Origin of the sequence: Neobacillus drentensis NBRC 102427 (assembly GCF_001591445.1) — a bacterium.
GTDB lineage: Bacteria > Bacillota > Bacilli > Bacillales > Cytobacillaceae > Neobacillus > Neobacillus drentensis.
This window is the reverse complement of record NZ_BCUX01000003.1, coordinates 1-57,671: the sequence shown is the minus strand read 5'-3', so window position 1 is coordinate 57,671 and position 57,671 is coordinate 1. Positions and strand designations below refer to the sequence as shown.

General features: G+C 37.5%; 50 protein-coding genes, 1 pseudogene and 1 riboswitch (1 of these 52 running past the window's edge). Of the genes and pseudogenes, 41 read left to right on the top strand and 10 right to left on the bottom strand.

Annotated elements, in window-relative coordinates; translation table 11 throughout:
* From BDR01S_RS00855 to BDR01S_RS00820, 8 genes are all read left to right on the top strand, one after another.
* Positions 1-1,961: the end of a coiled-coil domain-containing protein gene (locus BDR01S_RS00855; protein ID WP_066253235.1), read on the top strand. The gene continues 2,506 nt to the left of window position 1, outside the view; only the last 1,961 of its 4,467 coding nucleotides appear in the window; its start codon lies beyond the left edge, outside the window; the stop codon is at positions 1,959-1,961.
* Between the two features lie 192 nt (positions 1,962-2,153).
* Positions 2,154-2,849, top strand: a complete 696-nt coding sequence (locus BDR01S_RS00850) for a YesL family protein (RefSeq protein ID WP_066253237.1) — start codon at positions 2,154-2,156, stop codon at positions 2,847-2,849.
* 5 nt (positions 2,850-2,854) lie between these two features.
* Positions 2,855-3,802 (top strand): carbohydrate ABC transporter permease, encoded by a 948-nt coding sequence (locus BDR01S_RS00845; RefSeq protein WP_235846464.1) that lies wholly within the window; start codon positions 2,855-2,857, stop codon positions 3,800-3,802.
* A 13-nt stretch (positions 3,803-3,815) separates the two neighbouring features.
* Positions 3,816-4,649 carry a carbohydrate ABC transporter permease gene (locus BDR01S_RS00840; protein WP_066253243.1) on the top strand — a complete coding sequence of 278 codons (834 nt, stop codon included), beginning with the start codon at positions 3,816-3,818 and terminating at the stop codon, positions 4,647-4,649.
* Positions 4,650-4,759: 110 nt separating this feature from the next.
* Positions 4,760-5,785, top strand: coding sequence for a zinc-binding dehydrogenase (locus tag BDR01S_RS00835; RefSeq protein WP_066253246.1), 1,026 nt, complete (start codon positions 4,760-4,762; stop codon positions 5,783-5,785).
* A 61-nt stretch (positions 5,786-5,846) separates the two neighbouring features.
* Complete coding sequence (locus BDR01S_RS00830) at positions 5,847-7,187, top strand: ABC transporter substrate-binding protein (protein WP_066253248.1); 1,341 nt, start codon at positions 5,847-5,849, stop codon at positions 7,185-7,187.
* Between the two features lie 273 nt (positions 7,188-7,460).
* Complete coding sequence (locus tag BDR01S_RS00825) at positions 7,461-9,299, top strand: sensor histidine kinase (protein WP_066253251.1); 1,839 nt, start codon at positions 7,461-7,463, stop codon at positions 9,297-9,299.
* On the top strand, positions 9,274-10,515 hold the full coding sequence (locus BDR01S_RS00820) for a response regulator transcription factor (protein WP_066253256.1): 1,242 nt from the start codon (positions 9,274-9,276) through the stop codon (positions 10,513-10,515). The genes BDR01S_RS00825 and BDR01S_RS00820 overlap by 26 nt, the downstream gene beginning before the upstream one ends.
* 101 nt (positions 10,516-10,616) lie before the next feature.
* On the opposite strand, the gene BDR01S_RS00815 is transcribed toward BDR01S_RS00820, so the two are convergent.
* The gene (locus tag BDR01S_RS00815; RefSeq protein WP_066253259.1) at positions 10,617-10,949 is read right to left on the bottom strand and encodes a replicative helicase loader/inhibitor; all 333 of its coding nucleotides are present in this window, start codon (positions 10,947-10,949) and stop codon (positions 10,617-10,619) included.
* Positions 10,950-11,101: 152 nt separating this feature from the next.
* The gene (gene gltC, locus BDR01S_RS00810) at positions 11,102-12,013 is read right to left on the bottom strand and encodes a glutamate biosynthesis transcriptional regulator GltC (protein WP_066253262.1); all 912 of its coding nucleotides are present in this window, start codon (positions 12,011-12,013) and stop codon (positions 11,102-11,104) included.
* A gap of 148 nt (positions 12,014-12,161) precedes the next feature.
* On the opposite strand from gltC, the gene gdhA reads away from it, so the two are divergent.
* Entirely contained in the window at positions 12,162-13,544 is a 1,383-nt protein-coding gene (gene gdhA, locus BDR01S_RS00805) for an NADP-specific glutamate dehydrogenase (protein ID WP_066253265.1), read from the top strand.
* 246 nt (positions 13,545-13,790) lie between these two features.
* On the opposite strand, the gene BDR01S_RS00800 is transcribed toward gdhA, so the two are convergent.
* Positions 13,791-14,561, bottom strand: coding sequence for a hypothetical protein (locus BDR01S_RS00800; protein ID WP_157412959.1), 771 nt, complete (start codon positions 14,559-14,561; stop codon positions 13,791-13,793).
* A gap of 252 nt (positions 14,562-14,813) precedes the next feature.
* Between BDR01S_RS00800 and thrC the strand changes: the two genes are divergently transcribed.
* Complete coding sequence (gene thrC / locus BDR01S_RS00795) at positions 14,814-16,217, top strand: threonine synthase (RefSeq protein ID WP_066253270.1); 1,404 nt, start codon at positions 14,814-14,816, stop codon at positions 16,215-16,217.
* Between the two features lie 116 nt (positions 16,218-16,333).
* Here thrC and BDR01S_RS00790 read toward each other — a convergent pair whose 3' ends face one another.
* Complete coding sequence (locus tag BDR01S_RS00790) at positions 16,334-17,584, bottom strand: multidrug effflux MFS transporter (protein WP_066253274.1); 1,251 nt, start codon at positions 17,582-17,584, stop codon at positions 16,334-16,336.
* Between the two features lie 212 nt (positions 17,585-17,796).
* The gene (locus BDR01S_RS00785) at positions 17,797-19,647 is read right to left on the bottom strand and encodes a XylR N-terminal domain-containing protein (RefSeq protein WP_066253277.1); all 1,851 of its coding nucleotides are present in this window, start codon (positions 19,645-19,647) and stop codon (positions 17,797-17,799) included.
* 189 nt (positions 19,648-19,836) lie between these two features.
* Here BDR01S_RS00785 and BDR01S_RS00780 point away from each other — a divergent pair, with 189 nt between their 5' ends.
* The 4 genes from BDR01S_RS00780 (at position 19,837) to BDR01S_RS00765 (ending at position 23,819) form a co-directional block, all read left to right on the top strand.
* Positions 19,837-20,787, top strand: a complete 951-nt coding sequence (locus tag BDR01S_RS00780) for a VOC family protein (RefSeq protein ID WP_082797268.1) — start codon at positions 19,837-19,839, stop codon at positions 20,785-20,787.
* Positions 20,788-20,798: 11 nt separating this feature from the next.
* Positions 20,799-21,626: an alpha/beta fold hydrolase gene (locus BDR01S_RS00775; RefSeq protein ID WP_066253283.1), complete on the top strand. Its 828-nt coding sequence runs from the start codon at positions 20,799-20,801 to the stop codon at positions 21,624-21,626.
* 209 nt (positions 21,627-21,835) lie between these two features.
* Positions 21,836-23,026: an acyl-CoA dehydrogenase family protein gene (locus tag BDR01S_RS00770; RefSeq protein WP_066253286.1), complete on the top strand. Its 1,191-nt coding sequence runs from the start codon at positions 21,836-21,838 to the stop codon at positions 23,024-23,026.
* Positions 23,027-23,210: 184 nt separating this feature from the next.
* A complete protein-coding gene (locus tag BDR01S_RS00765; RefSeq protein ID WP_066253289.1) occupies positions 23,211-23,819 on the top strand; it encodes an MFS transporter in 609 nt (202 codons plus the stop codon).
* Here the strand turns inward: BDR01S_RS00765 and BDR01S_RS26785 are convergent.
* Both BDR01S_RS26785 and BDR01S_RS00760 read right to left on the bottom strand, forming a co-directional pair.
* Positions 23,734-24,057: a transposase gene (locus BDR01S_RS26785; protein WP_157406083.1), complete on the bottom strand. Its 324-nt coding sequence runs from the start codon at positions 24,055-24,057 to the stop codon at positions 23,734-23,736. The two genes, BDR01S_RS00765 and BDR01S_RS26785, sit on opposite strands and share 86 nt — an antisense overlap.
* A gap of 126 nt (positions 24,058-24,183) precedes the next feature.
* Positions 24,184-25,470, bottom strand: coding sequence for an MFS transporter (locus BDR01S_RS00760; RefSeq protein WP_066253292.1), 1,287 nt, complete (start codon positions 25,468-25,470; stop codon positions 24,184-24,186).
* 186 nt (positions 25,471-25,656) lie between these two features.
* Between BDR01S_RS00760 and BDR01S_RS00755 the strand changes: the two genes are divergently transcribed.
* The 4 genes and pseudogenes from BDR01S_RS00755 (at position 25,657) to glgA (ending at position 29,750) form a co-directional block, all read left to right on the top strand.
* Entirely contained in the window at positions 25,657-26,268 is a 612-nt protein-coding gene (locus tag BDR01S_RS00755) for a DNA-3-methyladenine glycosylase (RefSeq protein ID WP_066259896.1), read from the top strand.
* 225 nt (positions 26,269-26,493) lie between these two features.
* Positions 26,494-27,192, top strand: a pseudogene (locus BDR01S_RS24640) (sugar phosphate nucleotidyltransferase); the annotation flags it as partial.
* Between the two features lie 100 nt (positions 27,193-27,292).
* Positions 27,293-28,297, top strand: a complete 1,005-nt coding sequence (locus tag BDR01S_RS00745) for a GlgC family sugar phosphate nucleotidyltransferase (RefSeq protein WP_439951469.1) — start codon at positions 27,293-27,295, stop codon at positions 28,295-28,297.
* Positions 28,298-28,304: 7 nt separating this feature from the next.
* Complete coding sequence (glgA, locus tag BDR01S_RS00740; protein ID WP_066253297.1) at positions 28,305-29,750, top strand: glycogen synthase GlgA; 1,446 nt, start codon at positions 28,305-28,307, stop codon at positions 29,748-29,750.
* 72 nt (positions 29,751-29,822) lie between these two features.
* Here the strand turns inward: glgA and BDR01S_RS00735 are convergent, their stop codons facing one another.
* Entirely contained in the window at positions 29,823-30,251 is a 429-nt protein-coding gene (locus BDR01S_RS00735; protein WP_066253299.1) for a cell wall hydrolase, read from the bottom strand.
* 485 nt (positions 30,252-30,736) lie between these two features.
* Between BDR01S_RS00735 and BDR01S_RS26780 the strand changes: the two genes are divergently transcribed.
* From BDR01S_RS26780 to BDR01S_RS00690, 10 genes are all read left to right on the top strand, one after another.
* Positions 30,737-30,907, top strand: coding sequence for a YuzK family famiily protein (locus BDR01S_RS26780; protein WP_501193406.1), 171 nt, complete (start codon positions 30,737-30,739; stop codon positions 30,905-30,907).
* A 304-nt stretch (positions 30,908-31,211) separates the two neighbouring features.
* Complete coding sequence (gene ftsZ / locus BDR01S_RS00730; RefSeq protein ID WP_066253302.1) at positions 31,212-32,360, top strand: cell division protein FtsZ; 1,149 nt, start codon at positions 31,212-31,214, stop codon at positions 32,358-32,360.
* Positions 32,361-32,530: 170 nt separating this feature from the next.
* Positions 32,531-32,791, top strand: coding sequence for a hypothetical protein (locus tag BDR01S_RS00725; protein ID WP_066253305.1), 261 nt, complete (start codon positions 32,531-32,533; stop codon positions 32,789-32,791).
* Positions 32,792-33,059: 268 nt separating this feature from the next.
* Positions 33,060-33,140, top strand: a riboswitch (glycine riboswitch).
* A 159-nt stretch (positions 33,141-33,299) separates the two neighbouring features.
* Positions 33,300-34,664, top strand: a complete 1,365-nt coding sequence (locus BDR01S_RS00720) for an amino acid permease (protein ID WP_066253308.1) — start codon at positions 33,300-33,302, stop codon at positions 34,662-34,664.
* A gap of 110 nt (positions 34,665-34,774) precedes the next feature.
* Entirely contained in the window at positions 34,775-35,137 is a 363-nt protein-coding gene (locus BDR01S_RS00715; RefSeq protein WP_066253312.1) for a hypothetical protein, read from the top strand.
* A 67-nt stretch (positions 35,138-35,204) separates the two neighbouring features.
* Positions 35,205-36,566: an FAD-binding oxidoreductase gene (locus BDR01S_RS00710; RefSeq protein ID WP_066253315.1), complete on the top strand. Its 1,362-nt coding sequence runs from the start codon at positions 35,205-35,207 to the stop codon at positions 36,564-36,566.
* Between the two features lie 177 nt (positions 36,567-36,743).
* Positions 36,744-37,703, top strand: a complete 960-nt coding sequence (locus BDR01S_RS00705) for an aldolase catalytic domain-containing protein (protein WP_066253320.1) — start codon at positions 36,744-36,746, stop codon at positions 37,701-37,703.
* A gap of 375 nt (positions 37,704-38,078) precedes the next feature.
* The gene (locus BDR01S_RS00700) at positions 38,079-40,451 is read left to right on the top strand and encodes a polyprenyl synthetase family protein (RefSeq protein WP_066253323.1); all 2,373 of its coding nucleotides are present in this window, start codon (positions 38,079-38,081) and stop codon (positions 40,449-40,451) included.
* A gap of 195 nt (positions 40,452-40,646) precedes the next feature.
* Positions 40,647-41,444, top strand: coding sequence for a hypothetical protein (locus BDR01S_RS00695; protein WP_066253324.1), 798 nt, complete (start codon positions 40,647-40,649; stop codon positions 41,442-41,444).
* Between the two features lie 296 nt (positions 41,445-41,740).
* Positions 41,741-42,496: a rhamnogalacturonan acetylesterase gene (locus BDR01S_RS00690; RefSeq protein ID WP_066259898.1), complete on the top strand. Its 756-nt coding sequence runs from the start codon at positions 41,741-41,743 to the stop codon at positions 42,494-42,496.
* A 306-nt stretch (positions 42,497-42,802) separates the two neighbouring features.
* Here the strand turns inward: BDR01S_RS00690 and BDR01S_RS00685 are convergent, their stop codons facing one another.
* Together BDR01S_RS00685 and BDR01S_RS00680 are read right to left on the bottom strand one after the other, a co-directional pair.
* The gene (locus tag BDR01S_RS00685) at positions 42,803-43,459 is read right to left on the bottom strand and encodes a Crp/Fnr family transcriptional regulator (RefSeq protein ID WP_066253326.1); all 657 of its coding nucleotides are present in this window, start codon (positions 43,457-43,459) and stop codon (positions 42,803-42,805) included.
* The gene (locus BDR01S_RS00680; RefSeq protein ID WP_066253329.1) at positions 43,456-44,091 is read right to left on the bottom strand and encodes a Crp/Fnr family transcriptional regulator; all 636 of its coding nucleotides are present in this window, start codon (positions 44,089-44,091) and stop codon (positions 43,456-43,458) included. The genes BDR01S_RS00685 and BDR01S_RS00680 overlap by 4 nt, the downstream gene beginning before the upstream one ends.
* Before the next feature lie 364 nt (positions 44,092-44,455).
* On the opposite strand from BDR01S_RS00680, the gene BDR01S_RS00675 reads away from it, so the two are divergent.
* The 13 genes from BDR01S_RS00675 to kynA all read left to right on the top strand — a co-directional run bounded on the left by BDR01S_RS00675 (position 44,456) and on the right by kynA (position 57,497).
* Positions 44,456-45,769 (top strand): MFS transporter, encoded by a 1,314-nt coding sequence (locus BDR01S_RS00675; RefSeq protein WP_066259899.1) that lies wholly within the window; start codon positions 44,456-44,458, stop codon positions 45,767-45,769.
* Between the two features lie 175 nt (positions 45,770-45,944).
* Complete coding sequence (locus BDR01S_RS00670) at positions 45,945-47,423, top strand: 4-hydroxyphenylacetate 3-hydroxylase family protein (RefSeq protein ID WP_066253330.1); 1,479 nt, start codon at positions 45,945-45,947, stop codon at positions 47,421-47,423.
* A 32-nt stretch (positions 47,424-47,455) separates the two neighbouring features.
* Positions 47,456-47,980, top strand: a complete 525-nt coding sequence (locus tag BDR01S_RS00665) for an FAD synthetase family protein (protein WP_066253333.1) — start codon at positions 47,456-47,458, stop codon at positions 47,978-47,980.
* 60 nt (positions 47,981-48,040) lie between these two features.
* The gene (locus BDR01S_RS00660) at positions 48,041-48,607 is read left to right on the top strand and encodes an NADPH-dependent FMN reductase (RefSeq protein ID WP_066253336.1); all 567 of its coding nucleotides are present in this window, start codon (positions 48,041-48,043) and stop codon (positions 48,605-48,607) included.
* 35 nt (positions 48,608-48,642) lie between these two features.
* The gene (locus BDR01S_RS00655) at positions 48,643-49,182 is read left to right on the top strand and encodes a 3-hydroxyanthranilate 3,4-dioxygenase (RefSeq protein WP_066253339.1); all 540 of its coding nucleotides are present in this window, start codon (positions 48,643-48,645) and stop codon (positions 49,180-49,182) included.
* On the top strand, positions 49,167-50,177 hold the full coding sequence (locus BDR01S_RS00650) for an amidohydrolase family protein (RefSeq protein WP_066253341.1): 1,011 nt from the start codon (positions 49,167-49,169) through the stop codon (positions 50,175-50,177). The genes BDR01S_RS00655 and BDR01S_RS00650 overlap by 16 nt, the downstream gene beginning before the upstream one ends.
* 22 nt (positions 50,178-50,199) lie before the next feature.
* A complete protein-coding gene (locus BDR01S_RS00645) occupies positions 50,200-50,673 on the top strand; it encodes a RidA family protein (RefSeq protein WP_066259901.1) in 474 nt (157 codons plus the stop codon).
* The gene (locus tag BDR01S_RS00640; protein WP_066253343.1) at positions 50,654-52,132 is read left to right on the top strand and encodes an aldehyde dehydrogenase; all 1,479 of its coding nucleotides are present in this window, start codon (positions 50,654-50,656) and stop codon (positions 52,130-52,132) included. Before BDR01S_RS00645 ends, BDR01S_RS00640 begins: the two co-directional genes overlap by 20 nt.
* A gap of 71 nt (positions 52,133-52,203) precedes the next feature.
* Positions 52,204-52,983: a 2-keto-4-pentenoate hydratase gene (locus BDR01S_RS00635; protein ID WP_066253344.1), complete on the top strand. Its 780-nt coding sequence runs from the start codon at positions 52,204-52,206 to the stop codon at positions 52,981-52,983.
* Positions 52,984-53,027: 44 nt separating this feature from the next.
* Positions 53,028-53,819 carry a 2-keto-4-pentenoate hydratase gene (locus BDR01S_RS00630; protein WP_066253347.1) on the top strand — a complete coding sequence of 264 codons (792 nt, stop codon included), beginning with the start codon at positions 53,028-53,030 and terminating at the stop codon, positions 53,817-53,819.
* 49 nt (positions 53,820-53,868) lie between these two features.
* A complete protein-coding gene (gene kynU, locus BDR01S_RS00625) occupies positions 53,869-55,140 on the top strand; it encodes a kynureninase (RefSeq protein WP_066253352.1) in 1,272 nt (423 codons plus the stop codon).
* A gap of 24 nt (positions 55,141-55,164) precedes the next feature.
* Entirely contained in the window at positions 55,165-56,592 is a 1,428-nt protein-coding gene (locus tag BDR01S_RS00620) for an amino acid permease (protein WP_066253356.1), read from the top strand.
* Between the two features lie 56 nt (positions 56,593-56,648).
* Entirely contained in the window at positions 56,649-57,497 is an 849-nt protein-coding gene (kynA, locus tag BDR01S_RS00615) for a tryptophan 2,3-dioxygenase (RefSeq protein WP_066253358.1), read from the top strand.
* The last annotated feature ends 174 nt before the right edge of the window (positions 57,498-57,671 follow it).

The window sequence follows — 57,671 nt, the reverse complement described above, 5'->3', positions numbered from 1 at the left end:
AACAGCTGGAAAAGACAAACAGTAGGATAGAAAAGCTTACAAGAAATGTTGAAACGTTAGAGGAGTTTGATCAAGAAAAAACTCTTCATCAAGAAAATAAACGGGTAAAACTAGAAAAAGAGAAACAAAAAGAAGCCTTAGGACTACAGCAGCAAGAAATAGGAAAAGAGCACCAACAGACAGTTGAACTGCAAAACCAGTGGAATCAAACCTATGTAGAATGGAAGCTTACAACCGAACAAGCGATAAAGGAAATTAGGTTATATATTGAAGAAGCTGTTTTTCCTGCTGATGAAAAAGCAGACCTATCTGATGAGGTCCCTCATCTATCTCCACATTTATTACAAGAGATAAACGGAAGTATCGGGGAACTAAAACAGCTTCAAAAATCGAAAGAAGAACAGGCTAGAGAATTACTCGTTCTTCAAGCAAAAAAAGAAACCGAACAAAAGCAGCAAAACAAATTAGAGAAAAAACTCAATGCCCATGATCAAGATTGGAATCAAGCAAAAGAACCAGATGAACCTCTAAGTATATTAGAAAATATGTTGCAAACGGCACAGAAGGAAGCGAAGTCTGCGGAAAAAGATGAACGGGAACAAGGAACGGCTGTTACCGTAGCGGAAACGTCCTTAAAGCACGCGACTGAACAGCGTGATAAGTCTGGAAAGAAAGTCGAAAAGTATGAAAAACAGCCTGAACAATGGGAAGACCTTGATTTAGAAGTAAAAGCAGTAGAAATTAAAGACCAAACGAAATTAACGAAAGAGGAAGTAAAGCAGGCAGAGAAACGCCAAAAAGAAACGGAAACAAATATTGCCGGGTACGAAGGAGATTTGTTAACCTTATCCGTTATCCTAAAAGAGGAAGCAGCAGCATTTACGACTGAGGACCTAGAAAAAATAAACAGTCAAGGTAAAGCATGTATCTTATCCTGGTGTGAAGAACACCAAGCGATCCAGGAAGAAGGCCAAGAGAAGCATGCGAAAATCGACCAATCTTTAAGGAACTTAAAACTCACGATTGAAGGAAAAGATTGGGAGATTCGGTTTAAAAATGAAGTATTAACGACGTTAGATCATATGGATACAAGGCATTATACGCATATTCAGACGATTGTTAAAAACATGAAGCGTTTTTCACAAAGTGGATTGGAGCAATTAGAACGCGACAAGGAAAGGGCAGAAAAGGCGCAAAACTTCTGGGCCAGCCGTGCCAGCATGAAAGTGATGAGCATTGCAGAGGCGATTCGTTCCATGATTGCAAAAATGAAGTTGAAAAATGAACGAGGTTCGTTTCCGCTCGTCCAGCTTAAAGAAGACATCTTACCCAAAAAGGCGGAAGATATTGAGCCATTGCTGAAGCAGCATTTTGTCGCTGCCATTAACAAAATCACTAAACAATTTGATATGATTGATGATCATAATCGAGCATTAGACGATGAAATAAAACAACTGATAAGTGATGAGCAAATTTTATTTGTATCCCTTCGAAATCGATATCCTGAGCTGCTCGTCTATAATATGAGAACAGATAATGCCTTTATGTACGGGAAACCGCAAAAAGAGCATTACTCAACGTGGCAGACCATTAATCAAGGTTCAAGGACGAAATCCGACGGCAGCGGCGGACAGAAGTTATCTGCTCGAATGGTGATGATGATGATGTTATTATCGGTTAAAAGTGAAACCGATCAAAGCTGGGTTCCGTTAGTATGTGATAATCCGTTCGGACAAGCTGCATCGGCCCATGTTCTTGATCCGATTTTCGCTGTAGCCGAAAAACTGAAGTTCCAATTCATCGTCGTCACTCCGCCTGAACTGGTGAAAACGGAAATCAGCCAAAGATTTGATGCCTATTATAAATTGGACTTCATTCGTGAAAAAGGAAAAGAAATTGTTTCGGATACGATTGTTCCAGCCTTTCGGATTTACCAGGGAGAGGAAGCTGTGGTAAGGTAACGCATGCGTTGAGGATTAACTGGAAAATCTCACTTTCATATGGAAAGTGGGATTTTTTATGTATGAGAGAAAAACAGGTCAAAAAATTTCTAAATAGGTAAAAAAATTATATATTTTAATTTTCTAAATTTTCTTATAATAATCCGTATAGTAACCTGAAAAATAAATTAACTAATTAGTTAAGGAGGAAAGATGGAAACTAATAGATTAATGAACAATATTAATGTTGCCTTTGATTGGTTTATTAAGTTGTTTTATTTAAATCTCCTATGGGTTCTTTTTACCTTCGGAGGACTAGTATTAGCAGGAATCTTTCCTGCTACAATTGCCTTGTTTACTGTTATGAAGAGTTTGCAATCGAGAAAAAATGTAAGGGTTTTCAATGAATATTGGAATATATACAAAAAAGAATTTTTTAGTGCGAACCGATTGGGAATCGTTTTAACGGTTATTCCAATTATATTCTATACGGATTATCTTTTTGTCAATCAGTTCTCTGGAACTATAGCGATAATAACCCAAGGTATTCTTTTGGGATGTGTTTGTTTGTATGGAATTACATTGATGTATGTGTTTCCTGTCTATATACAGGTAAAGAGAAAGCTGTTTTCTACTATTAAAATAGCTTTTCTTATCGGAATCGCCTACCCGTTATTTACATTTATGATGTTTATTTCAATCGCTTCTCTACTGTTTTTATTTGCATTTCTACCAATGGCAGGTTTTCTCTTTTTCGCAAGTGCCTCGGTATTTGTTCTATCATTTTTCGCTCAGCGGTTATTAATAAAAATTGAAGTTCAAGAGAGTCATGGGGTAAGCCAAAGGAATTCTCGATTGATGGGTCAGTCATCATTCATTAAGAAAAAAAATACTCTTTCGAAAGGATGAAAGATTTGAGTGTTGAAGCAAAATCAATAGTAGAAAATGTGGAGTTTGTAAAGAGGAAAAAAAGAAAAAAGAGTGTAATCGAAAAAAAGGAAAATTGGGTAGGCTTTTTGTTTGTATCCCCGATGTTTATTGGAGTGAGTGTATTAACACTTTTGCCGATTATCGCAACGTTTTTCCTAGCCTTTGCGGACTGGAATTTTATCATGGGAATACAATCTGTGAAATGGGTAGGATTGGATAATTTTAAAGCTCTTTTTGCAAATGAAGTATTTATTAAATCGGTATTGAACAATTTACTTTTTCTGTTAACGGTACCAATTTGTATGGCGATTTCATTACTTATATCTATTGTTATAGATAAACATGTATATATGAAAAGTTATTTTAAAGTAGCATTTTTCATGCCTTATATTTCAAGTATTGTAGCGATTGCAGTCGTTTGGCAGGTATTATTTAATCCTACTGAAGGTCCAATTAATCAATTTTTATTCTCATTAGGGATAGAAAATCCACCAAAATGGATAGCGGACCCAAATTTTGCACTTATTTCCTTGATGGTCATTCAAATTTGGGCTTCTACTGGTTTTAATATGCTTATTTATTTAGCAGGTTTACAATCGATTCCGAAAGAACTTTATGAAGCGGCTGATATGGATGGAGCGACTCGTTGGGATAAATTTAAACATATTATGCTTCCTGCCCTATCACCTACAACCTTTTTCTTATTAATCACGGGAATTATATCTACATTTAAAGTATTCGACCTAATCGCAGTATTAACCAAGGGAGGACCGATAAATTCAACAACCATGTTAGTGTGGCATTTGTATGACAGTGCTTTCGTAAATTTAAAGATTGGTTATGCCTCAGCCATTGCAGTTGTCCTATTTTTCTTTGTATTATTCATCACTCTAGTTCAGTGGAGTTTGCAAAAAAAATGGGTGAATTATTAAGGGAGGTCGACTCATGGAGAGAAGGATTAGCATTCGAAAGTTAGTGATGACCGTGATCTCGTTTATCGTTAGTATTGCATTTTTATTACCATTTTTTTGGATGTTATCTACATCCTTTAAAATTGAAGCAGATGTTTTTAAATTCCCGATTGAGTGGATACCTAGAACATGGAACGGAATCGAAAATTATAAAGAAGTGTGGTTAGGTAAGGACCCTTTCGCTCTTTATTATTGGAATTCTATTAAAATTACTGTCAGCACGACAATTATTTCGGTAACAGTATCCGCTTTGGCAGCTTATGGTTTTTCAAAGGTTAATTTTTCAATTGGGAATTTTCTATTTCTCATTATTTTGGCAACCTATATGGTACCACAACAGTCCATTTTAATCCCACAATTTATTCTATATCGTTATTTAGGATTATTTGATAGTCATTTAGGTTTAATTCTACTTGGCAGCTTTAGTGTATTAGGAACATTTATGTTACGGCAATTCTTTATGGGGATTCATTCCGACTATATTGATGCAGCCAAAATAGATGGTGCGAGTCATTTTCGGATTTTTTGGTCGATCGCTTTTCCAATTGTGCGTCCTGCAATTGCAACCTATGCGATTTTGCGTTTTATCTGGACTTGGAATGATTTTCAAAATCCATTAATTTTCCTGCGATCGGATGAATTATACACGATTCAGTTAGCGATGCAGAAATTCACATCCTTGAATGGTGAGTTTTACTCGTTAATTATGGCGGCGGCTGTATCAGCAATACTTCCTCTCATCATTGTTTTTATAATTGGTCAGAAACAGGTAATTGAAGGAATTGCCTTAGGAGGTGTTAAGGGCTAATGGTTAAGGATATTTGTTTTGCCAGTATTGGCACTGGTTTTATCTACCGGGGGGCAATGTTTAGACTAGTTAACACTCTAAAAAATACTAAAAATTAGGAAGGTGAGTTAGTGAACCACTATATTAACAAGAAAATATTGTTTACTGAACCCTATAAGCTTGAGTTTGAATCTTGCTCTGTAGGGGATGGGCCTCTAGAAGGGCATCAAATGTTAATCCGTACCATCACTAGTTTAATTAGTCCAGGAACAGAGCTTGCTTTGTACACGGGAACACATGTAGGTATTAAGGATCCTACTAATCATTTTGCAAAGTATCCTTTTTATCCCGGTTATTCGGTAGTAGGAGAAGTGGTAGAAATAGGGAAGGAGGTAATGGACTACAAAATAGGTGATATTGTATACACAATAGGGAATCATGCTGCCTACAATCTTGTTTCTCTTGGAAATGTGTGGTCCCCAGTTATAAAGCTTGATAATAGGAAGTTGGGCGAAAAGGCAGTGTTTGCTAGGTTAGCCGCGATTTGTATGACTTCAATCATCAAAAGCAATATACAAATAGGTGATACTGCAGTTGTATTAGGTGCGGGGATTATTGGAAATTTAGCCGCTCAGCTATTGTCTATTAAGGGAGCGGAGGTAATTGTTGTTGATATTGTTGAACAGCGTCTTAAAATTGCTAAAGAATCAGGTATCCATAAGACCATTTTATCGGGCCCATCTACAGATTTAAGTGAAAAGGTAGAGGAGTTAACCGGTCTGAAATATGCTGATATAGTAATAGAAGCCACTGGTTCTCCTAAACTTGTAATCCCAGCACTAGAATTGGTAAGGCCTTTAGGTCAGGTAATCGCACTTGGTTCAACGAGAGGAAATGTGGATTTAAATGTTTATGAGTATATTCATAGCAAAGGTGTAAACTTTACAGGTGCCCATGAAAGATTACAAGATCAAAATGGATTCCCCTCGCGAGCAAAACTAAGCAAATATGCCTTGAAATTAATTCAACTAGGGGCGCTTAAAATTGATCCACTTATTACCCATACGCTTCCAAATAATGAAGCAAAACATGGCTATGAGATGCTGCAAAACCAACGGGACGAGGCGCTTGGTGTATTACTTGATTGGAGTAGTTAAGCAATCTATTATTATGGTTTTAATGAATTAAAAATAATATGCAAATGGGGGCGATGAGAAAATGAAAAAGGTTTTTACATTATTTCTTACTTTAATGCTAGTTATTGGAATTTTGGCTGCATGTAGTGAAAAACAATCATCAAGTTCCGCTAAAAAAGATGATGAACCTGTGACAATCAAATTGCACACATATGGAACAGAAGATGCCTATAAATGGAAAAAAACAGTCAGTGCATTTGAAAAGAAAAATCCGGATATTAAAGTGGAGGTTGTCCAATTAAGTGAAAAGCAAGATTCACAAGAAGCACTAAAAAAGATTGATTTAGCTGCTGCGTCGGGTGAAGAAATGGATGTTATTATGTTTCCATTTATAGATGCGCTTGCTCAACGTGTTAATTTAGGAATGGTAGAACAACTGGATAAATATATCGAATCAGACGGAATTAACATGGAGGAAGAATACAAATTTGATCTAAAAGTTAAAGACCATTATTATGCAATGCCGGGGAAATTCAATCTAATGTATGTATTATTGAATAAAGATCGTTTGGATGCTGCAGGACTAGAAGTACCGAAAGAGTGGACATGGGATGAGTTTCAAGAATACGCTAAAAAGCTTACAGGTGATGGACATTATGGTACTTATTTTCACGGGCCATTTCAATTCGCCTGGTCCCAATATATGTCTTTAAATCTAATTTCGCAGGAATCAAATGCCGGATTCTTGAAAGTGGATGGAACGTCTAATATGGATGATCCGCTTTACAAAAAATCATTAGAACTACGAGTAAAGATGGAAAAAGAAGATAAGTCAGCTGTACCATATTCTCAAATGATCTCTCAAAAATTGAACTATCGAGACCAATTCTTTACACAAGCATCAAGTATGATTGTGACTGGAAGCTGGTTGTTATCGGAACTTGGTGGGTCTGACCGATTCCCAGTGGACTTCAATATTGCAGTTGCACCAATGCCAAAAAATAATCCATCTGATAAATTTTCATACAATCCAGCAGGCGGTGACCTATTAGGTATTTATGCGAATTCGAAAAATAAAGATGCTGCCTATAAGTTTATTAAATGGTATTCAACAGAAGGACAAATAGAGCAAGCAGCGTTCCTGCCATCTTGGTCAAAAGTTACAGATGCAGAAACAAAAAGTTTAATAGATAAAATATTTGCTGATTCTGCAAATCCGGATAAACTAGACAGAGAGTCACTCTTGCATACGATTCAGTCTACTAAAGCTTCGAAAATAGGCCAGCCGGTACCATACATTAATGAAATCAATGCTGTCCTCGCTGTAGAATTTGAAAAATTGATTCTTGACAAACAGGACATAGATACAACCGTTGCAAATTCGAAAAAAATAGTGCAAGATATTATCAAAAAAAATAAATAAATATAGATTAATAGGTAACGGCTTAGCTAAATTAAATGAGGCTAGGCCGTTTTTCCTATGAGTGAATTTGCCGTTGCTTTGTGAGGATTATACAATTGACGTTCATTAAGCCCTAGAATGTAGTTGAGTTCTATTAATATGGTGGTAAAATGGAATTAGGAATTAAAAACTGAAAATTTAGATATTTATCTATACAATAGATAAGCTTAAAATATGGACAGGGGCGAGGCTGTTTTTTGCCCCGATCTTTTTCATTACGAGGAGAGGTTGGGTATGAAAACACAAATGATACAACAGGCATTGTCCCTGTCTTTTCGTTATAAAGTCCTTTTAATCGCAATCACATGCTTAATCCTTCCTACTTTAAGCACATTCACAGTCTATAATTACCTTACAAAAGATGCGGTGAAGGAACAAGCAGTTATCAGTTCGCAAAATGAATTGAAATTAACAGACGAATACATAAAAAGTGTTTTTCAAGATATGTTATACACACTTAACTTTATTCAAATCGATACCGAGCTTAATGCCATATTAAAATATAATAATCAAATGAATACAGTAAATAGAGGAATACAATATGAAGAGTTTTTAAATGATCAAAATGTGCAACAGAAATTGGATACGATTACATTAATTGGACAAAAATCCTATGTAACCATTTTGCTTAATAATGGCAAATTTTACACCAACTATTCAAACAGTGAATTTAATCCACTCATTCTAAAAAATGAGCCGTGGTTTCAATTTTTAAGTAATCTAAAAGGATATAGTTCAATTTGGATTGCTCCTCAGCCGGCAATGATTGCTTCTGAAAGAAAAAATAATTCCTTTCAGTTATCTGTGGCGAGACCATTGCGGGACAGTAATTCCGGGATCTACGGATACGCCATGGTAACCATAATGGAAGATAGAATCATAGATATCTTGAGTAATGATAGTACCGATCATGGCATGGTACTGTTAAATGAAAAAGGTAAGATAATTGCGAAGAATAAGCATTTAGAGGGGATTTTAACTGAGAATATCAATCAAAAAATCATGAACAATACAGCCGATGTGATAAATATAGAGGGGGAAGAGTATTTAATTAATGAACGTGAACTATCGATTACAGGCTGGAAATTAATCTCCCTAAATCCCTATGAAAATGCCATATCAAGAATTAACTCCATTTTCAATCAAGTATTTATTGTGCAAACGGCCACCTTTCTCGTATTTTTAGTTTTACTTGTCTATCTTTTAAGAAAAATATTAAACCGATTAAATGATTTAAGAAATTTAGCAGCAAAGGTACAAAAGGGTGATTTGTCTGTCCGTTCCAAGGTTAAAGGGAAAGATGAAATCGCCGTCCTATCTAGGTCGTTTAATCTTATGCTAGATAAAGTGAATCAGGTGATTGAGGAAAATACGCTTACGCAATCCAGGAAACGGAAGGCAGAGCTAGCCATGTTACAAGCACAAATCAACCCTCACTTTTTGTTTAATGTGTTAAATTCTATTCGAATGAAAGTTCTATTAAAACGAGATCATGATAGTGCAGAAATGATCAGCTCTTTGTCAAAGCTCTTAAGAATTACAATTGATAAACATAAAGGGATGATCCCTTTTCAAGAGGAAATTGAAATTAATCACGATTTTGTTCGAATAATGAATATGAGGCAAAGACATAAGGTTGAATTAAAAGTAGAGGTATCGCCGGAGGCACTTTCGATTGAAATTCCTCGATTGGTTTTACAGCCAATCATCGAAAATGCCATCATTCACGGATTTAGTGACCATGAGGGTTACATTATATTAAAAGCAAACTATCTTGAAGATTATTTATTAATTGAGATTATCGATAATGGGAATGGGATGGTGAAGGACCAGCTTACAAAAATTAGGGAAACAATCGATAAAACAGGTTCAGAGGGGGAGAACTTCGAGAGTGAACAAAGGAATAGTTTTTCGAGTATTGGTTTATCCAACGTAAATGAACGAATGAAATTAACTTTTGGTGAAGACTTCATAATGCAGGTACATAGTGCATTGGACAAGGGGACGAGGGTTTCCATGTATATCCCAATGAAGAAGGAGATCAAGCATGTATCAAGTGATGTTAGTAGATGACGATTATCCCGTTTTAGAGTTTCTTTCTGAAATGATTGACTGGGCTGAACTGGGGCTACAGATACAGAGCGTTCATGTTAATGGTTTAAGCGCCCTATTGGAAGCAGAAAAAAATATGCCTGACATCTTAATCACCGATATCGGGATGCCTAAATTAAACGGCATTGAACTGACAAAAAAATTAAAAGAAATCAATTCCTCCCTATTAGTTGCCATACTTTCATGTCATAGTGAGTTTGAATTTGCCCAACAAGCGTTAAAATTACGTGTTCAGGAATATATATTAAAAGATCGATTGAATGTGATAGAGATTGAAAAATTGTTGAACCAGTTTGTCCAGACACTGGAATTAAGAAAGTATAAGAAGATCAATCAAATGCGTTTGGTCCAAACGCTAGAACAAAATAAAGAATTAATGTTAGAACGGTTTATCAATAAAACCATTCAACAGCCAATCCATAATGAGAAAGGATGGGAGGAGGAAGCACAGTTACTCGGTTTGCTGCCGAATCAATGTTACATGATAACCTTGTGTATAATGAATAATTATCATAGGGTCCTTAAATCATTCCGTTCATCTGAATTGGTCCATTATTTCATACATAATGTGATTACTGATATGATAACCAATGAAAATGTAAATGGTGTTCATGGGCAATTTTTTCAAAATGAATCTTTTTTATTTATACCCATAAACTCGGAGAGTGAAGAGAGGACTCAAACGATTAATCATTTACTTCTTCAAAAGATTCAATTTACTTTTCAAGATGCTTTTGAAATTTCAATGTCATTTGTTAACGGGGTCCCTGCTTCAAAACCTAGCAATATAAAAAACCAAATGGTTAAGCTGATTGAGTCAAAGGATTCTCAAATTAGTGCAAATTCAGAGATTGCCAATGCTTGTAAATATATTTCAGATAATATCCATCGGAAAATAACATTGGAGGAGGTAGCAGGTTTTCTACATCTTAATTCTAGCTATTTTAGTCGTTTGTTTAAAAAAGAGGTTGGTGAAACTTTCATTAAATATGTGGTCAACATGAAAATGAAACGGGCAAAGGAATTATTAGATTTAACCAATGAGTCCATTCTCGAAATTAGCGAACAATTAGGCTATGAAAATCAAAGTTACTTTAATAAAACATTTAAAGGATCTGAAGGTATTTCACCTATCGAATATCGAAATCGAGCTTACAAAAGGGAAATGAATAGATGAACTGGAACTGATTTTGTTTCTGCGCAAAATGGCTGGCTCTAAATTGATTTCATGCATCAATTCAGGAGATATAGACCGCGCCGAATAGGATGCTTTCTGCTTCAAACAGATTTTCTAGCTGCATATTCGGCAAGCCATTCTGGTAATGTATTTCGTTGGTTAGGTTGGCGATCAATTCTCTCCCGTCCTTTCTTCATCCATTTTTGTAAAGTTTCTGGAAAATCATTTTCTTCAAAGGAGAATACAGCAATATCAGCAATCGCTGGTGGAAAAGGGCTTTTGCGAATGTGGTTTTTCACCTTCGACAAAACCTTTTCATAATCCATTTCAGAACAAAATTGGAACCATAGCTGGACCACCTCGTCCTTAAATATGTAGTTGGGATAAACTGATTCAATAAGTATTAACAGCTTGACTACCTCTTCCTTGGACATTGCGATTCCTCCTCAAACACAATTTTCCCTTCATCAATCAGCCGTTCAACCCGGTCAGACATGGATTCTTTCTTCGATTTTTTTGATTTGTTTCCTTTTTTCCGTAGATTCTAGTATTGGCTAGATGCCTTTTAACAATACGGTTCAATTTTTTAATTTCGAAACTCATTTAATCGTCTATAGGTTTCAAGCAGGAAATCATAAAATAATGCTTCGGTAGGAAGCAGTTTACGCTGAGTCGGGTAGATGACACCGACTGTTCGTGTGAGGTTCACATCTGAAATGGGAATCACGACGGTGGACCGCGGTGTGTTATCTACCAATGTCATCTCTGGCATCAATGCTACACCCAATCCAGCAGAAACTAGCCCTTTTAATGCATCAATATCCTTCCCTTCGAAGGCAATTTGTGGTGAAAAACCTGCATCATTACATCCTTGCACAACTTGTTCACGAAATACAAACCCTTCAGGTAGGACACAGAATGAATCCTTTCTTAAATCCCGCAGCCGAAGCGATTTCCGATCAGATAATGGATGATGAAGTGGAAGGAGGGCGACGATATTTTCTGTAAAGAGAGTCGCGCCTTTTATTTTTGTCTCTTTTTCCTGATTGGGCATGGGTGCCATCATAGCCAGATTAAATTCACCATTTATAACACCATCAATTAAATCATAATAAAGGGCATTGCTCATTTGAAATTTCGCTTCTGGGTAGAGGGTGCGAAAAGCGTAAATTATGGAGGGCAATGTATGGGCAGCCATGCTAATTGGGAATGCAATTCGAACGGTTCCTTTTTCAGGATTTAAATTTTCTTCTACTTCTCTCTTGGCATCCTCCATCAAATTCCACACTTGTTTCATCCGTTCATAAAAAATTCTGCCGAGTGGGGTTAACTTGACGCTCCTTCCCTCACGAATAAAAAGTTTCACACCTAATTCATCTTCTAAATTGAAGATTTGTCTGCTAACGGAAGATTGGGCTACGTGCAAGGCATTTGCAGCTTCTGTAACATGCTCTCTTTTTGCTACTTCTAGGAAATATTGAATCTGCCTCGTCTCCATTTTTTTTATCACTCCATTTTAATGTGTTAAACGCATGAATTTCATCGAAAATTGAGATTGAAACTATTAATTATAAAATTATAAAATGAAAACACATAAAAAAAAAGGGAATCTTCTCAACTTTAAAATATATTAGGGGCTGAATGCGATGAAAATGCTGGACAGATTAGAAGAGAATCAAATACAAATCGTTAAAAATTACGTAAATCGATTATATAAAACTGTTCAATTACGTAATCCAAATGAAGAGGAATTCCAGCAGGCTGTTAAAGAAGTTCTTGATTCTTTAGTCCCAGTCCTTTTGAAAAATCCGAATTATATAAAACAAGCAGTTATAGAAAGAATAATCGAACCTGAGCGATTGATAACTTTTCGAGTTCCATGGGTGGATGACCAAGGGAAGGTACAAGTGAATCGTGGATTTCGTGTTCAATTTAATAGTGCGATTGGACCTTATAAGGGCGGACTACGATTTCACCCTTCCGTTAACGCAAGTATCATAAAATTCCTCGGGTTTGAGCAAATCTTCAAAAACTCATTAACCGGTCAGCCCATTGGTGGTGGAAAAGGCGGTTCAGACTTTGATCCTAAGGGGAAATCGGATTTAGAAATTATGCGCTTCTGTCAGAGCTTTATGACAGAGCTAAGTAGATACATTGGACCAGATGTCGATGTTCCCGCCGGGGATATTGGAGTTGGGGCGAGAGAGATCGGTTATTTGTTCGGACAATATAAGAAATTAAAAGGAGCATTTGAAGCAGGTGTTCTAACTGGAAAAGGCATTGGGTATGGTGGAAGCTTAGGACGGAAAGAAGCGACAGGATATGGATTAATATATTTTGTCGAAGAAATGCTCAAGGATAAGGGATTGAGCTTTGAAGGAAGTACAGTGGTAGTATCTGGTTCAGGAAATGTTTCCATTTATGCAATCGAAAAAGCGATACAGTATGGCGCAAAAGTGGTAGCATGCAGTGATTCAAGCGGCTATGTTTATGATCCAGACGGCATTAACCTAGATACAGTTCAACGATTAAAAGAAATCGAGAATAAAAGAATTTTTGAATATGTGAAAGAACATCCAAATGCAATCTACCAAGAAGGGTGTTCAGGCATATGGACGATCCCGTGCGATATTGCTTTACCATCTGCAACGCAAAATGAAATAAATAAGGAAGCGGCAGATATATTAGTTTCGAATGGGGTAAAAGCAGTGGGTGAAGGTGCAAATATGCCATCTACACTTGACGCCATCGATACGTTTATCGAACACCAAGTTTTATTTGCTCCAGCGAAAGCAGCAAATGCAGGCGGAGTTGCAGTCTCCGCGTTAGAAATGGCACAAAATAGTGCAAGATTATCTTGGACACAAGAAGAAGTTGATTTGAAATTACAAGACATCATGAAAGATATTTATTATAAGAGTATGAAAGCATCAGAAGACTATGATTCTCCAGGCAATCTTGTTGTCGGGGCTAATATCGCTGGATTCTTAAAAGTGGCTGATGCAATGATTGCACAGGGTATAATATAAATCTTACGACGTTGAAAGGTCACTAATTCGTGGCCTTTTTGTTGTGATTGTTTAGACAGTAAAAAGGACTCAACTCCCTGGTTAAGTCCTTATTTTATATGAATTCAATCGTTTTCCTTAGTCAATTATGCTTACAGCCAATCATTTATTCCTTTCCAAAAGATTAGTTATCGAAAAGGATTATCAATTTAATCCTTTTGTTTCGATTTTACTAGTATGAAGTTTTTTCAAAAAGGACAATCCTAATCAACACCTCCTCATCATTAAATTAGATTGGTTCTGATCACCCGGACCGATGAAATCTAATGCGGCAGGAGAAAATACTGTAAATGTTCTTTTATTGCCCTCGAAAGCCATTCGGATTGGTTCATAAACCTCTAGATCCTGAAAGACATTGCCTCCCCGGATGATCCTCTTTTTCTTCCTGTCTACGAAGACAGCCTTATCTATCTTTCTATCTGTGTTATCATTTACACGCTCTTTCACTTTCTCTATAAGCAACAATGATCCTTTCTCGGTTTTGAGTACTTCTTCTTCCATCGAAGCAACCATTCCCATTTCACGGTTATTTACCACCAAGATAAAGTGATATCCTGTTTCCGTTTTCTGTTGCATAATACTTACTCCATCTGTGATAAAGGTGACAGATTGTTCCGGTTCTTTTGTGTGTGAGTCTGGAGAGTTTTCTTTTTGCTTAATGACGCGATAAGATGCTTTTGCCCCAATGCCTTCCTCTGTGAAGTCAAAAGGTCTGATACTTTGTGTGTGTACAAGGTAGACATCATTCACTTTTTCTTTGCTGTTTAATTGGACACATAAAGCAACATCTTCTTTCACCGCCTGTTCCTCTTCGTTAGAGCGAATAGGGACATTCATTTTCATTCCCGGAAATTGAACGAAGATGTAGTGGAAGTTTTTCTTAGGCTGCAGATCCGAAAGTCTCATTAACTCACAACCTTTCCGATTTGTTACAAGGTTATTTTCCCTGTAGGGGTATAATTCAATATCTTTCTCCACATTCCTGTATAAGTATGAATAGTTTTCATCGTCACTTTCTTATGAAATGCGATGGTTCCTGCTAAATTATGAGTTAATCTACTATCGAAACATGTAAAACGTGATAAAACGCTTTCATAAACGACAATTTATGGACTATTCGCTCAATTGTGGTAAAATAAATTTTATATATTAAAGCCCCACAAAATAATATAGTAATCATCCCGCTCCAAAATTGATGAGCATACAACTAATTTTAATCTGGAGGAAACTATGAACTTTATTAGTACACGCGGAAATGTAAGTAAAATTGGTTTTATTGATACGGTCTTGATGGGACTCGCAAATGATGGGGGACTTTTAGTACCGGAGAAAATCCCGCAAATTCCTGCAGAAAAGTTGGAAGCAATGTCCAAGTTAACTTATCAGGAATTAGCTTACGAAATCTTTTCCTATTATGTTGATGGTGAAATTCCGGAAGATGAGTTAAAGGCATTAATTGAGAAAAGCTATGCAACGTTTCGCCACCCAGAGGTCACACCTATTCAAAAACTGAAGGATAACATGTATGTGCTTGAACTGTTCCATGGCCCCACTTTTGCTTTTAAAGATATTGCTCTGCAATTCTTAGGAAATTTATATTCTTATGTATCCAAGAAGACAGGTGAATCGGTTCATATTCTCGGCGCTACATCAGGGGATACGGGTGCCTCAGCGATTGAGGGTGTCAAAGGAAAAGAAGGCATTCGCATTTGTATTTTGCATCCCCATGGCAAAGTAAGTAAGGTACAAGAATTACAAATGACGACGGTTGATGACAAAAGTGTATTGAATTTAGCAATAAAAGGAACGTTTGATGATGGTCAAAGAATCATCAAGGAATTGTTTGCAGATGTAGATTTCAAAAATAAATATCATTTGCGTGCGATTAATTCCATTAACTTTGTTCGGATCATGGCACAAACGGTTTATTATTTTTATGCGTATTTCCAATTGAAAAAAGAAATGGATATAAAGAGTATTAACTTCAGTGTGCCGACTGGTAATTTTGGAGATATCTTCGCTGGTTATCTAGCCAAAAAAATGGGACTGCCAGTAGGCAAACTAATTGTAGCAACAAACGAGAACAATATTTTAGAAGGTTTTATCCGTGATGGTGTATACGAGCCTGGTGAGTTCCGCAGCACCTTTAGCCCTTCGATGGATATCCAAGTAGCTAGCAATTTTGAGCGCTATCTTTATTACTTGCTTGGAGAAAATCCAAATGAAGTATCCGTGTTAATGGAGAAATTCAAGGTAGAAGGAAAAATTGTTGTGAATGATGAGCAGCTCCTCCAGGTAAAAGAGGATTTTGCAGCACATGGAGTGGAAGGGGAAGAATGCTTACAAACCATCAGTACGTACTATGCTGAAACGAGTTATTTATTAGACCCACATACTGCTTGTGGGGTTGCTGCTTACGAAAGATGTAATCAACCGAGTGAGGTTTGTGTCACACTTGCAACTGCTCACCCGGCAAAATTTAATGAATCCATCGAACGTTGTAATATCGAGCAGAAATTTCCAGAGCAAATAAGTCAATTGTTTAATAAACCACAGCATTTAGAAGTGGTTGAGGCCGATAAAGATGAAATTGTAGGTAACTTAGAAAAGCTGTTTAGTTTTTCCTCGAAATAAAACAGAAAATTAGATTCAGGATAAATAAAGCCTCTTTTGCTATATTGGAAACCCAATAAGTAAAAGAGGCTTTTTTGTGGCTAAAAGGGAACGGACATTGGAGACCATTTTGTCATCTAGATTGATATTGATTTACTTTTGGATATTTTTTGTCGTCTCGGTGCTAGGAAAATGTAAATTAGGACCGCTCCAAAACTTACAATCGCCATGACAATTCCCATCGATAATGCTGGGGCATTTCCTAAACCGGTAAGAGGAGCTGTACTTCCCCCAATGACAAACGATAATACTCCAAGTAACGCAGCTGCACTTCCAGCTGACTTGCCTTGATTTTGCATGGCGATTGAAGATCCTGAAGTACTTACCATCCCAATACTTGAAACAATAAAGAATAATGGCAGCAAGATCGCGTACAGGCTTGCATGAAGAAGAATCATAATCAATAATATAATGGATCCTGCGAAAGCAATGCTTAAGCCCACAACAAAAAGTTTTCTTTCACTAACTCGGCCAGCCAATCTACCAGTAATTTGACTAGATATAATAATGCCAATACCGTTGATGGCAAATACCAGACTGAAGAACTGCGGAGATGAGCCATAAACGTTTTGTAAAACGAAAGGAGAGCCTGATATATAAGCGAACATGGCCGCAAAAATAAACCCTTGCGCTAAGGCATATCCGATGAAACTACGATCAAATAATAGGTTTTTAAACGTAGTCAGTGTATTGTTAATGCCTCCCTTTGACCGTACGTCAATGGGGTGTGTTTCGGGCAAACTTATCAAAACAACGAAAAACATACATAAACCTATGATACTTAAAACCACAAACACACCTTGCCAAGGGGCAATTCGTAAAAGCTGACCGCCTAATATAGGTGCAAGAATTGGGGCAACACCATTGACTAAAGCTAGCAACGAGAAAAATTTAGTTAACTCTGAACCTGAGTAAAGATCTCGTACAATGGCACGGGCAATCACAATGCCAGCTGCCCCTGCAAATCCCTGTATAAATCTTAAAATGATGAAAAACCAGATGGATTGACTAAACGCACATAAGAAAGAGGAAATTGCATAAATCACTAATCCAATCAGCAGAGGTATCCTCCGCCCACGTACATCACTTAGTGGCCCTGAAACTAACTGTCCGAGTGAAAGACCAAGCAGGAAAAAGGTTAAGCTAAGCTGCACAAGAGAAGAAGTAGTGTGAAGCTCTTTTGCAATATGTGGGAGAGCCGGTAAATACATGTCAATAGACAATGGTCCAAAGGCTGCTAAGGTTCCCAATATCAGTGCCAGCACAGCTCTCCTTGAATGTAACGATGTATTCTTTGTACTTTCTATCTCCTCGACTGAATCGCGCATAAATCTATTTCTTCCTTTCTTGAATCAGTGATTCAGATTATTATAGAAAATACAAAGTAAAGATTAATTCTTCATATATCCTCTATGTTTATTTTATTCTATAAAAAACAATAAACAATCTTTTGTGGAAATAAAGTACGTGTAACAATATTCTTCTGTTTGTTACACTTGCATGATCCATCCATATCCTCCACACTATTAGCTATTACCTTTTAACTGTCTCTAAAACCCACTAAAAAATCACTATCTTGAAAATTGCTTGTCTTAGAATAAACTTCGATTGCTTTCAACAAAAGAAGTATTTGAAAATTCTCGTTCGAATCTTTGAAATCTACATTCAAATACTCCTTCAAGTTTTCTAGTCGATAAAGAAGTCCACTCTTAGAAATATTTAACAAGCGAATCGTGGTTTCAATTTTTAAATTGTTATTTAGGTATATATATAAAGTTTCTAGGAGCTCATTCCGTTTTTGTTCCTTTAAAGAAAAGATTCCTGCAAAACGATTTTTTGCAAGCTGCTTAATATGTTCCATGTTTAAATCATTAATAAATATTGACAAAATACTAATATCTTTAAACGCAGTAATGGATGCTTTAGGGCTAGAAACGAGAGCAATTGCGGCCTGATTATAGTGAGAATGAGCCTCTAAAATGCTATGTCCAATATCGCTATAACCAATTTGAACTGGATGATGAGGAAATTGTTCTATCAAAGTTTCTCTTAAATTACTAAAAACCTTCAAAATGAAAGCATGGTCTTTTAACGGATGAAATAACAAAATAGCTAGTTCCTGTTCCTTAAAAGATATAAGTATACGTTGTTTTTTCAAGTTTCTACGAATAAAATTTTCAATCTCTTTTTGAATCTTAAATATATTATTACTCCATCTCAAAATAGCAACGGTATATAATTGGTTAATATCAATATCATAGTAGCGAGACCTAGATTGAATCTGATTTTTATCTGTTAAACGTTGATGCAAAATTTCATTAATAAATTTGGATTCATCCTCTGCTTGTGATCTTTCTAAAATAGAATTCGTCATAAGTAGAACAGAAATGACGTTTGTCATTTTTGATAATATTAAATAGTCATATGATGTAAATGTTTTTGGATGCATCGATATTATTGACAAATATGCAACGACTTTATTTTTAATAACAATCGTATTTGTTAATCGAATATGATTTTCTAATTGAATAACCTTTTTCGTAAAAGAAAGTTGCTGACGCCTTTCAAAAAAGTACGTACCTAATTGATTTCTTTCCTTTTGGTCATATATCCTCATATCCTGCTCAATAAATTGTCTATCCCTCTCAGACAAATTAGTAGAGTGAGCAAAGTTATAAAATATATCTTCTATTAAAAAGGTTCTGCCAAAAGTTTTTTCAGCCTCCTTTATAATATCCTCAACTGTTGCCCCGTCTATAATCGCTTGAATCATCTTACTTTGAATATTACCAAGTTCATTTAGATCAAACGATCCTTGATTTTCAGAGAGTTCATTTGATTCATCAGGTAAATGGTTAACCGTATAAGTCTCCCATGTACAGTTTTCATCACCTCGTGCCACACAGGTTTTCTCAGCAACATTCACTTCAAATTGAAAAACGGTACTCATATAGCCAGTTGCATAACCCATGAGTGTATGGCAAACGGGCACATCACTTTGACCAAAATAATCTAGATGAACTTTTGCCTCATAAGAATGTAACCACGTTCCTGTACCATAAACTGTCTTAACTGATTTATCACCATAAAATTCGATATATCCTTCAAAAGTCGAACCTTTCATATGTCCTTTTTTACAATGAAGAGTAGGTCCTTGATTAAGAATTTCTTGTACATCGAAATATTTCTCTCTCATTCGTTGAGCATCTGAAGCCCCTAATTGATACCCATAATTGAACATTAATTCTGTTGCTTTCTCTATCCCGTTTATTTCAATCAAATCAGCTCTTAGAAAACTTAAAGCTCTAGCAATTGCAATATTGTCGATATCTTCTTCTCCATTTTCAAGATGGAAAGTAGTCTTATTCGAAGAAATAACACGCCGGCCCAACTAATCCCCCCCTTAATTATAAGAAATATCTCTAAAAATATAATTATTACTCTATTATACTAAAACATTATAAAAACTAAACGATTTGTACTGAAAGCGGTTTCAAATTAATACGATTAGTCTATTTTTAGAATATTCTATATTTAATATATTGAATGTGTTACCGATAAAAACTTATAAAAGGGAGAAATGCAAATGTTACCAGAAATCGCTAAACTAGGTCATATTGCTTTAATCACACCAGATTTAAAAAAATCACTTTGGTTCTTCTCGGAGGTTTTAGGTTTAGAAGAAACAGAAGTAGTGAATGGTACGCATTATTTACGTGCATGGGGAGATTTTGAGCACCATACATTGTCGCTAAAACAAGGGGAAAAATCCAAAGTAGATCACATTGGTTGGCGTACAAAACGTCCTGAAGATGTAAAGAAATATGCTGAATTGTTAACAGAGGCTGGAGCTGATGTAAAGTGGATTGAAGCTGGTGAAGAAGCAGGACAAGGAAGAGCAATTCGCTTTAAGTTACCAAGTGAGCATCCATTTGAAATTTATTATGAGATGGAAAAAACTCAACCAGATCATGACCGTAAATCCGTGCTAAAAAACCAAACGTATAAAGCTTGGAGAAAAGGTGCTTCACCACGTCGTATTGACCACGTGAATCTAGCGACTTCACAAGATCCTGCAGTTATTCATAAATGGTTAATTGATAATTTAGGGTTTAAACTGCGTGAATATATTGACTTAGGTGACGCAGGAATTCGTGCAGGCTGGTTAAGTGTTACACCATTAGTACACGATGTAGCTGTTATGAGTGAGCCAGATGCAGAAACACCAAACCGTCTACACCACTTGGCTTACTGGTTTGATAATGCACAAGATATTTTACGTGCCGCAGATGTTTTAAGTGAAGAAGGGATTAAATTTGTAGGACCAGGTAAACATGGAATTTCACAGGCAGTTTACTTATATGTGAAGGATCCAGGTAGTGGTCACCGTGTAGAATTATTCTCTAATAGTTACTTAATTTTTGAACCAGATTGGGAGCCAATTAGATGGACACTTGAAGATTTACAAGTAGGACTAACTTATTGGGGACAAGATGCAGTGATTGGTAATGAAGGAACAACTGAAGCCTAGGAGGTGCCAGAATGAGCTATCAAACAGAGATTTTAGATACAGGTCGTTTTCAAACTTTCTACTGTGAGGCAGGACAGGAAAATGAGGAAGTAATCGTATTCCTACACGGGTCTGGTCCCGGAGCAGATTCTGTTAGTAATTGGCAACATCTTTTACCGGAACTTGCAAAGGACTATCATGTAATTGCGCCCGATATGTATGGATTTGGAAATACAAAACATCCTGAAGTATACCCAAAATCATTTTGGGAATGGACACAATGCCGAGTTGACCAGCTATTTGAGCTATTAGATAAGAAAAATATTGATCAGTTTAGTCTCGTTGGAAACTCAATGGGTGGCTATGTGTCTCTAAATGTTGTAATGCAATTACCCGAGCGAGTAAAAAAGGTATTACTTATGGGAAGTGGCGGTGGTGAAACACCCCCAACACCAGAAATTCTCCGTATGGTCGGATTCTACAAAAATCCAACCTTTGAAAACCTTCGTAATTTAACAACTTGGTTTGTTCATGATCCGTCGTCAATACAAGATTCATTGGAAGATATTTTAAAAATTCGCTATGAAACGATTCAACGTGAAGATATTCGCAATTCTTATGTCCACAACATGTTCCCTATGCCAGGTGAAATTTTAATACCACCAAATGCACTACGTCAAATGGCACAGCCATTTTTACTATTGCATGGTTTAAATGACCGATTTGTTCCGAAAGAGAGCAGTATTAGAATGATGGAACATTTACCTAATGCGGAGCTTCGTCTATTTACACAGTGTGGACATTGGATGCAGGTAGAAAAACGAGAAGATTTCATTAAAGCAGCAAGAGAGTTCTTCTAGTTCATTAGAATTCAGGTTAATCTTTTATAAAATCATAAATTTTCATCTAGGAGAATTTAAGATTCCTAGAAAAAAACGAGAGGTCACTGGAAGAATGAATATTTTTCACTCACTTTTTAGTGACCTCAAAGTATTTTAAGAGACTCGAGGATGAACATCTTGGCTAACTAAATTTGAAAATAGTAAAACATAAAATGGGAGGGTTACAAATGTCCGTTAGTACAAAGCAAAAACTTAAAGGATTTACAGATGTTGAGGTAGAGCTAATTGAAAAAGCAAGGGAAGCAGGTCAACTAGCAGAATCAGAATTAGCAACTTCAGAACTAAACGCATCTGTTTCTCAAAACTTTGTAAATAAGTTGATTGAAGCAGGGATTACACGTGCAAATCTTCCAAAAGAATACGGTGGTCCACAAATATCATTGCGTGGTCTAGGAGAAATTGTACGTACAATTGCGTACCATAATATCTCAGCAGCATGGGTAGGTTATTTCTTCCCATTACACAACAGTTTACCAGCACACCTTCCACAAGAAGGTAGAGATGAAATTATTAACTCAGGCGACTTAATCGTTGATGTTTTCGCACCTATTGGACAAGTCACAGTTGTAGATGGCGGTATTCGTTTAACGGGTACTTATAATTATACAAGTGGTGTTAAGTTTGCAAAGTGGATTGGTTTAGGGGCAATTGCTCAATTACCTGAATCGGATCGTCCAGAATTTATTATGGGCTTCATGCGTAAAGGTGAAGTGCAAGTAAATGAAAACTGGGATACATTTGGTTTACGTGGTTCAGGTAGTAACCAAGTCGTTGCAACGGATGTGTTTATTCCAAGAAGTCGTGTTTTAAGACTTGAAGTTGCGAATGATACACGTCGTCCACCAGCGGGTTCTAATTATGATCCAGATTATTCATATTACCATGTGCCATTCTTCTCTGCATTTTATCTTGGATTCCCCAATATGGCATTAGGTGGAGCCAAACGATTGATAGATGAATATAAAAAACGAACAGAAGCACGTGTACGTCTACATGGAGAAAATGAAAAAGATTCCCCTCGTAGTCAGCGAATTCTAGCTCATCTTATGCTTGAATATAAAAAGGCAAATGGTTTAATGGAACAATATTACGATTTATTAGCAACATATGAAACAGAAGGTCCTTATGAAAAAGGGGAGTTTGCTTCAATTCGTGCGGAAATCATTAAGATTTGTCAAGATATCGCTACGACAGTAATGGTTTCACTAGGCGGGGCGTCTCTAACAAAGAATGAAACCATTGAAGTATTTGTACGAGATATTATTGCAGTTGCCACACATATAACATCTCTATATGAAGATGCACTATACACGTATGGTCGTAATTTATATGGCTATCAAGGAATTGGTTGGGGCTGATTTCCCTAAATATAGATGTATGCTGTTTAAAATACGAAAAAGAAGCTATCCAGAAAATCTACAAAAGTTAAATCGTTAGGGATGGTTGGAGAAGTGAATGTTCACTTTGTGGAGTAAATTCTAATTATAGACGTAAGCGTCAAATAATCCCCACCTACTTAAAGGTGGGGACTAAAGAAATATCGTGTTAAACATTCTAATTTCAAATTTCTTTATGATCTTTTTTACTACAATGACGGCATTTTCGCCGCTTTTCTTAATCAATGTGGCAAAATATACGGAACAACAAACAGCATTGTTTTTATTTGTATTAGGTCTAGGGATATTCTTTTGGAATTTGGTTGGCCCTATGATTTCAGATCACATTGGTAGGAAACCAGCATTGGTTATGTTTACTTTTATCAGTATTTTTATCCCAATAAGTGTAGCTTTATTATATAATAACTTCCCATTACTGTTAATATTGACCTTCTTTTTAGCAGCTGGTATGGGGTATCAACCCCTTTCGTTAGCCATAATACCAGCAGAATCTGTTCCTCGGCCACCTGTAGCTTCTGCAATTGCTATTATTGTATGTGTTGGGGAGGGGATTAGGGGCAGTCTAGGACCCGTATTATCAGGGATTCTAGCGGATCACTATGGATTATTTTCGCCCCTATGGGTGGTAGCAATTGCTTGTGCGATCGCTTTCCTCTTATCTTTTGGGATTAAGGAAACTGCTCCAATAAAGCTATTAAAAATAAAAGAGAAACATGGTTCCGTAGAAACATTGCAAAGTGAGCAAGGTATTTAAATAAATAACAAGTTTTCATACTTAACGGTATATTGAATGAAAGCCATCTTAATAAATAATACAGGTCAATACTCTGACCTCCCCGTTCAGATGAATACATATCTTGAACGTGTGAATAGATAAATGAAAAATCAATAGCTGCTTCGATCTTGCGAACCAATTGGTTTCCAGGTACAAGTTGTTCTAAAGCTATCATTTCTATTTGGTAACGATTTATCTCTGTATTTTTAGTAAGCATTTCATTCATCCCATCAAAATCTCTGTACCTTAATTATATAAAAAAGACTGCAGGCAAACCCGATTTTTTTCGAATTTGTCTACAGTCTGAAGTCTCCCTTTAGAGAAGGGAGACTTTTTTAATCCATTAACTTACTTGGACTTTACTAGATTTATCTTTGGCAGCGTTTTTATATTGATAGGCATTTTTTATAGGCACCATTGACAGGGCGGCGGCTGCAATTAAGCCAGGAATGGCAAAGGCGATAAAGTTTAAGTGAATTGGTAGTGAAATTGATAATAAGAATCCTCCTAAAAGGGGCCCGAGCATACCGCCGGTCCTGCCGACTCCAGAAGCCACCCCTAATGCTGTAGATCTGATAGATGGCGGATAGTACTGGGAAACATAGGCTTGAACAATATTTTGTGCACCAATGGTTGCAGCTCCGGCAATGGCTACTAACAGATAGATTACTAATGTATTTCCTCCAAATCCTAGGAGTGTCAGAGCCACAGCGCCTGAGGCATACATTGGTACAAGCATTTTTTTGGAACCGTATTTATCACAAAGTCGTCCGATTATGAGTGTCCCGATAATGGCTCCGCTTTGGAGGGCAATGAGAAAGCCTAAGCTTGAATTCAATCCATATCCTGCTTCCATCATCAATTTTGGAAGCCAAGTATTCAAACCATATACCATCAATAAACAACTAAAAAACGCTATCCAAAACATAACTGTACTGAAGGCTCGGTTCTCCTTAAATAATCCTATGATAGGAACCTTTGTTCCTTGCATTTTTAAGTCAATAACCTCATCATTTGTACTAAAATGGGATGCTGGACTTACTTTTGCAAGGGTTGCAATCAATTTTTCCTTTTTCCCTGTACGGATAAGATAGCTGGCTGTTTCAGGCAGCTGTTTATACATGATAGGCAATAATAATAGAGGAAGACCCGCAAACCAGAAGATTGATTCCCATCCGAATGTTGGCATTAAGAAGATCCCTATTAAAGGAGCAAAAATTCCTCCTACTGAATAACCACACAAAACGATACTTACGATCATACTTCCCAATCCAGCTAAGAAACGAAAGGTTGAGAAAGTAGTAGGAGTTTCAGAAAAGCCACAAAGGAATGTAAACAAACTAAACAGTATTAATGTTATAGCAATCACGTTCTTTCTGCCAATACGGTCAGCCAAAGTACCGAAAAAGATTGCCCCAAACATCATCCCAAATAACCCATAGGTCCCGATTGCTCCTGCTTCCACCGATGAAAGATTCCATTTTTCAATCAAGGTTGGTAAAACTGTTCCATAGACGACTAGATCATAACCATCAAATAAGATAATGAAAAAACTCCATATCAGTAGTCCTAAATGAAAGCGGTTAAATTTGCTGTTAGCAATAACTTCAGTAGAATTAATCGTTGTCATCAAATACACAAAAAAAGAACTGTATAAGCAGGCCTTTCAAGTGAAGTCTGTATGAAACGAATAAAGGTACCTGAATTTCTTTTTCTGGTGCCTTTAAGTACGTTTTAAAGGGAAGACTGATAAATAAATGGAGATAAGCAATCAATTGGATGGAGGGCATAGATCGTGCAAGAATTTCCAAAAGATATGGTACCATTACCCCAAGATTTTTATGATCAGCCCACGCTTGAACTGGCAAAATCTTTACTCGGATGCCTCCTTGTAAAAGAAACAAATGAGGGAATTACGGCAGGTTATATTGTTGAAACAGAGGCTTACATCGGTCCTGGTGACAAGGCTGCCCATAGCTTTAATAACAGGCGGACGGCAAGAACGGAGGTGATGTTCCATCGTTCTGGACTTGCCTATACATACCAAATGCATACACACTGCCTTTTCAATGTGGTTAGCGGCGGAGAAGAAAGACCCGAAGCTGTTCTGATCCGGGCCTTGGAACCATGGTATGGTATTGAGTTAATGAAAATCAGAAGGGGCATGGAAAGTCCTATAGGTCTAACAAATGGCCCTGGCAAACTGACAAAATCGTTGGGCATTACGAAGGAGGACTATGGCCGTCCACTGACGCTTCCGCCTTTATATATTGCCAATGGCTTTAGTCCGGAGAGCATATCAGCTGGAAAAAGGATGGGAATAGACAATGCTGGAGAAGCCCGGGATTATCTATGGCGTTTCTGGGTTACTAATAATAAATTTGTTTCAAGAAATCAAAAGTCTGAATATGTATTTGACTTTAAATAAGATGTCTTGCCCTTAATCGAGTATCAGCAAAAGTAAAATAAGCGGAGATTTTCCGGTTAAATGCAGGATGGAGCTCGTTTCGGGGTTTATAAGGGAAGGTTTTCCGGTTATGCAAAGCAAAGTCTCCCATTTTCGAATTTTTCGAGGCAATAGGCGGAATCTCTCCGTCTATTTAAGCCTTTTTTAATAATAATTACCAATTAAGCGGAATTTCTCCGTCTATTTATAAGCTTTGGCGCTCATCCTGAAACGCAAAAAGGAGTAAAAGGAACTCGCTTCTCTGTTTGGGCGCCACATGCTATTGAGGTTAAAGTTGTCGCAAATTTCAATAATTGGGAGTGCAGTAATCATGGAATGACCAAGCTAAATGATGAAGGAATATGGTCATTATTTATTCCAGGCCTGCTTGAAAATGAGATATATAAATATCAAATAAAAACACTCATTATTTCAGGTGACCATATTTACAAAATGGACTATTCTAAAATGCTTAATTATCATCGAGAAAAGGACGCTGATGTTTCCATCTCTGTAATAGAGGTTCCTTGGGAGGAAGCCAGCCGTTTTGGTATAATGAATACAAATGAGGATTTAGACATTATTGAATTTGAGGAAAAACCAAAAGAACCAAAAAGTAACTTGGCTTCAATGGGCATTTACATTTTTAAATGGTCGGTCTTAAGGACTTTTTTAGAGATGGATGACAAGAATCCTCAATCAACCAATGATTTTGGCAAGGATATTATTCCTTTATTACTGGAAGAAAATAAAAAGGTTGTCGCCTATCCATTCAAGGGCTACTGGAAAGATGTCGGGACTGTAGGCAGCCTGTGGGAAGCCAATATGGATTTATTAAAAGAGGGAACGGATTTGGATCTTTACGACCGAGGGCTATTATCGCTCCAGGAATGGTCGTGGAGGATCATGCCGTTATTCGTCCTCCGAAAGATGGTGTCTTATTGTTTGCAAGTGAAGACTAGTTAAAAATATACAGAAAAGGAAGGGAGATTCTATGCCGTGTTCCATGCTTGGAATTATTAATGCATCTAATGAGTTTGACACGTTTAAAAATTTAACGGCTCATCGTTCATTAGCATCGCTGCCGTTTGCCGGACGATATCGACTAATCGATTTTATGTTATCCAATATGGTGAATTCAGGGATTATGAATGTGGCTATATTCACCGGTCAAGAAATGAGGTCGCTTATGGATCATTTAGGGTCGGGCAAGCAATGGGATTTGGACAGAAAGCGTGATGGGCTGTTTGTGTTTTCACCGGAGGGTACATCTAGAATCGAACGGTTTGGTTCCTTTGCCCATTTTGCAAAAAATAGGACCTATTTCTTACGAAGTAAGCAAAAGTATGTGGTAATTACAAATTGCAATGCAGTCGGACCCATTGATTTCTGTAAAATTTTAGATCAGCATATTGAAACAGAAGCGGATATTACTGAGGTTTTTCATGAGGGACAATCACTGCAAACATATATTTTGGAAAAAAATTTATTGCTCTCGCTTTTTGAAAAGTACAAGAATCAAGGATACTATAGTATTTTAGATGTCGTGCATGATAAACGCCATCAATTTAAAATTAATATGTATGAATGGACTGGCTATATTGCTATAATCGACTCTCTCCAAAGTTACTATCAAACTAGCTTGGAATTGCTTCAACCAGCAGTATGGCAGCAGGTCTTTACGAAAGATGAGCCTATTTTTACTAAGGTTAAGGATGAGCCGCCAACCCAATATAAGAAGGCGGCTAAGGTGTCGAACTCAATGATCGCGAATGGATGTATCATTGAAGGAGAAGTGGAGAATAGCATCCTTTTTCGTTCAGTTAAAGTCGGAAAAGGCGCCGTCATTCGTAACTCTATTATCATGCAGAAGTGTCAAATTGGAGAAGACTGTGTATTCGATGGAGTAATTGTCGATAAGGATGTCAAATTTGAAAAGGGTATTCAATTGACTGGAACAGCACAAACACCTTATATTGTAGAAAAAGGTACGGTACAAAAGGGGCGTTGATGAAAAGGTGAAAGTGTTATTTGCAGTATCCGAGTGTGTTCCGTTTGTTAAAACAGGAGGACTTGCAGACGTAGCGGGCGCACTTCCTAAAGCGTTAAAAAAGTTAGGTACAGAAGTCCGTGTGATCCTTCCCAATTACAGTTTAATTCCTGAAAAACTTAAATCATCGTTTCAATTTCTAAAAGCGATCAAGGTGCAGGTAGGATTTCGTAGTCAATATTGCGGTATCCTTACTGCAGAGCATGAGGGGATTACATATTATCTCATTGATAACGAATATTATTTTTTTCGTGATTCATTATACGGTCATTATGATGATGGAGAACGTTTTTCTTTTTTCTCCAAAGCCATACTAGAGTCTCTACCTCATTTGGATTTCATACCTGATGTGATTCATTGTCATGACTGGCATACGGGCATGGTGAATTTTTTATTAGACGCTCATTATCGTGATCATCCAATTTATAAGGAAATTAGGACTGTTTTTACCATTCACAATTTACAATTTCAAGGGATTTTCCCCTATGTAGTCATGAGCGAACTGTTGGGATTAGGCCATCAGTATTATAACATGGAACAGTTGGAATTTTACGGAAATGTAAACTTTATGAAGGGTGGGATTGTTGCATCTGATCAGGTAACCACTGTCAGCCCGACATATAAAGAGGAAATTCAAAATCCTTTTTTTGGTGAAAGGCTCGATGGGCTATTACGAAAGCATAGCCATAAGCTAATCGGAATTGTCAATGGAATTGACGACACTTCATATAACCCTAAAACAGACCGTGAAATCGCATTTCCATATGATATCGATTCGATTGAGGGGAAAGTCGAAAATAAACAAGCTTTGCAGCAATATTTTGGTCTGCCAGAAAAAGAAAGCACTCCAATCATTGCTATGGTGACACGTTTAACAGCGCAAAAAGGCTTAGAATTACTCCTCCATGTATTTCAAAATTTGATTCAGGAGGATATCCAATTCATTGTTCTTGGGTCTGGAGATTCTAAATATGAGAACTTCTTTAATCAAATGGAACAGGAATATCCAGATAAGGTAAGAGTATATGTAGGATTTAATGAGTCATTAGCTCATCAAATCTATGCCGGGACCGATTTGTTTTTAATGCCTTCTCAGTTTGAGCCCTGTGGATTAGGGCAGCTTATTGCTTTGCAATACGGAACAATACCGATTGTTAGAGAAACAGGCGGATTGAATGATACTGTTCAATCCTACAATGAATCTACTGGCTATGGGAGCGGGTTCACTTTTAAGAATTTCAACGCTCATGATATGCTCCATACCATTAGAAGAGCCCTTCATTTTTATCATCAAAAGGAAACTTGGAATCATTTAATTCAAAATGTGATGAGTCAAGATTATAGTTGGTTACAATCTGCTAAGAAATACAACGAAATTTATGAGAAGCTGCTTGTTCACTCAGCTTTGGAGTGAAGGAAACGGATATTATTTATATACTGGTTTAGTGGGTATCAATTGTTGGTACCCACTTATATTTTTTTGTGGTTAAAAAGTATTATAAACAGTTTCACAGGTTTCTGCTTTTGGTTGGTAAAAACAGTGATTTTTATACTTTCCCACAAAAGGTTGATTATACCAAGATGGGGGACAATCTCCAGGAGGTTTAAAATACCATAAACTAAATTTTGCAGGCCAAAATCTTTCTCCATTTACGGTACGGCGAGCTAAACGTCTTTCTCGCTCCCGAGCTCTTTGATAAAAATAACCATGCTGAACAGCTTCGAATGCATGTGGTTGGTAAATCATTTGTGGGACGGTTCGTAAACCTTTGAAATCTGAACAATTTGCTCGTATTCGATTGATCCCTACATTTCCCACAAGCATCATGCCCTGTTCTCCTTCGGCTTCAGCTTCGGCTCTAAGTAACCTCGCTAAAAGATCAATATCTGAATTTCTTGCCTTTACAACTGCCATCAGTTCACCCCCAATAAAGAAACAGTTAAAATGTCTACTTTTAATTCATTAGTAGACAACATTTTTTCCACAGACCATACATAGCAATCCTTATCTACACCATATGAAGGATTGGAAAAATCGTGAGTGCCTCTAAATACATCGAAACGGACTTTTTAAAAGCGAGGGAGTTCTATATTACGCAACTGATTTTGAACCGGATAGGATGTATTCGATACCGCTAATGCCACATTTTCGTCGCTCACTGAAATTTGGGTCACTTACTATATGGAAGGATTTGGCTAGAATTGTTAGGATGTCAGTGATATATTCTTCAATTGGAATGTCATCCCTTTATACGTGAAAATACACCGTTTTTTCGACTTTGTGCTGCCTGCAATTCAATGTTAACATGAACACTAAGGTAACCAACGATTCGCCATGTGAAACAAAACTGAAAGGAATGATTTGTTATTAATCATTTACAATTAAGTTATACGAGCGAAATGGAAAAAGCCATGCATAGTGCTCATGGTATAGGTTATGAAGTCTACAGCAGACATCATACTGTGAGAATGAAAGTCGAAAAACGCCGTAAAATGGATTATATTAAGTGCCGGAGATTGGTAGCAGATTTAGACCGACTTGTTCATTATAATAACCGTTTAAAAATATGAATAAAAAGGGAAACCTATGTGAATGAACACGGGTTTCCCTTTTTCTGTCAACGAATAGCAAAGAGGATTTTCATATTATGAAAGTACATTCTCGTTCAAAGAGGATGTGTTTTTTTTACTATTTTTAAAATTAATAAATAGGTTAATCTTAACTAGACAATAAAATGAGGGTTAAGTAGACTACAACTAATACATAAAAACCGCCTTTATTTTCTTATCAAGATAATAGTTTTGGGTTTGAGATATTTAGAAAGTAAAAGAAAAAATATACTGCCACCTAATCTACGATAGAGGAGGAATCAACATGTTAGAATTTAATACAAATATGGACCAACTCGCCAGGATCAAAGTCATCGGTGTTGGCGGCGGGGGAAACAACGCCGTGAATCGTATGATCGATGAAGGCGTTGAGGGAGTTGAATTTATTACAGTTAATACAGATGTACAAGCTCTTAATCAATCAAAAGCAGCTGTCACGATGCAGATTGGTACAGCATTGACAAGAGGTTTGGGAGCAGGGGCAAATCCGGAAATAGGTAGAAGGGCTGTAGAAGAAAGCAAACAGCAAATAAAAGAAGTGTTAGCAGGCGCAGACATGGTTTTCGTTACAGCTGGTATGGGCGGTGGAACAGGCACAGGGGCAGCGCCAGCCATAGCTGAAATCGCCCGCAATCTTGGTGCTCTGACCATTGGGGTTGTTACACGTCCGTTTAAATTTGAAGGCAAGAAGCGCGCTTCCAATGCAGAAAGTGGAATTAACGAAATGAGGGAAGCGGTGGACACCTTAATTATTATTCCAAACGATCGCTTATTGGAGATTGTTGATAAAAAAACACCCATGATCGAAGCGTTTCGTGAAGCGGATAATGTACTACGCCAGGGAGTGCAAGGGATCTCCGATTTAATCGCTGTGCCAGGATTAATCAACCTTGATTTTGCAGATGTAAAAACGGTCATGTCCCATAAGGGGACGGCATTAATGGGAATTGGTATTGCCAAAGGTAAAGATCGTGCAGTAGAGGCTGCAGAGAAAGCCTTAAATAGTCCGTTACTGGAAACTTCCATCAATGGAGCTCATGGTGTGATTATGAACATAACTGGCGGGAATAATTTAAGTCTTTTTGAAGTACAGGAGGCAGCCGATATCGTTGCTTCTGCATCTCACGAGGAATTAAATATGATTTTTGGTTCGGTCATTAATGAAAATTTAGTAGACGAAATTATTGTAACAGTCATTGCCACTGGATTCACTGATAAAGAGGTGACCTTATTACAACCGGCTTCCCACCCTCCAATTGAAGAAATGTCTAATCCATTTCAAAGGGAACCACGTTTGCAGCGTGATCTAATACACCGAGGCGAACCAGTTCAAGACTATGACAAACACTCGGAACATCAAGAAGAATCCTTGGATATTCCAGCGTTTTTGCGCAATCGAAAAAGACGATTTTGATAAAGGGAGTGCAGTGATTTCAACATATCCAATATTTATTGGTTAATTTTTGTTTGCCATTGATTCGTTTGGATTCCGAAATTTTAATTATGACATCTTCCTTATTTTTTAAGAACATTGGACAAGTTTATTGCCATATTCTATTGTATAAATACATGAGGGTGTTCATTATGAGGATCAATAGAGAAAGACAAACTCAACCACAACCAATGATTGGTCAAGCTTGGACTGGCAGACATGTGATCTTGCTTCACTGTACGAACAATAATCAATTCATTAATCTCTATAAAAGTTTCCATGCTCCGATTGAACCACCACGGCAAAATTGTGCAGAAACATTGTCTCAATTATTAAGTATCGGTTATCGCATTATAGCGATTACGCCCATCTCAGCAAATCATATTCAATATTTTTTGGTACTGGGGGATTAGGGATTTAGAATCAACGATTACGATGAAAATGAACCCAGTTCAATGCACCGGGTTCATTTTTTTCCCTCCATGAAAATAGACTTTTTCATTTAGTATTGACAAGGTGATTGAATACTATTAAAATTAAAAATTATTTAACAATAATGAGTTTGTGAGATTAGTATAAAGTAGTACATAACTTTTTTAACTGGGGATTGAACCCTTTCCTCCATACACAGCCAAATTAAATACTAAGCAAGCTATGATTGCTATGGGTCGAACTATAGCAGGAGCAGCTTCTGAAGAGACCGCAGGAAATCTGCGGCGCCGAAGGGTTCACAATCTCAGGCAAAAGGACAGAAGAGTACGAGTACTATATTTATTATTCTCTCAAAAGAGTAATAAATATTATTAGTTATTCTTATGACCACCCGAGATTGGAGTTACTCCAATCTCTTTTTTTTATGTTTTAAACCATATGTTCATATCTTCACAATTGGTACGTTACAAAAATAAGGAGGAAATTAAAGTGGCACAACAAGAATTAAAGAGAGATTTAAAAAATCGGCACGTACAACTGATAGCAATCGGTGGTACGATTGGTACAGGTTTATTCCTTGGATCGGGAAAAGCGATACAGTTAGCAGGACCATCTATCATTTTTGCTTATTTACTCATAGGTATAGCATGTTTTTTTGTTATGAGGGCATTGGGAGAGCTTCTTTTATCCAATGCGGGTTATCAATCATTTACGGACTTCGCCGAGGATTATATTGGACCGTGGGCCGCTTATGTAACGGGATGGACGTACTGGTTTTGTTGGATCATGACCGCTATGGCAGATATTATTGCAGTTGGTGTCTATGTGCAATATTGGTTCGATATCCCACAATGGATACCAGCATTTGTCTGTTTAATTCTATTGTTGGGACTAAATTTATTAACTGTAAAGCTTTTTGGAGAGTTAGAGTTTTGGTTCGCACTAATCAAAGTGATTACCATTCTTGCGTTAATCATAATAGGTGTTGTCTTATTGGTTATTGGATTTAAAACGGATTCTGGAACGGTTACCGTAAAAAATCTATGGGGACATGGTGGTCTTTTTCCGAATGGAATATCAGGTTTCTTATTATCTTTTCAAATGGTTGTATTCGCATTTGTAGGTGTAGAATTAGTAGGTGTCTCTGCTGCGGAAACATCCAATCCACGAAAAAATATTCCATCTGCGATTAATAAAATTCCATTACGAATTCTATTCTTCTATGTGGGAGCCCTTATTATCCTTTTATGCATCAATCCTTGGACACAGCTGAATGCTGCAAATAGTCCATTTGTAAAGACGTTTAGCTTAGTAGGTATTCCGATTGCGGCAGGCATTATTAATTTTGTTGTCTTAACATCAGCAGCGTCGGCCTGTAACAGTGGAATGTTCTCAACAAGTCGAATTTTATTTAATTTAAGTAATCATGAACAGGGACCAGCAAAATTTGCTAAATTAAATAAAAATCATGTACCAAGTAATGCATTATTTATTTCAACTCTTGTTCTGTCGGTGGGGGCTCTTTTAAGTAAGCTGATTCCAGGACAAGCCTTTGGGATTGTGACAACGATCAGTGCGATTTGTTTTATTTGGGTTTGGAGTATTATTTTAATTTGTCATCTGCGATATAAGAAATCACGCCCGGATTTACATGAAAAGTCGATTTTTAAAGCACCATTTACACCATTTATAAATTATGCTGTTTTAACGTTATTTGTATTTATTCTTATCATTATGCTTTTTGCTGAAGCAACTCGTGTCGCTTTATTACTGACACCATTATGGTTCATTCTGTTATTCGCAATGTATTCATATAGAATGAAAAAGGAAAAAGATATAAGATTATCAGCGTAATCGTCGATCTGATGGTTGTTTCTTATTGAAGTGTGGGTGTCATAATTATGCCTCAAAACATACACTCTTCATAAATGATGTATGACATTAGTTCATGAGGAGTGGTTGAAATGAACTTCGAGATGCAAAAGGCGAATATGTTAGCTGAAAATATTAATGGTTTTATAAAGTATGTTCAAAAAAGTCATGACCATAAAAATCTCTTACGATTTAATCCGGATAAAGTGTATCAAATAAAACTTTTTATTGAAGAGTTTAAGTTTCAAATACTTGCTGATGAGCTACTTAGAATAAATAAGTATGATTGGGATGGAAAATACACTCATTATTTAGTTGATCGATTTAATGAGGGGATCGCAGTTATTGATGAATTTGTAAAAAATAACTACAATGATTTATTTCTTTTTACGGCTAGACTCTACACATTAAAGAATCTCAGTCAATCACTTAAATTGGTTATAAATTGTGAATAATTTGTAAAATGAGATTAAAAGAGTAATAATGATTTATAAATACTGATTAAGAGAGGATGTAAAACTTTTGAAATGGAAACAAGCTTTAAGAAACCTGTTGCCCGCTGACCAAATAAGTGAGAATCCCACTATTTTAGAACACCACAGCAAGGATGAATCCTATCATCTACCTGTGAAACCGGATATAGTCATTTTTCCAAAAAGTAAACAAGAAATTTCTGAAGTTATGAAAATTGCTTACAAATATCAGATCCCTGTTGTTCCTTTTGGTGCGGGTTCCAGCCTTGAAGGCCACCCAATCCCCGTTTCAGGCGGGATCTCGATGGATTTCCAATGGATGAATCATATCATTGAAATAAGGCAAAATGACCTCTTAGTAAAAGTACAGCCAGGAGTAACTCGAATGCAATTAAATAAAGCGCTCAAAAACTACGGCCTATTTTTTCCGGTTGACCCTGGTGCTGATGCTACGATTGGCGGTATGACAAGTACAAATGCCAGTGGGACCACAACCGTAAAATATGGCGCGATGAAAGATGTTGTAAGAGGTCTTGAAGTAGTTTTAGCAAATGGAGATATAGTAACCGTCGGTGGGCTAGCGGCTAAATCTTCGTCCGGATATAATTTAACTCCGTTATTTGTTGGATCAGAAGGAACATTAGGAGTTTTTACCGAAATCACTTTAAAAGTATTCGGAATTCCAGAAGCAACTCTTGCTTGCAGAGCGATATTCCCTTCTGTCGATCATGCAATTAAGGCGGCGAATGCCATGGTCTCCTCAGGCATCCCAATTGCCCGTGTGGAACTAGTAGATACTCGTTCTATGAAACAAGTGAATATACATAACGAAACCACATACCCTGAGCAGCCCACTCTATTTATGGAGTTCCATGGAAATGAAGCGGGGATAAAAGCGGATGTTGGATTCGCTCAAGAATTAGCAGAATTAGAGGGTTGTACTCAGTTTGAATATGAAATAGATTCGAAGAAAAAGGCACAATTGTGGGAGGCACGTCATACCCTAGCTTATGCATTTAAACACGGTTATCCTGAGAAGAAAAATATGAGCACTGATGTTTGTGTGCCATTATCCAAGTTACCAGATGCGATTTCTCATGCAAGCTCATTACTTGAAAGCTATGGATTGGTTGGCGGTATTGTAGGCCATGTTGGGGATGGAAACTTTCATGCGTTACTAATGGTTGATCCGAATGATCCAGGCGAGTTAGAAAAGGCACAACAACTCAATCAAGAAATTGTAGAGTTTGCAATTGATTGCGGCGGTACAGCAACAGGTGAACATGGCATTGGCCTAGGAAAAATAGACTATCTATATAAAGAGCATTCAACGTCGATACATCTGATGAAAATTATAAAAGACCAGTTTGATCCACTAGGAATTTTAAACCCTGGAAAGATGTTCAAATAAATAGAAGAGACACAATATTTTCATAATAATCATTTTAATATACGAATTTTCGGAAAACAGGTTGACACTTTTGGACAAACCGTGATATAAACACAATAAGAAAATTTTAGTACTTAAAAGTGTGAAAGAATGAAATAATATTGATAAAAGTGGAATAAACAGGGGGAAATGACTAGCATGGAAACTCGTAATAAAATTTTAGACTGTACCATTCGTGATGGAGGATTAGTTAACAATTGGGATTTCAGTGTTGAATTTGTTCAAGATTTGTATAACGGCCTTAGTGAAGCTGGCGTTGAATACATGGAGATTGGCTACAAAAATTCTCCAAAGCTTCTTAAAGCGACTGAGCCCAATCCATGGCGATTTCTTGACGATAACTTCCTGAAAGAAATAATCCCTGTCAAAAAGTTCACGAAGCTATCGGCTTTAGTAGATATTGGACGTGTAGACCCTAATGATATTCTTCCTCGTGAACAAAGCGTTTTAGATATGATTCGTGTCGCGTGCTATATCCGTGAAGTAGATAAAGGCTTAGAGCTTGTCCAAATGTTCCATGATTTGGGATATGAGACATCACTAAACATTATGGCATTATCAAGTGTACCTGAACAACAGCTGATTAAAGCGTTTGAATTGGTTAAGGAAAGCCCTGTCGATGTTGTCTATATCGTTGACTCCTTTGGAAGCTTAGACCCTGTCGATATTGAGCACCAAGTGAAAAAGTTCAAAGAGATGATTCCTAACAAACAGCTTGGAATCCATACGCATAACAATATGCAATTAGCTTTTGCCAATACCTTAACGGCGCTCAGAAATGGAGTTACATTTCTTGATTCTTCTGTATATGGCATGGGTCGTGCAGCAGGCAACTGTAACACAGAACTTCTTGTTAGCTACATCCAAAAATCAAGTTATGAAATTAAGCCAGTTCTTGGAGTTATTGAGAAGCACATGCTCGAAATGCGTGAAAAGTGGGAGTGGGGCTATATCATTCCTTATATGATTTCAGGTGTATTGAATGAACATCCACGTGTAGCGATGGCATACCGTGATAGTGCTGACCGTGATCAATTTGTAGATTTTTATGACAAGGTAACATCACCAGAAAGTACAGTGGCTACAACTTTTAAATAGGTTAAATTGCTTAAAGCACCTCTATATTTGAGGTGTTTTTTTATTAATTAAAAAGGCTGTGTTAAAGGTCATTATTGATTTTAAAGCCTACGTTGATTGGAGTGGAAGGGGCGAAGACTCCCCGGACCGCCCGCGATTGGAGCGGAAATCAACAGCCAAGTTAAAAAAGAAAAGATTAATGAAGGTATTATTTACAATTCACGGAATTATAATATGAAAGGAAATATTATACTTTTTGGGTCTAAAGATGTTATTTTATGATTATAAATAAATATATTTTGATAGTTTTAAGAAAAACGGTTGGATTTATAATCTCGGTTTGAATTATATTGCAAAACATGTAAAAGACAACCTTAAGAAGAGGTAATGTACAGTATGGATGAGGAGTTAATAAAAAATGCCGATGCATGTTATCAGCTAGCTGAGCAGAAGGCTGCTCATTATTTTAAATCACTTAATAAACAGGTCATGCAAAAGACCTTTGTTCCTGTCCTAACAAAAGATATTCAATCTTGGAAACACAATCATATTCATCACCATTCGATATTATCCATTTTTTCACGGCGAAAGGGAAAACCTGATAATCGAGCATATCACAATTATATCCAATGGCTCAATTACGCCGGCAAACTTGATAATTACTTGGATCGCAGCATTTCCTATATTTTCATGCGGGACCTAGGCAAAGCTCTGGACTCAACTGAGACACAGAATAGGGTACGGCGTGTTGTTGACAGTTTAAAAAATCACCTAATTCAGTCTACCTCAACAAACCTTAATGTCAATTCTGAGACGTTTAGCATGGCCGGGTTGTACCGAATCGCCCAGAAAGAAGGCATCGAATCCACGATGATCTGGTTGCTAAACAAATTAAAGACTGTATCATCCAATATACCAACGGGAATGGATGCTGAGAATGCTCAGCGAAAGCTTATTAAAATCATTGCTGGGGTAATTATGCATGCAGTTGAAGAGATGGGCGATGAGATATCGCCTGAAGAACGAATGAAGAAACTTGATAATGCTATTAGGCTCGGCTATTCCTATGGTTTAACCTATCCTTTTATTGACGATCTTCTCGATGCCAAAGTCTTATCTGCTAATGAAGAAAAACAATATTCCAATTTGATTCGTACTACCCTTATTACAGGAAATGTACCGGAATTGGGTAAGTGGTCAGGGAAAAACGTAAACCTAATCCGATATATTCATTCGGAACTCCGCGATGCCTTTGAGTATATTAAATCTCATTTGCGGCCAGAGAGTAGCAAAAAATTTTTCGAGCAGGCGTATGTGTTTTTTAATTCACAGGAAGTGGACCGTGTAAAGGATCTTTCCAACGCAAATTACACGAATGAAGAGTTATACATTCCGGTTATTTTAAAATCCTCTTCATCCCGATTGATTGTCCGTTCAGTTATCAGTGCTCCGGAGGATGAAGGCTTTGACACCCGAACATTCTATTATGGCATATACAACCAGCTTGCGGATGATTTTGCAGATATGTATGAAGACTTGAAAGAAGACAGGGTAACCCCCTATACCTATTATCTGAAGTATCATGAAAAGCGATTCGATCTTATCAATCCTTTTGAATTATACTGGACGGTCATTTCCAATTTGATCCATAGGATATATTACTCCGATAACAAGGCCTGTGAGGTGATTCTTGATCGTGCTATAAATGGTCTTAAGAGATTTAAAGAACGAATGGGAACTGAAAAATACAACGAAGTTATGAAACTATTTTTTTCAGGAGTTCCAAAGTTTAATCATGTGATTCAAAATATGGTTCGTAAAGCAGATGATGTAGATTTCTTTGATAAACTACTTCGGGATCATATGATTACCATTTTAAAAAATGAACGGAAGGAGCAGGAAGACTTTTTAGAAACGATTAAAACTGTCCGTAATCAGATCAACAACGTCTTAAATATCCCTAAAATCGAAGAAGTTGAGCCAATAATTGATGCTGCAAATTACAGTCTGGAAGGTGACGGGAAGCGATTGAGGCCAATAATGACCTGGGTCATGGGCGTTAACGAATATGGATTAAATAGTTCGGCCATCGTACCACTTCTGCGATCATTAGAATACATGCATACTGCATCCTTAATCTTCGATGATCTGCCATCACAGGATAATTCCTCTACCCGTCGGGGGCGTCAAGCAATACATTCAGTTTATAACATTGCCATAGCAGAATTAACTGGACTGTTTCTGACCCAAAAGGCAATTGAAGAACAAGCATCACTTGATCAATTCGATTCGAAATCGGTGCTTAATTTGATTAAATACTCAGCTCAAATGACAGCTGTTATGTGTAAGGGACAGGCGATGGATTTGGATTCTAAAGGGAAACAATTAACATTGGAACAATTAAATTTGATGTGTTTTTATAAAACTGGAATAGCATTTGAAGCTTCCCTAATCATGCCTGCAATCCTCGCCCATGCAAATGAAATCGAAATTGAGGCTTTGAAAAAGTTCGCCCATCATGCCGGGATTGCGTTTCAGATAAAGGATGACCTGCTTGATGTGGAAGGAGATATGATCTTACTCGGAAAACCGATTGGTAAAGATGCTGAAAACAACAATTCTACTTTTGTATCCATCCTAGGTCAGGAGGGTGCTAGAAAAGAGATGTGGGAACATTACTGTCTAGCAATGGAAGCGTTGCACGGGATGCCACGCAATATCACTTTTCTGAAGCATTTATTAAATTATATAGTTAACCGTGATCATTAATAGATTGTTATTTTGTTATCTTTAGAAGTTGCCAAATTGGAGGCAACTTCTTTTTAATAGTAAATTGGTACTGACAAAGTTTTTCTTTCTCATATTCTATTGTCAAAAAGACGCCTAGGATAGTATTTTTTATCCATTCACTTTCTATAATTACTCATATAGTATAAATAATAAATGCAAGAAAGAAGGAAGATCGTGAACACGGATCAAGCTTTTGATTTGTTAATGGAAGCAGGAGTCACAGAAGATACTAGTATTCAAACGGTTAGACGGTGGCTCCGTGAAAGAAAGATTAACTACGAGGGAACAGGACTACGAGATACAGGATATATAATTGATAATACAGATCAGGTTTTTAACATGTTAAAGGATGCAGGTGTTACAGATAGCATCGCATTTCAAATTGTTCGTCGCTTGATGCGTGATGGTAAGATTCAAACCGTGGAGACTGGAAATCGGAAAACAAATAACCAGCAAAATGAAACAGATTCAAAGCAATTTATAATTAGTCCGTCTGATCAAGAAAAGGTCGTCCACCAATTGAAAATAAGAATAAAAGCACAGGATGAACATATAAAAGGAATTGAGCATCTACATAAGACGTCCGTAACCAATTTAATTAAGCAAAGAAATATTTTACATAAAGAAATTGCCAATCTAAAGAACGAGAAAAGTGAATTACAAAAGGAAACCAAGAAATTACTTAAAGAAAATATTGATTTAACTAATGAATTGTTAGAATTAAAAGAAGAACTTTTTAAAGGAAATAAAAGAGGTACTGATAAGACACATGACGTTCCCCCTTCTGCATCTAACACGAATGATTATCGTCAAAAATTAGGTCTTTCAAAAATGGCGAGCGATAAAGAAGTTTTAACCAGATATAAGCAATTATTAAAAATAACTCACCCAGATCACGGCGGTAATGCAACAGCCTTTCATTTCATTAAAACCGATTATGATTATTTTAGAAAAAGTATCAATTTGAAATAGATTGGGTTCGGTTGTCAAAAACTTCTATTGACGACCGAACCCAATCTTTTTTAATATCTTTTGTCACCAATTCCCCTATAGGCGACTTTTTTGTCCTTGCTATAAGTTTTAGAAACAAGAAAAATTAAATAAAAAATTTATAAAGAAGGAAGAATGATAAGAGGTCTTTTCGCTCATTAAGTATGATCTAACTAATATTATTAATATTAAAGTAATTAGCATTTGGGAGGAACATCATGTGGCAAAAGCTTAAGGTAAAAATGCTATTGGTATCCTTGTTATTATTAGTTATCTGCATGAAAATTGAAGACAACGTTGCTACATGTACAAATAACGAAAACACCTACAAACACATAATTACCGTTTATCTGGCCGGAGATTCGACTGTTTCTGATTATTCCAGCTCGTTAGCACCCAGGGCAGGCTGGGGACAGGTTTTAAATCGGTTTTTCGATGAAAAGATTGTCGTAAAAAATGAGGCCTCATCTGGCAGGAGTTCAAAAAGTTTTATTGATGAAGGGAGACTCAAATCAATCTTAGATCAGATTGAGAAGGATGATTACCTGTTTATTCAATTTGGTCATAATGATGAAAAAAAAGAGGATCCAACCCGTTATACGGAGCCCTTTTCAACCTATAAAAGCTATTTAAAACAATATATTGACGGAGCCCGCGCTAAACAAGCTATTCCTGTTCTAGTGACACCTGTTGAACGCCGGCGTTTTTCTGAAAAAGGGGGAGCGCGTGATACGCACGGGGAGTATCCTGCTGCCATGAAGGAGCTTGGAATGGAAGAGAATGTACCTGTCATTGACCTTACTGCCAAAAGCAAGGCATTGTTCCAAGAGCTTGGACCAGAAAGAACAAAGGATGTTTTCTTCTGGCTGGATGCTGGAGAGAACAAGAATTATCCGAATGGTGTTCATGATAATACTCATTTTCAGGAGGCTGGTGCTGAGAAGACTGCCAGTCTTGTACTTGAAGGTATAGAGGAATCTATGCTAGTGCCGCTTCTTAATCACATTTTAAAATATGAAAGAAAAATTAAGTGAGGAACTATCATGTGATAGTTTCTTTTTTTTCTCGAATGGGAGGCTGGAAAGATAAAACAGTTATCGTCAATTGTACGCCACTCTTTGATGAGAATGGGGTAAGAGAGTGGTTGCTTCTTTTCGTGATAAAACAGAAATAGAGCAAATGGTCAACACCATATCGGAAGTAAAAAGATATTCGGAAGATCTTCGTACTAAGCATGATTACTATAACTACTGTTGCATATTTGTCGACAATATTATTTTAATCGTGCGAAGACTAGAGGAATAGAAGCAGGAAACCTTAATGCCGCCTGCTTCTTTCAACTATAGAGATAACATTAATACATCCAAGTTCGAAATGTCGATTGCACCAGAGTCTCGAATTTCTTTTAATGATTTAATATCTAGGATGTCAATTGTACGGGTAGATATTTGGATCCATTGTTGGCTTTTCCATTTATTCAGTATTTTATTTACCGTAATCCTAGAGGTCCCTATGTAACGGGCAAAAGAAGATTGGTCGATTGAAAAATTACCATTTTCGCTTACTAACTTTAAAAGGAAGTGGGCCATTTGCTGCTCAATAGGCGAATTAAGAAAGGAAATGATTTCTGCAAGAATCCTAAATTTATAGATTAGTGAGTTGGTGAAAATACACGCTGCCTCAGGATGTTCCTCACAAATCATGAATAAAGCCTCATCAGAAAAAAAATAGATCTCAGATGAACTACTCGAGGTTGCTGAGGTTAAATAGGGTTCATTTTTCACACCGTGCTCCCCAAATAACATTCCTTCTGGTACATAATTCACCGTCCGTTCCACACCTTCTTGTGAGAGAAGGGTTATCTTTATCCCACCCTTAGATAAGTAGAAAAAACCCTTGCCTTCACTTCCCTGATGGTATACAACTGAATTTTCCTCAATATCTAGTTTATTTCCATATTTTAAAAATGGGCTCCAAGAATATCGAAGATTTTTCATATTATCACCTTACCAAGAAGCTTTTTTAATTCATCAGGTTTCTTTATTAAGAACTTCTTACCACGACTCTCAATAATTTCTTCAGCTTTCCATTGTTTTATAATCTTATATAAGGTGATTCTCGTTAAGCCTGTGCATTTTGTAAGGTCTTGTTGTGTGAGAGGAACTTCATAATTTTTAAATTCGTAACAAATATTTAGTAGTATCACCGACAGTTGCTGTTCTGGTGTGAGAGAGTCCAAATAAATTTTATCAGCTAATATGTGCATTTTATGAATAACGGTTTTGATAAAAATGTTAAGGATAGAAGGTTGAGCTTTAATTAATTTTTGAAAATGTTCACATGAGAAAAAGTAGAGAATAGAGTCATTTACTGCCGTTGCGGTAGTAAAATGTGGCTGTCGGTCCATCGCTTGAACTCCTAATAGCTGCCCGGGAATAGCGATGTTTAACATACGCTCTTTTCCAATCGAAGTGGTAGTCGTTACTTTAATTAATCCCTTTTGGATATAATAAAATCCATCCCCGAGCGTCCCTTGCTGGTAAATAGCTGATTTCTCCTTGAAGAAATGTCTAGTACCAAACTGCAAGCATGATTCCCAATTAATATCACTGTCAAACAAGATTGCCAACTAATCAACTCCTAAGTGAAATGTATATAAAACAATAAAACTGTAAATCAAGGAAATATGTAAATTTATCAAAATGCTTTGTTCTTAATTGAGGCCTCTATTGGAGATTTCTTTGGCAACGCTTACATTCAAAAGTGAAAAAAAGGTTATTTATGTTAACAACTTAACAACAGTGTAAAAGATTCAGGATATAAAATCAATATTGTGTTATGAATTTGAAATATTCAGCCAAAAGGAAGGAGGGGCAGAGATTGTACTCGTAAAGAAATAGCAATAGTGACTATTGGAGCAAATTCTAAAAGGGGATGGTTAGATGAACCAGGAAGTACAATCAGTAACAGCTCAAGATTTATCGAAAGAGAGAATGATTGAGCAAAATACTACTAATCTTTCATTAAAGAGAATGCCTAAAGCAACATTACTTGTTGTTGTGTTGTGCTGGTTTGCGATGTTAGCAGATGGTTATGATTTGGGGATTTATGGGGCTGTTTTACCATCATTAATGGAATACAAAGACTGGAGTATGACTCCTGCACAGGCAGGAGCTATCGGAAGCTATGCTTTGATGGGAATGCTGATCGGTGCAATTTGTGTAGGGACAATTACCGATATGATTGGTCGAAAACTGACCTTAATCTGCTGTATTGCTGTATTTTCCTTATCAATGAGTCTTGTAGCACTATCTACCTCTCCAGAAATGTTTGGTTTCTTTCGTTTATTAGGTGGTCTAGGACTAGGGGGAGTAATACCTACAGCTTCTGCTTTAACAATCGAGTATTCTCCTGTACAACATCGATCTAAACTTTACGCAATTATGTATACAGGTTATCCAATTGGAGGAGTCCTTGGTGCATTATTTTCTATGTTCCTTTTGGAAGATTATGGGTGGAGGTTAATGTTTTGGATTGGTGTCACACCACTTTTAGTGATTCCTTTTCTAATAAAATTTCTACCTGAGTCGATTAGTTTCCTTATGGCAAAGAAAAAGTTTGCTGAAGCTAAAAGTATCGCCCAAAAATTTCATCTTCCCAATGATTTTATCCAAAGCAATCCAAAAGTTGAAAATAAAGGATCAACAAAAAAATTTGCAGCAATCGCAAGTCTTTTTGAACGAAAGAATATTCGGGCAACAATGTTTTTTTGGGTTACCTTCTTTTTGGGGCTGCTTATGATTTATGGTTTGAGTACTTGGCTTCCGAAAATGATGAGAGAGGCTGGATACCCACTTGGACCAAGCTTAGGATTTTTACTGATGCTCAACCTATCGGCAGCAATTGGTGCATTAATAGCTGGAACGGCAGCTGACCGCTGGGGATCCAAAAAAATCATCAGTATTTCCTATTTCTTAGCAGGAGTCTCAATTGCGCTACTAAGTATGAAATCATCGATGTTACTGGTGTATTGCTTAGTGGGAGTTGCAGGGTTTGGAACAATTGGGACAACACTTATTCTCAATGCCTATATTTCTAAATATTTCGAAGCAGAAAACCGGGCCACCGCACTAGGCTGGGCGCTTGGATTTGGTAGGATTGGTGCTATTTCAGGACCTATTCTTATTGGATTTTTTATGAGCTCAAATTTGGACTTTTCCATTAATTTTTATCTTTTTGCTGTAGCAGGAGTCCTTGCGTCGATAACTATTTTGTTTATTCCTAAAAAAGGGAATCTGAAAATCTAGCAATATTAATATATTAAAAGCAGCACACATCATCTGTATTTAGAATGTTGTGTGTTGCTGAATTTCTTTTAATAAATTGAAAATTTTATTTTTTTAGAAAAAATGTTAATCAGACTACAATGACTTAAAAAAATCAATTTTATAATGAAAATATGAAATTAAAGGAGGATGTTTTATGGGAATTCGTACAGGAGCACAATATATCGAGGCATTAAAATCCCGAAATCCAGAAGTTTGGTTATCAGGAATAAAAGTAAAAAATATCTTTGAAGAGCCAGTTTTTCATCAGCCAATTCTTCAAATTGCAAAGCTATATGATATGCAGCATGACTCCAAATATCAAAAGGACATTACTCATATTTGTGAAGAAACGGGAGAAAGAATCTCGAATTCATTCTTGGTACCAAAAAGCTATCAAGATTTACAAGCACGGAGGAGAACCTTCGAAGAGTTTGCCAAAGCGACCTTTGGTTTAATGGGAAGAACACCTGATTTCTTAAATGTCGTCGTTACATCCATGGCGAGCAATTCGGAGTTCCTGGACAAATACAATCCTGAGTGGGGAAAAAACATTCGATCATATTATAAGCATATCCGCGATAATGATTTATTTTTAACCCATGCAATTATTAATCCGCAGAATGACCGCAGCAAATCATCACACGAACAACAGGATATGTTTACCCATCTAGGTGCTGTTAAAGAAACACCTGATGGCTTAATTGTAAGAGGAGCGAAAATGCTAGCTACTCTTGCACCGATCACTGACGAAATAATAGTTTATTCTTTTCCTGGATTTAAGCCTGGTGATGAGCGCTATGCACTTGCATTTGCACTACCACTTGATACTCCTGGTCTTCGCATTATCTGCCGTGAAGCAATGCAGGATGGAAAGCGTTCGGTATATGACCACCCATTAGCATCAAGATTCGAAGAAATGGATGCGGTCTTAGTCTTTAATGATGTTTTAGTACCTTGGGATCGTGTATTCCTTTATAACAATGTTGAAGCAGCCAATTTACTTTACCCGAAAACAGGAATCGCTCAGCAGCCAGCTCATCAGTCTGGTGTAAGAGGCTTAATCAAACTACAATTTGCAACCGAAGTGGCTTGTAAAATCGCCGACTCCATCGGTGTTGATGCCTACCTAAATGTACAAAATGATTTAGGAGAATTAGTCCAATCGGTTGAATCGATTAGGGCCTTGCTCCGAATTTCAGAGTATGAACATGAAGTAACTGCTACTGGAGAAGCGATGCCGGCCTATGCACCACTTGAAACAATTAGAGGATTGCTGCCAATAATGTACCCACGTGCGATTGAGGTTATGCAAATTATTGGTGCAGGTGGACTTCTCATGTCTCCTACAGATGCTGATTTCGAGAATCCGGAATTAAGAGAGGATTTAGAGAAGTATTATCTTGGAAGAGAGGGAGTTTCAGCGGAAGAGCGCGTTCATCTCTTTAAGCTAGCATGGGATTTATGTGGAGAGGCATTTGGACAAAGAGTTCTTCAATACGAACGCTATTATACTGGCGATCCAATTCGTAAAAGAGCGATTTTCTATAACAACCACAAAAAGCAGAATTCCTTTGAGCTGGCTGATGAAGCAATGAAAATATTTAATCGAAAAAATGAGGTTACTAGCTTATAAAAGTAAATCAAAAGTAAGAGGAGGTGTGAACGATGCAAACGCTAAAAGAAGGAGTTTTGACATTATCTGGTTCGGTGATTGCCATTGGTGCTTTTGATGGAGTCCATAAAGGACATCAAGCTGTGATTAAGCAAGCTGTGGAAAAGAGTCGGGTTTATCAGGTTCCTAGTGTTGTATATACTTTCGACCCGCCTCCTCGCACTTTTTTTAAGGGCGTTCAAATTTTGTCACCAATTCAGGAAAAGGTCAGCAGGATTTCGAAGTTAGGTGTAGATTATGTAATCGTTGCCAGCTTTGATGAATGGTATGCGACCCGGCCACCTGAAGATTTTATTTGTGAATTATCTAAACTTAACCCGGAAGAGATTTCAGTTGGTTCTGATTTTCATTTTGGAAAAAACAGAGCAGGGGATGTAAATCTTTTAGAAAAGTATTTTCATATTAATATCACTCCCCCAGTTTATTGTAAGGGCGGAAAACTTATTTCATCGACGAGAATCCGCCAGTTGATTTCAGAGGGAGATTTCCAACAGTCCTACTCGTTACTAGGACTTTAGATGGGTCTATAGTAAATGTGGCTACGTGTTTTCTACTCAGCACTAGAAAGGAGTTCACCTATGAAGTTATTAGGAATATCAGGCACAATTATTGGAGCAAAGACAAGTATTGTTGTTCAAAAGGTATTGGAGGAAGTAAAGAAACATCATCCTTACGTTGACGTAGAACTGCTAGATCTAAGAGATTATGATGTTCAGTTCTGTGATGGACGAAATCCTTCAGCCTATACAGGTGACACGAAAAAAGTTCTCGATATTGTTAATTCTGCTGACTTCTATATTATCGGAACACCGATTTTCCAGGGATCATTAGCAGGTCCGCTCAAAAATTTATTTGATTTAATTAATCCAAAGGATATTCGCAACAAAGTAATTGGTTTTGTTGCAACAGGTGGAACGTACCAGCATTTCCTTGTGATTGAAAATCAATTGAAGCCAATCGCAGGATTTTTCCGGGCTTTTGTGGCACCAAGTTATGTCTACGTCAATAACGATCATTTTAATAAAGAAAATGAAATTATCGATTCTGAGGTTCTTCCTAGAATTACTGCGTTAGCCAAAGAAGTCGTCTTCATGCAGGAGGCATTAAAATCAACAGAGGAAAAATTTGCAACAATTAATGGATAAGCTTTTGTATTTAAAGTTGAGAGGAGAAGATTTTTATGACAAACCCATTAAAACCAATTAACCTTTGGGGATTTATTGAAGAAAATAAGGATTTACTTAAGCCGCCAGTAAATAATAAAGTAGTTTGGAAGGATTCTGAACTAATGTTCATGATCCTCGGAGGTCCAAACAAACGCCGTGACTTTCATGTGGACCCATCTGAAGAGATATTTTATCAATTAAAAGGTGATTGCTACGTTGAAATTATTAATACGGAAGGTAAAAGAGAAGTAATTACAGTGAGAGAAGGAGAAGTATTTCATCTCCCTCCAAATGTTCCCCACTCCCCACATCGGATCGCTGATACAATCGGGATCGTCATTGAGCGTGACAGAGGTGAAGGCGAATTAGAGGATTTTGTTTGGTTCTGTGATGGATGTGATCATGAAATGCACCGCGTTACTGTCCAATTGACAAATATTGAAGTCCAGGTAAAAGAAGCGATTCATGGATTTAACAGTAATTTAGAGCTCCGTTCTTGTAAGAACTGCGGACATATTATGCCTGAAGAAGCGAGTGAATGGAAATGCGAGTAGATTTTCATACACATATTATCCCTGATAATTTCCCGGATTTTGCGAAAAAGTACCAAAACGACAAGTGGCCAGTACTCCAGCCTACCTGCTCTTGCGGTGCTAATATAATGGTGGCTGGGAAGGTTTTTCGAGAAGTGACCGACCAAGTTTGGAGTCCAGAAAAAAGGATTCACGATATGAATGTAGAAAATGTAGATATACAAGTTTTATCGCCAATTCCTGTAACGTTTTCCTATTGGGCACCTACAGAAGAAGCGGTGGCTTTGGCTAGATTTCAAAATGATTTCATCGCTGAAACAGTAGCTCAGCATCCAACCAAGTTTATTGGTCTAGGGACTGTTCCACTGCAAAATGTTGAAGCAGCAATTCGTGAACTAGACCGCTGTATACATCAACTTGGCTTAAAAGGGATTGAAATTGGCACAAACATTAATGGCAAAAATTTAGACGATGAAACATTCCTTGATTTCTTTGCGATGTGTGAGAAATGGAATGTTCCCCTATTTGTTCATCCATGGGAAACACTGGGTGGAGATCGTTTTTCTTCCCATAACTTAATGTATACGGTTGGAATGCCAAGTGAAACAGCATTGGCTGCAGCAAGTCTGATCCTAGGAGGTGTCATCGAGAAATTTCCAAAACTTAAAATTTGTTTTTCTCATGGAGGCGGGTCACTTCCTTACATTCTCCCTAGACTTGATCATGGTTGGAATGTTTGGCCGCATTTGCAGCTCACGGAGCATCCTCCAAGCTTTTATGCCAAGAAATTTTTCTATGATTCAATCGTAAATAACCCTGTAAATATTAAATTCTTGGTCGAAAAATTTGGTGCTGAACAAGTCATCATGGGATCGGATTACCCATTCTTACTGCGGGAAACTCCACCAGGGAAGATTATTGATGACACCTTTGCACTAAGTGAAGAACAGAAAAGAGCCATGTTAGGTGAAAATGCACTAAGATTTTTAAATATACCGGTTAATTTATTAATTTAATAGGAAATGAGATGAGAAGATGATAGACAAGGTGATCACCCCAGAAGAGAGATTAGAGGAACTTGGATTAAAGCTGCCGGCACTCCGCCCCGCGTCTGGTAATTATGTAAGTTGTGTTCGGACAGGGAATCTTATTTTCACATCAGGACAAGGTACAGATGAATACCGTGGAAAACTTGGTGAAGATGTATCGATAGAAGTAGGCTATCAAGCAGCAAGACAATGTATGCTTAATCTATTAGCAGTAGTCAAAAATGAACTGGGTGACCTTAGCAAAGTGAAACGGATTGTTAAAATCCTTGGTATGGTCAACAGCACGCAAGATTTTAAAGACCATCCTAAAGTAATGAATGGATCCTCCGATTTGTTGGTGGAAGTGTTTGGTGAAAAGGGAAGGCATGCGAGATCAGCAGTAGGGATGTCCCAGCTGCCACACAATAACGCTGTTGAAGTTGAGATGATTGTAGAAGTTGAGGATGGTGATCTCAGTGAGTAAAGTCCTAGAAAAACAACTTCAAATTAACGATGCCAAGCTTTTTATTAATGGAGAATATGTAAGCGCTATTTCAGGAGAAACATTTGACACGATTAATCCAGCCACGAATCAAAAATTAGCTGCTGTCGCTAGTGCAAGTGAGCAAGATGTAGAAAGAGCGATTCAGGTCGCAAAGCGTACCTATGATAGTGGGATTTGGAGTAAAATGCCAGCAGAAGAAAGAGCAAAGATCCTGTGCAGAATGGCAGATCTTGTCTTGGAACGTGTCGGGGAGTTAGCGCTAATAGAAACATTAGATGTGGGTAAGCCCATTAGAGAAAGCAGAGATTTTGATATCCCGCGTGCAGCATCAAACTTAAGATTCTTTGCAGAAATGGCAAAATACATTAATCACGAGCATTACGAACAATCCAAGCATATGAGCTATACCAAATATTCACCAGCCGGTGTCACAAGCTTGATCATTCCTTGGAATTTACCATTCATGCAAATGACTTGGAAAGTCTCTGCTGCATTAGCTGCTGGTAATACGGTGATCGTTAAGCCAGCTTCATATACTCCACTCAGTGCGGTCATGTTAGGTGAAATTGCCAACGAAGCAGGATTACCGCCAGGCGTGTTGAATATACTAACAGGTCCGGGTGGAACAGTAGGAACGGCCATGACCACTCATCCATATGTACGCAGGATTTCTTTTGTCGGGGAGAGCTCTACTGGTAAAACCGTGATGAGAAATGCAGCATCCCAGTTAATTCCGGTATCATTAGAATTAGGTGGTAAATCCGCCAATATCGTATTTGAGGATGCCGACTTAGATGAAGCAGTCGCAGGCTCAATCGAAGCAATTTTTAGAAATCAAGGGGAAATCTGCTTAGCCGGTTCTCGACTATTGGTGCAAGAATCGGTTTATGATAAATTCCTAGAAAAATTTGTTACTGCTGCGAAAAACATCAAAGTGGGCGATCCATTGGATGAAACTACGGATATGGGTGCGCTTATATCAAAAGGTCACTTAGAAACGGTTGACAACTATGTGCAAATTGGAATTTCTGAAGGTGCGAAACTTGCTGTAGGCGGTAAGCGTGTGGCAGGAGTGTCACAAGGAAACTTTTACGAGCCAACCGTGCTCTATGATGTGAATAACAAAATGAGAGTTGCACAGGAAGAAATCTTTGGCCCGGTATTAGTCGTCATTCCATTTAAAACGGAAGAAGAAGCGATTCAAATTGCCAACGATTCGATTTATGGTTTGGCAGGAGTCGTTTGGTCAAATGATTTAAGACGAGCTCATCGTGTAGCTTCTCAAATCGATTCAGGCTTATTCTGGATCAATTGCTGGTATTATCGTGATTTAAGAACGCCATTTGGAGGGTCCAAAGCAAGTGGTATCGGCAGAGAAGGTGGACGTCATAGTTTTGAATTCTACACAGAGGCTAAGACGATTACAATGAAATTATAAGATTAAAAGTAAAAGGTGGCTTAATGGCCACTTTTTATCTATTAATATAGAAAAGGAAGGCGTGGGAAAAAATGAGAGTATTAGTAGAGAAGATTGCAAATGAATTAATCGACGCAGAAAATCATCAATATTCTGTCGCACCGCTGACGGAGCGCTTTTCCGAGTTGGATGTAAGCGATGCCTATCAAATCCAACTCGAAGTCATCGGTAAAAAGTTAGAAGAAGGACATAAAGTGATTGGGAAAAAGGTTGGGCTAACAAGTAAAGCGATGCAGCAAATGCTAGGCGTCGATGAACCTGATTACGGCCACCTGATAGATACTATGAAAATAGCCGATGAAGCAACGGTGAAAATGGCTGATTTAATCAGTCCGAAGGTTGAGGCGGAGATTGGTTTTATTTTGGAAGAAGACTTGGTTGGTCCAAATGTGAATTATCTAGATGTGCTAATGGCAACGAAATATGTAGTACCAACCATTGAGATTATTGACAGCCGTATTTCAGATTGGAAAATCAAATTGGTTGATACAGTGGCAGATAATGGCTCGTCAGCAAGAGTAGTCGTTGGGAAAAAGCTGAGCACGATTGAAGGCTTGGATTTGCGAGCTCATGGAATGGTCCTTTATAAAAACGATGAGCTTGTGGCTACAGGAGCTGGAACTGCCGCTCTAGGACACCCCGCCCAAGCGGTTGCTTGGTTAGCCAATAAATTGCATGAATTTGGGATTACTCTAAAAGCAGGTGAGTTAATTCTTCCCGGAGCACTTTCTGGTGCAATTGCAGTAAAAGAAGGCGACACGATACTAGCAAATTTTGGCCCATTAGGTAATGTATCTGTATCATTTAAGTAAGTAAGTTTTTCTCGAATAAAATTATTAAAAGTGGAGGTTCCATTATGACAATATTGCAGGGAACAGAACAAGAAATCGTAGACTACCTATTAGCTGCAGAAAAGGAAAAGCGGGAAGTCGAGAAAATCACGACTAGTTACCCTGAATTAACTTTTGAGCATGCCTATGAAATACAACAAAAATTAATCGAGCAAAAAGAACAGGAGGGGCTTCGCCGAATTGGAGTGAAACTCGGTTTAACAAGTAAGGCAAAGCAGGAGATGATGGGTGTCCATGAAGCAATCTACGGTTACTTAATGGATGATATGCTTGTAACTGAATGGGAACCAGTCCAATTTAGCAGGTTTATCCATCCCAAAGCAGAGCCGGAAATTGCTTTCTTAATTAATAAAGATATCCAAGGCACAAGCGTTACCGCCGATGATATCTTAAAAGTGACGAAATATGTAGCACCAGCTATTGAGATCATTGATAGCCGGTATTTAGATTTTAAGTTTACACTGGTAGACGTTGTAGCGGATAACTGTTCCTCCTCCAAATTTATCGTAGGGAACAAATGGGTAGCACCGGATAAACTAAACCTAAAAGAAATTGGCGTATACATATCTAGGAATTCTGACGTGGAAACAACTGGAACTAGTGCTGCTGTATTAGGAGACCCCGCTGTTGCGGTTGCATGGGCTGTAAACAAGCTGGGAGAAACTGGGCGGGGATTAAAGAAAGGTGATATCGTTCTAAGCGGAGCGATAACAGAAGCAATTAGTTTTCAAGCAGGTGATACGATTTTGGCACAATTTGCAGACCTAGGCAGTGTCTCATTTTCTTGTAAATCATAGATTATCTTCACCCACCAGCTAAAGAGAAAAAAATTAGAGGAGGATTAGTATGCTGATGACTTTAGAGTATTCACATCAATTGGACCAAGAAGATAGCCTGAAGAGATTTCGCGAAGAATTTTACCTAAAGCCGAATTCCATTTATATGGACGGGAATTCATTGGGGCTTCTTTCGAAAAGAGCAGAACGGACGCTGTTGGAGTCTTTAAATGATTGGAAAGAGCATGGAATTGACGGTTGGACAAATGGGAAACACCCTTGGTTTTTTTTATCGGAAAAACTAGGAGAGATGATCGCTCCGTTAGTAGGTGCTGCTGCTAACGAAGTGATTGTAACTGGATCAACAACTGTCAATTTGCATCAGTTAGTTGCTACTTTTTATAAGCCAGAAGGGACAAGGACTAAAATTTTGGCGGACGAATTAACCTTTCCATCAGATATTTATGCACTTCAAAGTCAGCTACGTATGCATGGATTTGATCCCGATACACATCTTATTCGTGTGAAAAGTAGGGATGGTCGCTTTTTAGAGGAAGAAGATATTATCGAAGCGATGACTGATGAAATTGCGCTTATCATTTTGCCAACAGTACTCTATCGAAGCGGCCAAATCTTGGATATGAAGCGTCTGACGGCTGAAGCGAACAGAAGAGGGATATTAATCGGTTTTGATGGATGTCATTCGATCGGAGCGATTCCGCATTCATTTAGTGAATGGGGTGTTGATTTTGCCTACTGGTGTAATTATAAACATTTAAATGGTGGTCCAGGAAGTGTTGGAGGGTTATATGTGAATTCCAAACATTTTGGCACAGCCCCTGGATTGGCTGGCTGGTTTGGTTCCAAAAAAGAGAAACAATTCGACATGGAGCATTCTTTAACACCGGCTGATTCCGCAGGAGCCTATCAAATCGGGACCCCACATGTGTTGAGTCTTGCCCCCTTACTTGGAGCATTGGAGATTTTTGCAGAAGCAGGGATTGAAAATATCCGCGCTAAGTCATTAAATATCAATCAATATTTAATGGATTTAATTAATCATGATCTGCATGACTTCGGATTCACGATTGGAAATCCTATAGACGATATCCGTCGTGGTGGTCATGTAAGTTTAGAACATAAAGAAGCCGCACGTATTTGCAAAGCGTTGAAAGAAAATGGTGTCATTCCTGATTTCCGTGCTCCAAACATTATTCGTCTTGCCCCAGTTGCGCTTTATACCTCGTATACAGAGGTTTGGGAAGTGGTCCAAATTCTTAAGAAAATTATGACTGAAAAGCAATATGAAAAGTTTAAAAATGAACGTGAAGTCGTTGCTTAACCTAATGGAACGAGGAGGAATTATATGGCGAACAATAAAACTCATTTAAAAAATGGAAATGGTTCAGAAAATGGGTTGAAGCGTGAATTAAAAACAAATCAACTTACAATGATAGCTATGGGATGTGCGATTGGAACGGGCCTTTTCCTAGGTAGTGGACTTGCCATTAGTACAGCTGGTCCTAGTGTATTAATCAGTTATGCTATTGGTGCTTTCATTGTTTTACTTTTAATGGGATGCTTATCAGAAATGACTGTTGCCCATCCAACATCAGGGTCTTTTGGAACTATTTCTGAGAAGTATATTAGCCCGTTCGCTGGTTATCTTGTCCGCTATTCCTATTGGGTTGCAAACGTACTTGCAGTTGGAGTAGAGGTAAGTGCAATTGCGGTATATATGAAGTTTTGGTTTCCAGCTGTGCCTGGGTTTGTCTGGATATTATTGTTTGCGGCTGTTTTGATTTATGTAAATGCAACAAGTGTTAATACTTTTGCCACATTTGAGTATTGGTTCTCGATGATCAAAATCAGTGCAATCGTTGGGTTTATTCTTCTTGGGGCTTACGTTTTCTTTGGAGGCTCGGCTAAGCCAGAGATGGGACCTGAGAACTTTGTCAATGCTGGTGGCTTCCTACCGTTCGGCTGGTGGGGAATGTGGGTGGCTATCTTTATATCTTTATTTAGCTTTCTAGGAACAGAATTGATTGCAGTAACAGCTGGGGAAGCAAAGGATCCTGATGTAGCGGTACCTAAAGCTCTGAAAGCAACTGTCTTCCGTTTATCAACATTTTATATTATTACTCTTGGCATCATGCTAATGATTGTTCCTTGGAAATCAGCAGGAGTGGAACAAAGTCCTTTCGTAAAGGTTATGGAACTCTTAAATATCCCAGGTGCAAGTGGAATAATGAATTTTATTATTTTAACCGCTGCCCTGTCAGCAATGAACAGTCAGTTATATGCTTCAACTCGGATGATGTTTTCTCTATCACGAGGAAATTATGCACCAGCCTTTTTAGGTAAATTAAGCAAACAAGGGGTACCTTTAAGCGCTCTTGCTATATCTACACTAGGTATTTTTCTTGCGGCAGCCGTAAATGCATTATTACCAGGCTCTTCTTACGCATTTATGATGGGGATTTCCATGTTTGGTGCGATATTCACGTGGTTTATGGTGTTTGTTTCTCATTTGTTTTTCCGGAAAAAGTGGGAGAAGGCAGGCGGCCGGAAATTGCCAGTTAAAATGGTTGGTTTTCCATATTTGACGATCTTAGGAGCGGTACTTCTACTGAGTTTAATGATCACCACATGGTTTACAGGTTTTAAAATCATGCTCCAATTCGGTGTTCCTTGGTTACTGTTTTTATCTGCAGCCTATTTTATTTTTAATAAAAGAAGAAACAATCCTGAAAAGAACGAGTCAGATGCTATTCTTAACAAAAAGGTAAATTAACGTGGTAAATTCTCATAAATAACCTAACTACCATAGAATGATGGAGGTCTAATACAATGAACTCACAAGAAAAAAACGCAAACAATGGACTAGAGAAAGAAATTCAAACAGATTTTCAAAAAGCGATGTCATACGGGGATTATCTCCATCTTGATAAAATCTTATCCAGCCAGCATCGGCAGTCCGATCACCATGATGAGATGTTATTTATCGTTATCCATCAAGCCAGTGAATTATGGATGAAATTAATCATTCATGAATTGACAGCGGCTATTAAGTTTATACAAAACAACGATCTGGAGCCATCATTCAAAATCCTGTCCCGTGTTTCCAGAATACAACAGCAATTGATTCAGTCTTGGAGTGTTCTTTCTACTTTGACACCTGCTGAATACTTGGAGTTTCGGGATAAATTGGGTCAATCGTCAGGGTTCCAGTCCTACCAGAATCGTTTGATTGAATTTGCCTTAGGGAACAAAAATGCTCATACTCTAGCAGTCTATCAACATCAAACCGAGCTTTATGAAGAAATGCAAGCGGCTCTGCTTAAACCAAGTATTTATGATGCTGCAATTCAGGCTCTTGTTGCACGTGGATTACCGGTTGATCATGAGATTCGACATCGAGATTTATCCAAAAACTATGTTCCGAATACTAGTGTCGAGGAAGCTTGGCTAACCGTTTATCGAAATGTGGACCAATACTGGGACCTTTACGAATTGGCAGAGAAATTAGTTGATATCGGCAATCAGCAGCAATTATGGCGCTTTAATCACATGAGTACGGTAGAAAGAATCATTGGTCATAAGCAAGGGACAGGTGGGTCGTCGGGTGTCACCTATTTAAAAAGAGTACTAGATCAGCAATTTTTTCCTGAACTTTGGAGTTTAAGAACGAGATTATAGTTTTGAATCAGCCGCAAACCTTGATTTATGAGGTTTGTGGTTTTTTTATAGGACCGTTAAGGGGTACGAGTGTCCGTCAAGGTTGAAAAATCGGATCAACGATAACTAGTGGAAGTGGAGGCGACTAATGCCCGTGAAGAATGAAAAATCGGATCAACGGTAACTAGTGGAGGA

Coding starts and splice junctions, on each gene's coding strand:
- BDR01S_RS00850 (WP_066253237.1), top strand. CDS start 2,154: ATGGAAACTAATAGATTAATGAACAATATTAATGTTGCCTTTGATTGG.
- BDR01S_RS00840 (WP_066253243.1), top strand. CDS start 3,816: ATGGAGAGAAGGATTAGCATTCGAAAGTTAGTGATGACCGTGATCTCG.
- BDR01S_RS00830 (WP_066253248.1), top strand. CDS start 5,847: ATGAAAAAGGTTTTTACATTATTTCTTACTTTAATGCTAGTTATTGGA.
- BDR01S_RS00825 (WP_066253251.1), top strand. CDS start 7,461: ATGAAAACACAAATGATACAACAGGCATTGTCCCTGTCTTTTCGTTAT.
- BDR01S_RS00820 (WP_066253256.1), top strand. CDS start 9,274: ATGTATCAAGTGATGTTAGTAGATGACGATTATCCCGTTTTAGAGTTT.
- BDR01S_RS00815 (WP_066253259.1), bottom strand. CDS start 10,949: ATGTCCAAGGAAGAGGTAGTCAAGCTGTTAATACTTATTGAATCAGTT.
- gltC (WP_066253262.1), bottom strand. CDS start 12,013: ATGGAGACGAGGCAGATTCAATATTTCCTAGAAGTAGCAAAAAGAGAG.
- gdhA (WP_066253265.1), top strand. CDS start 12,162: ATGAAAATGCTGGACAGATTAGAAGAGAATCAAATACAAATCGTTAAA.
- thrC (WP_066253270.1), top strand. CDS start 14,814: ATGAACTTTATTAGTACACGCGGAAATGTAAGTAAAATTGGTTTTATT.
- BDR01S_RS00790 (WP_066253274.1), bottom strand. CDS start 17,584: ATGCGCGATTCAGTCGAGGAGATAGAAAGTACAAAGAATACATCGTTA.
- BDR01S_RS00780 (WP_082797268.1), top strand. CDS start 19,837: ATGCAAATGTTACCAGAAATCGCTAAACTAGGTCATATTGCTTTAATC.
- BDR01S_RS00775 (WP_066253283.1), top strand. CDS start 20,799: ATGAGCTATCAAACAGAGATTTTAGATACAGGTCGTTTTCAAACTTTC.
- BDR01S_RS00770 (WP_066253286.1), top strand. CDS start 21,836: ATGTCCGTTAGTACAAAGCAAAAACTTAAAGGATTTACAGATGTTGAG.
- BDR01S_RS26785 (WP_157406083.1), bottom strand. CDS start 24,057: ATGCTTACTAAAAATACAGAGATAAATCGTTACCAAATAGAAATGATA.
- BDR01S_RS00760 (WP_066253292.1), bottom strand. CDS start 25,470: ATGACAACGATTAATTCTACTGAAGTTATTGCTAACAGCAAATTTAAC.
- BDR01S_RS00755 (WP_066259896.1), top strand. CDS start 25,657: ATGGTACCATTACCCCAAGATTTTTATGATCAGCCCACGCTTGAACTG.
- BDR01S_RS00745 (WP_439951469.1), top strand. CDS start 27,293: ATGCTTGGAATTATTAATGCATCTAATGAGTTTGACACGTTTAAAAAT.
- BDR01S_RS00735 (WP_066253299.1), bottom strand. CDS start 30,251: ATGGCAGTTGTAAAGGCAAGAAATTCAGATATTGATCTTTTAGCGAGG.
- BDR01S_RS26780 (WP_501193406.1), top strand. CDS start 30,737: ATGGAAAAAGCCATGCATAGTGCTCATGGTATAGGTTATGAAGTCTAC.
- ftsZ (WP_066253302.1), top strand. CDS start 31,212: ATGTTAGAATTTAATACAAATATGGACCAACTCGCCAGGATCAAAGTC.
- BDR01S_RS00725 (WP_066253305.1), top strand. CDS start 32,531: ATGAGGATCAATAGAGAAAGACAAACTCAACCACAACCAATGATTGGT.
- BDR01S_RS00715 (WP_066253312.1), top strand. CDS start 34,775: ATGAACTTCGAGATGCAAAAGGCGAATATGTTAGCTGAAAATATTAAT.
- BDR01S_RS00705 (WP_066253320.1), top strand. CDS start 36,744: ATGGAAACTCGTAATAAAATTTTAGACTGTACCATTCGTGATGGAGGA.
- BDR01S_RS00700 (WP_066253323.1), top strand. CDS start 38,079: ATGGATGAGGAGTTAATAAAAAATGCCGATGCATGTTATCAGCTAGCT.
- BDR01S_RS00690 (WP_066259898.1), top strand. CDS start 41,741: ATGAAAATTGAAGACAACGTTGCTACATGTACAAATAACGAAAACACC.
- BDR01S_RS00685 (WP_066253326.1), bottom strand. CDS start 43,459: ATGAAAAATCTTCGATATTCTTGGAGCCCATTTTTAAAATATGGAAAT.
- BDR01S_RS00675 (WP_066259899.1), top strand. CDS start 44,456: ATGATTGAGCAAAATACTACTAATCTTTCATTAAAGAGAATGCCTAAA.
- BDR01S_RS00670 (WP_066253330.1), top strand. CDS start 45,945: ATGGGAATTCGTACAGGAGCACAATATATCGAGGCATTAAAATCCCGA.
- BDR01S_RS00665 (WP_066253333.1), top strand. CDS start 47,456: ATGCAAACGCTAAAAGAAGGAGTTTTGACATTATCTGGTTCGGTGATT.
- BDR01S_RS00660 (WP_066253336.1), top strand. CDS start 48,041: ATGAAGTTATTAGGAATATCAGGCACAATTATTGGAGCAAAGACAAGT.
- BDR01S_RS00655 (WP_066253339.1), top strand. CDS start 48,643: ATGACAAACCCATTAAAACCAATTAACCTTTGGGGATTTATTGAAGAA.
- BDR01S_RS00650 (WP_066253341.1), top strand. CDS start 49,167: ATGGAAATGCGAGTAGATTTTCATACACATATTATCCCTGATAATTTC.
- BDR01S_RS00640 (WP_066253343.1), top strand. CDS start 50,654: ATGGTGATCTCAGTGAGTAAAGTCCTAGAAAAACAACTTCAAATTAAC.
- BDR01S_RS00635 (WP_066253344.1), top strand. CDS start 52,204: ATGAGAGTATTAGTAGAGAAGATTGCAAATGAATTAATCGACGCAGAA.
- BDR01S_RS00630 (WP_066253347.1), top strand. CDS start 53,028: ATGACAATATTGCAGGGAACAGAACAAGAAATCGTAGACTACCTATTA.
- kynU (WP_066253352.1), top strand. CDS start 53,869: ATGCTGATGACTTTAGAGTATTCACATCAATTGGACCAAGAAGATAGC.
- BDR01S_RS00620 (WP_066253356.1), top strand. CDS start 55,165: ATGGCGAACAATAAAACTCATTTAAAAAATGGAAATGGTTCAGAAAAT.
- kynA (WP_066253358.1), top strand. CDS start 56,649: ATGAACTCACAAGAAAAAAACGCAAACAATGGACTAGAGAAAGAAATT.